This window comes from Mucilaginibacter oryzae, from assembly GCF_003148845.1.
GTDB lineage: Bacteria > Bacteroidota > Bacteroidia > Sphingobacteriales > Sphingobacteriaceae > Mucilaginibacter > Mucilaginibacter oryzae.
In genome coordinates this window covers 1-57,346 of record NZ_QGHA01000019.1, presented here as the reverse complement: position 1 = coordinate 57,346, position 57,346 = coordinate 1, and the positions used below count along the sequence as shown (strand labels likewise).

The window sequence follows — 57,346 nt, the reverse complement described above, 5'->3', positions numbered from 1 at the left end:
AAAATATCAACGACACCCAAAAACCTAAGTTGGAATACGCTACTATTGATAATCAGCTATTTGCACCAATCGCACACAACGCCCTGGAACACTCTGTTTTAAAACCGGAACACTGACAAAACTTAATCTTTCAACGTCACGCGCCCAACGTAAATGTTAAATTCTTGTGTTTCCTGAGATCATTTGTTTAACTTAGCATATATACCTAAACTTATGCTTACACCCGCGCAAACTCAACTTTGGGACAGGATTAACGGATTTCAATTAGATGATCCTCATGCTGAATTTAAATTTTCGGAACGTTTGGCTCGTGAAAATGGTTGGAGCATGCGCTATACCCATCGCGTTATAGCGGAATATAAAAAGTTTTTATTTCTGTGCTATGTAGCTGAGCGGGGTGTTACCCCTGCCGACGCGGTAGACCAGGCCTGGCATTTACACCTTACTTTTACCCGCTCGTATTGGATTGATCTTTGCCGGGATACCATCGGCAGGGAAATACATCACAACCCAACGAGGGGCGGCGGAAGCGAGGCTGTAAAATACCACCACTTTTACACGGATACCGCAAGGTTATACGCTGACCATTTTGGCGAAATGCCGCCCGTGGACATTTGGCCTGATCATGATACCCGTTTTGGAAAAATCAATTTTCAACGTGTCAGCCTTGACAATTACTGGCTTATCCGGAAACCAAAGCACGCCAGGGCTCTGGCCCTGTCTTTAGCACTGATATTGCTGGGATGGGTGTTTATACAGGCGTCGGATAATTATATTTTCGTATTGGTTTTCACGGCGGTATTGGTGGTGATTATGATATTCAGTTATCGTGAAGAAGGGCGCGGTGGAGATAAGAGAGACGGAGACGGTGGTGATTCGGGTTGCAGTACAGCCGGCTGTGGCGGCGATGCTGATTCAGGGCATCATGGGCATTCCGGCCATGGATGTCATAGCGGTGGACATTCCGGTTGCAGCAGTCATAGTGGCTGCTCGGGCTGTTCGGGCTGCTCCTCGTCAGGGTGCAGTAGCGGGCATTAACTTGTTTGTTGAATATACCCATATGTGCTACCTTTATAGGCCTTATTTATCGTAATGAACACCACTACTTTCGTAATTGATGAATCACGGTTAAGCGGTTTAGTAAAACGCTTACAGTATAATTTGTTTAGCAGGGTAGCTATAATAGGTATAACGGTGTTGTCCTCGCAGTACTTTTCATATGGCTCAAGGGATCTCAAAGCATTTGCTTTGTCTTTCTGCATTACTACACCGTTAGTGCTATTAATAATAGGCTACTCTTCAGGCAGAAAGTTTAGAAGAACATATAAAACCTTAAAGGTTGTTTTAAACGAAGAAGGTGTTGAGGTTAAAGCAGAGGGGATGCCCTATAAAATGATAAATTGGGCTGATTTAATTGTTAAAGAACACCCCAATGGTACTATCGACTTGTTTGATAACACCGTTTCCAATCTTTCCGGGAGATGGAGCGGAAAGGGCTGGATCCGCATTCAGCCCGAGATAGCTGATAGAGCTAACCTGTTGAGCGAATTGGCAAAGCGAAGCCAAACAGCCTTTTGATTTTACTTAAGCGCTTCAAAAATTTCGGCACTTAACAACCCGCTGCCGCCACCAAAATGCTGCACTATTTTGATATCCGGCTTTATGGTGGTGAAATGAGTATTGAGCAGGCTTTCTGAAGTTCCATCAACTCCTCCGCCCAATAACACCACTTTAAAATCCAGCTCCTTAAAAGCTGCTATGGCTTCCTCATCGCTGAGGCAGCCGGTCGCATTCCAATAGGGGTTGCTGTTTACCAGCCGCACCACGGTAGCCAGTATTTCCGGGTGGCGGCCAACAACCAGTATTTGTATCTTTTCCATCGGTTTAAAATTTCATGGGTACGTCTATCAATAAAAATTCGGCATCGGTACCGGCCTCAATGGTAAATTGATCAGTATCCCAAATGCCCAGGGCATCGCGGCTGTTCAAAGTTTCACCATTAATAATTACATCGCCGCTTAACACAAAAGCGTAAACGCCGTTACCTTCTTTTTTTATTGCGTATTCGGCACTTACCCCTTTATCAAATTTACCTAAATGGAACCAGGCGTCCTGGTGTATCCATACGCCGGCGTCATCCGGGTTTGGTGATACCACCTGCTGGAGTTTGTTGTGCCTGTCGTTAAGGTTTAATGAAACCTGGTCGTAACGCGGTTCAACATTACGTTTGTTTGGGTAGATCCAGATCTGCAGAAATTTAACTTCGCTTGTACGGTCGAAATTGTATTCACTGTGAAAAATACCGGTACCTGCGCTCATGGCCTGGATATCGCCATTTTTAATTACAGCAACATTGTTCATGCTGTCTTTATGCTCTAAGTCGCCTTCCAGCGGAATGGAAATGATTTCCATATTATCATGCGGGTGTTTGCCGAAACCCATACCCGGATCAACGGTGTCATCATTTAAAACCCTCAGCGCGCCAAAGTTCATCCGCTCCGGATTATAATAGCCTGCAAAACTAAATGATTGGTAACTGTGCAGCCAGCCGTGGTCTGCGTGGCCGCGGGTATCAGCTTTATGTAAAATGGTCTTTGCCATGATTGTGTTCCTTTATTTGTTGCTACAAATTTAAGGCAGGTTTATTGCAAGGCACTTGATGTAGGTTAAGAAAAGCCCCCTCCAAATCTCCCACCGTAGGGTGACTTTTAATTTGATTTAAAACCTTAACTGCCGGGGCGGCATGGCTGCTAACTTACTCACCCGGTCTACGCTACGCTGGACCACCCCTCTCTGCGGCAAGCCGCAAAAAAGGTAGGAAAACAAAAACAAACAATCTCCTCTTTACGCGCGGCTTAGGGCGAGGCTGCTAGCGTAGTGAAGTCTGGAGAAGTTAATACGCGGGGCGATTTTGAGCCTGTGGTTGGTGTTGTCACCGCACCACTTTCGGGGTAGGTTGTGGTTTTATAATTAGTGTAACTTCTTTAGATCATGAGGTGCGGTGAAAACACCGACCACAGGCTTGATGATATTTTTGTTTATTTTAAGATTTGTACACAAAGTCGTCCTGCCGGAGAGGGTTTGAGAAGGGGCTACCTCTTCCTTACCATCCCGCCGCGCATCCTGCTGAAAAACTCGGGGGTAACGCCTATGTATGACGCTATTTGTTTTTGGGGGAGATGGTCTATCAGCGTAGGGTAGCGTTTGCAGAAATTGTTGTAGCGCTCTTCCGCAGTTAGGCTCAGGCTATCGATTAAGCGCTGCTGACTGGCAACTAACGAGTTTTCTGTCAGGATCCGGAAAAAATGTTCAAACTTGGGGATCTCTGTATAAAGTTTTTCCTGGTTGCTTTTGGATAGGAGCAGCACCTCGGTATCCTCCAGCGCTTCGATATTCTGGATACCCGGCTTTTGCGAAATGAGGCTGTACATATCGGCAATCCACCAGTCGGCGGGCGCAAAGCTTAGTACGTGTTCAATACCACTTTTGTCAACCGTATAGCCCCGCAAACAACCCGAAGTTACAAATGCCGAGTGTTTACAGATTTCGCCATAGGTAAGCAAAAACTGCTTGCGTTTTATTTTTTTAGGTTGAAGGTAAGCTGTAAACAGGTCCTGCTCTTCGCGTGTAAGATGGATGTGCTTTTCGAGGTTACTCAGTATCAAATTAAGAGGCATATGCAAAAATGTGTTTTATTTGGCGCATTACTATAACAATCGCTTTTAAAAAAACATACCATACGTAGCCTCACCTAAATCCTCTCCAAATGAGAGGACTTTAAAGAATAAGGTGCTCCCTCTCCTTTGGAGAGGGTTGGGGTGAGACTTCCTGGCTGAGATAATGGCAACTCATTTTAAAAGCGATCTCTGGCGTGTTACCTCGGTTTGGTAATTTATCTATCCTGTTTTTTACAGGCATGTTGGTTTATTTAGTAAATTTTGAATTAGCTTTATCAGCCGTCAATTACCAATGCCAAAATATGCGAATGTTATGCTTATAAAAGAGTATACGCAGCCGAAAATTATCAATATGATTGTAAATAGCTTTTAACCAAAGCCTCAAATATTAACAAGTAAGCCTGCAGCGCATTGCCAATTTGCGTTAAATGATTTTAAAGATAAATTTATGGTCAGAAATTATTTTTTATCGATCTGCCTGCTTGTTATCGTGGCTTTACCTGTCGGCGCGCAACAAAAGTTCAATGGCCTCGAGGTTGGTCTCGGAAATCTTTACCGGGTATCTGACGCTAAAACCAGATCAATCAGCCCTGAAAATTTTACCGGCGAAAAAGGCAAGGGCGGCATGGCTACCGAAGGCACCGGCGCTAATGCCGCGCGCGATCTGGGGCGGACCTGGAAGGTAAGCCCGAGCGTTGTTATCAAAAAACACACCACATTTACCATTGCCGAAATAAACGGCTCCGGTGCCATCCAACATATCTGGATGACGCCCACCGGTAACTGGCGATATTCCATCATCCGCTTTTATTGGGATGATGAAACCACACCATCGGTTGAAGTGCCCGTAGGCGATTTTTTTTGCATGGGCTGGGGTAAATACGCGCCGGTACAATCGCTGGCGGTGGCGGTTAATCCGGGCAGTGCCTTTAACTGCTACTGGCCCATGCCGTTCCGCAAAAAATGCCGCATCACCATGGAAAACATTGATGATGCCGATATGGTGCTTTATTACCAGGTTGATTACACCTTAACCGATGTTCCTGCCGATGCCGGGTATTTCCACGCGCAGTTTCGCAGGGTAAACCCATTGCCGTATAAAAAGGATTTTGTTTTGGTAGACAGCATTCAGGGCAAGGGGCACTATGTGGGTACCTACCTTGCCTACGGCGCCAATAAAAACGGCTGGTGGGGCGAGGGGGAAATCAAGTTTTTTATGGATGGGGATACCCAATTCCCTACTATTAACGGCACCGGCACGGAAGATTACTTTTGCGGGTCATACGATTTTGATACCCGCCATAAAGATGCCGACGGCAAGGAAAAAAGCGGTACGGAATATACCGAATTCAGCGGCCCTTACAGCGGCTTACCACAGGTGATCCGTGGCGACGGGCATTATGAAGTAGCGCAGCGCTTTGGTTTATACCGCTGGCATATTGCCGATCCCATACGCTTTGAAAAAAGTTTAAAGGTTACCATACAGGCATTGGGCTGGCGGCATGATGGCCGCTATTTGCCTTTGCAGGATGATATCGCGTCGACCGTGTTCTGGTATCAGACAGGCCAACACGGCCCCTTCCCCAAATTGCCAACTAAAGACGAACTGGAAGTAAACTGATGAAACTATATAAACTGGTTAAAGGCAGCTTGCTGCAGCATGCAGGATCGTCATACATAATTGACGATGATTGGGATAAACTCATCAACCGGGATGATCTAAGCGGTTACCTCGAATCAATAACTGCCGACACAACGCCGTTAAGCGCCGGTGTGGAAGCCGAGTATTTAAACGGAAGGATATTACCGCCGATAGGTAACCAGGAAGTATGGGCTGCCGGGGTAACTTATTTACGCAGCCGGGATGCCCGCATGGAAGAATCAGAAGCGGGGGCAAGCCTGTACGATAAGGTTTATGATGCTCCCCGCCCCGAACTGTTTTTTAAATCGCTGGCGCATCGCGTGTCCGGCCATAATGGCGAAGTTTATATCCGCAAAGATTCCAACTGGAATGTTCCTGAACCGGAGCTTACCTTACTGGTGAACAGCAACGGTAACATACAGGGATATACCATTGGCAATGACATGAGTTCGCGCAGTATTGAAGGCGAAAACGCCCTTTATTTACCGCAAGCCAAAGTTTACGAAAAAAGCGCGGCGCTGGGGCCCTGTCTTTACGTTACCTCATCACCTATCCCCGCCGAAACGGTGATCCGCATGACTATAACGCGTAATGGCGAATTGGTTTTTGAAGATGAAACGGCGGTATCGCGCATCAAGCGTTCGTTTGCCGAACTTACCGCTTATTTATACAGCGAATGCGATTTTCCTTACGGGTGCTTTTTAATGACAGGTACTTGCCTGGTACCGCCGCCTTCATTTACTTTGCAGGTTGGTGATGTGGTAAAGATCAATATCGATCATATTGGCGAGCTGGTTAACCTGGTAGCTATCAATAAAAAGTACGATCAACTAAACAAGAAAGAAAAATAATACAACCAATTAATACTGATGTCAAAAAACAACACGCTCTTCGCAGTAGCCTTAGTTACGTCCCTGTTCTTTATCTGGGGGTTTGCGCTTAACCTTAACCCGATATTGATCCCTCACCTTAAAAAGGCCTGCCAGCTAAACGATCTCCAATCTTCACTGATTGATTCCGCTTCTTATATAGCTTACTTTATATTACCTATCCCGGCCGCCCAGTTTATGAAAAAATACGGCTATAAAGGCGGGATCATTTTAGGTTTGATACTGTTTTCGGTAGGGGCCTTCCTGTTTTTTCCGGCAGCGGCTGTACGCAACTATGCGTTCTTTCTGGCGGCGCTGTTCATCGTATTTTCGGGTGCGGCGTTTTTAGAAACAGCCGCCAACCCCTATATAACCGTATTGGGCGACCCGGCCGGGGCCGAACGCCGCATCAATTTCTCACAATCATTTAACGGTTTGGCAGCTACGCTGGCGCCGTGGATTGGCGGCCACTACATCCTTTCGGGAAAGGTTTTAACAGATGCCGAATCGAGCAAAATGTCGCCGGAGCAGTTGAATGAATATCTTAATCACGAAGCCTCATCTGTACAATTACCTTTCCTGGTAATAGGTGCAACCGTACTTGTAGTGGCGTTTTTGATTTACCGCACACATTTTCCGCCAATTGTTGAAGAAACCAGCGATGAGGCGGTTAATGACAACCGTTCGCTTGGCGTAAGAATAAAGGAATTGTTACAGGTGAAAAGTTTGAGGGCCGGTATTCTTGCCGAGTTTTTATACGTAGGGGCGCAGGCCGGTATCAGCAGCTTTTTTATCCGCTATTCCGAAAAGGTAGCAGGTTTTGCAGAGCAGCCGGCATCGGTTTATTTAACCGTAGCGTCGGCAGGTTTTATGGCCGGAAGGTTTATCGGCACCTTGCTGATGCGCTATTTTAGCCCGGTTAAGTTGCTTATTACTTACGCGGTGGTCAATATTTTCCTGATAACCATGGTGGTGATGTTACACGGTAAGGTTGCTGTTTACGTACTGATGGCTACCTGGTTCTTCATGTCTATCATGTTCCCAACCATATTTTCGTTAAGTATCCGCGGCCTGGGCGCTAAAACCAAACTTGGCTCATCGCTGGTAATTATGGGGATAGTTGGCGGCGCCATATTCCCTGTAATTATGGGCAGGATATCTGATGCCACACATAACATCCAATTGGCTTATATTGTACCCGGAATTTGTTTCCTGGGCATTTTAATATTCGCCATTAATAATCATAAAGTTAAAAAGCTCGCCATATCGGGCTCTCATTAATATATCTATCATACCAAAAAATGAATTTACAACTTACAGATAAGGTAATTATAGTTACCGGCGGTGCCAAAGGAATAGGCGAGGGAATAGCGAAGGTTTTAGCTTCGGAAGGCGCGATACCGGTAATAATTGGCCGTAATGAAACCGACAACCTGAAAGTTGTGCAGGAAATTGAAGCCATTGGCGGCGAAGCGCACCAGGTGGTAGCCGAACTCACCGACCCTAAGGCAAGCGAAAATGCCATTAACGAAGTAGTGGCCAAATATGGCCGTATTGACGGGCTGGTAAACAATGCCGGTGTGAACGACGGGGTTGGCCTGGAAAGCGGCGATTACGAAGGCTTTATGGCTTCGCTGCATAAAAACGTTGTTCATTATTACCTGATGGCACATTACGCCTTGCCCGAACTGAAAAAATCAAAAGGCGCCATCCTGAACATCACCTCCAAAACCGCCGATACCGGCCAGGGAAATACTTCGGGTTACGCGGCAGCAAATGGCGGCCGTAACGCGCTTACCCGCGAGTGGGCTGTTGAGCTGTTAAAATACGGCATCCGCGTTAACGCGCTGGTAGTGGCCGAGTGCTGGACACCGCTTTATGCCAACTGGATTAAAACCCTGCCCGACCCGGAAGCTAAATTAAAGGAGATCGAATCAAAAATCCCTCTGGGAAACAGGATGACCACAGCCGAGGAAATTGCCAGTACCGTGGCGTTTTTATTGTCGCCGGTATCAAGCCATACCACCGGACAGTTAATTTATGTTGACGGCGGTTATGTTCACCTGGACAGGGCTTTGGCTAACGCGTAGTTCTTTGATAAAGCATAAATAAAAAAGGTCATTGCCCCCGGGCAATGACCTTTTTTATTAGCCATTAATTGATATTGTGGGCAGCTACAGCGAAAAGCCCTTCAGGTTAGCCTTCCCCTGGTCGCCCCAATCTTTCATGGCGTTTTGCAATACGGTCATGAAGCTTTTGTTGGTAGCTGGTTTTCCCTTTTTGGGCGCTGTTAATGATTTTTCGTCGATAGGTTGCTCGGTAACTTTGGTAGCGAACCAGGTAATGTTCTCGTGCGGAAGCGCTACGCCCAAGATCATCCCCGGTAAACCATTGAATGACTCCGGTCCGCCCGAAACGGGGATCTCCTCGGTATAAAAAGCTACCACGTAAATCGAATCAAGGATCAGGCCGTTGGCCCGGCGGCATTGGTAGCCAGCAATTTCTCGGGTTTCGCCGGTGAGCTTCCACTTAATACGGCGGGTGGTATCTTTTACCAAAAACGTTTCTTCAAATACATTTTTCTGAGTTACGCTCATACCTGTATTATAATCAGAAAATATGGTATTGTTTTGCGACGACATCAACGGATCGCCCCAGTATCCTGACGTTGATTCGGGTTCAATAGGCGTAAAAAGCGTTTGGTTGTTGCCAAATTTAAGCGTGCTTTTTAATACCCTGAACTGGGGCCGGTTTTTCTTATACTGATCAAACATCGGCTGGTACCAGGTTTCATTATCTTTATTGATCATCTTTTGCATCATAGCCCAGGTATTGGATGTTTTATCAAACTCAATAATGCCGTGAAAGGTGAAATGTTTATTGGCCTGCGCCATCAACAGGTTGGCGCTCAATATCAGTAAGGTTGCTATGGTTAATATCTTTTTCATGATAGGTTATTTTTTAGGTGCGCCGCCTCCAACTTTATTAAAATCCCAGGTGAGCGAAAACATAAAGTATCTCCTGATGGTGGTATAACGCTCCTGCGTAATGATGTTTGCCGCCCCGCTGCGGTTATAACCTGTATTTTGATTTAACAGGTCGTTGCCCGAAATGGCTGCCTTTAACGCGTCTTTAAAAAAAGTGCGCGAGATATTGGCATTTAACAAAAACCTTCTAAAATCCTGTGGGAATGATTTGGTTGGGGCATTATACGTGTAGTTACCATCTGAGCCGATCTGGAATTTGCCGGGCAGGTAAATATTAAACCCGCCATTGGCATTGAACCCCCGGCCGTTGTTGTTCAGCGTTTTATTTAATGATGAAGAGTTAACGGTATAATTAGGGCCTCCTGAAATCCAGGCGTCATATTTTTTCTCTTTGTATTTAGAGAACCTGAGGCTTCCGGAGTAGCTGTATGATTTGGTTTCGTTTAATATATTGTTGGATAAGTTGTAATAGGTATTGCCATTGGCCGATAGCTCAAACCCCGCGTTGATATCCACTCCCGGTATTTTTCGTTCAAAATAGCTGTTAGCCCAGAAATTACTGGTTGAGCGGTTTAAGTTTGACGATTTATAAGTGCTGATACCTGTAGTGGTATCGCGCACAACGTTGCTAACTATAGGGTTACTGGTAGTTGAATACGAACCGCTAATCCAGATGTACTGGTTGCTGATTACCTTGTACGAGTTATAGCTGATGTTGTAACGGTTAGTAAACGATGGTTTTAACCCGGCGTTACCGTTGCGGATGTTCAAAGGGTCGGTATTAACCAGTACCGGCTGGATATCATCAAGGCTGGGCTGGGTTGTATTACCATTATAGCTTACACGGATGCTTGACTGTTTGGATATTTTATACTGAAAACTTGCCTGCGGAAACCAGTTGGTGAAGTTACGGACCAGATCAGACCTGCGGCCAAACTCATCAACCTGTTTAAACTTAACGCCGGCTACCTTAGTACCAAAGTTAAAAGTGAAACTTTTTTTCTGCAGATTGAAAACAGCGCCGCCCTGGTTTGATAACTGGTTCAGTTTATAATCACTGCTGTAAAGGCTATCCAGGGCTGAGTAGGCAGAGGCTGTGCTTACCGGTTTGTTAAACGTGCGCCTGTCATTATTGGCGTTGTTTACTGATATGGCATAGCTTAAGGCCAGGGTAAAATCTTTTACTAGCGGCTCGGTATAGGTAATATTGGTATTGATATTGGTGCTTCGTGTTTTATTGGCCTTAAACTGATCAATAGTGGTATCACGTTTAAATACGCCAACAGAATCAAAAAAGGTGGTTTTCGATTTCAGGAAACCTTTCGAATCGCTTTCGTCAATGCTGGTTCTGAAATTTACCGATAGGGTGCGGCTTTTCTTTTTAAACTTTTTGGTGTAAAAAGCGCTGGCGTTAAACACCTTGCTATCCACATCGGCGGTGTTATCGCGGCCGTTGCTGTTAATGAGGCTGCCATCAAGGCGGGCGGTTTTGGTAGCAAAATTACTCCGGGTGTTGGTGTTGCGCAAAGTACCGTCGGCAGTGATCTTCAGGTTTTGCATCGAATCTATCTTTACCTGGTAGTTGAGATCAAGCTTTTGGCGAAACAGGTAATTATGGTTTGTTTCATCACTGTTAACATTAGATATATTACCCGGAAAGCTATTGAGCGTTTGCGTGTTTTTAGTACCGTCAACAGTAAGCGAGCCTATCTTATAATTGGCGTTTAACGATTCCTTGTCGCCGTTCCATTTGGTATCGAAATGGGCGCCGCCGGTACGGGCTATAGGTTTACCCTCCCCGTTATAGCGACCGCTGAAATTGTCAAGGTCATCGCCGCCGCCGCTAAAGAAATAAAAACCGCCGTCATCGCTCATTTCCATGCCGCCCCCGCCGCCATACTTATTGTTATCTTCCCAGCCTAAGCCTGTTTTGCCGTTGTTACCCAGCGTGCCGTAAAGCGAAAATTTCTGTTTGCCCTTAAAGCGGTTAAACAAGGCCTGGCCCTGGTAATAGCCATCGGTACCTATGCCCCCGTCTAATTTGCCGAAATAGCCGTTCTTTTTATCTTCTTTCAGTTTAATGTTGATGGTTTTATCTTTCACGCCATCATCAATGCCGGTAAAGGCTGCCTGGTCGCTTTTTTTATCGTAAAGCTGCACCCTATCAACCATATCGGCCCGCAGGTTTTTGGTAACGAGGGTGGGGTCATCGCCAAAAAATTCCTCGCCATCAACCAGTACTTTTTTTACGGTTTGGCCCTGCGCGGTAATTTTGCCGTCTTTATCCACTTCAATGCCGGGAAGCTGCTTCAGCAGGTCTTCCACTTTCGAGTTAGGCTGGATATTGTAAGCGGCCGGGTTAAACTCGGTGGTGTCGCCCTTAATTTTAATGGCGGCGGCTTTCCCCTTTACAATAACCTCTTTTAAAAGGCGCTCTTTAAGCAGCATGCTTACCGTGCCGAAGCTGTGGGTGGTATGCGCCGAATCTAAAGTGAAGCGCTCCACAAAATCGGCGTAGCCCGGATAGGTGGCCACCAAAATGAATTTCCCTTTGTTAAGGTTGGTAATGGTAAACGTACCATCATCCTTAACGCGGGTAAATTTTTGGAGGATAGAATCTTTTGCCGAGATTACGCTTACGCTGGCATTAACAAGGTTTGAGTTGGATACGGTGTCGGCAACTTTTCCTTTTACACTATAGTTAGTTTGGGCAAGTGAAGCAGTTAAACCGAAACAGATTAAGATAAGTGCTATAAATGTGATTCTCATAAGGTTTATTATGAGAGCCAAAATATAACTAAATAGTTAGTTGTGCAAGGGTTTTAACATTTAGTACTGTATATTTAACATTTCATCGCTAAAATTTAACATTTGGTCGCGTTTATAAGTGTTAAATTTTAAAATAAAGCCCGGAAAATACCTTTTCAGGTTGAAAGCAATTGCACCATCCACCGCGCCGGGAGGACGGGAGAATTGCAGCGGGTAACCTTTACCGCGGGCGCCGCCCGTTCCATCAGTACTTCAATTTACAGGAACTTTTATTGGTGCGCGGGTAAACATATCATTCCCGTTACACTAAGGTGGTTGTAAATCGTTCAAAATGGTAGTCAGCATAGCCAAAAAAAGCCTACTTTTGCGCATTGTACTAACCTATAACGCAAACGGTTTGCGTGTTTAAACAAAGTATTTCGATGATAAAAAATGGTAAAATTTTAATGCTTTCAAAAAAGGCATATAAGATTGTATTACTTTTTATTACGCTGTTTGCGGCGGCTAAAGGCTACGGGCAAGGTTTGCAGTTTGGTTCAAATGATAGCCTGATGAGCAGGCGCACCTCGTACCAGGTTTTTAAAGATGGCCCGCCAACCTTCCGCAACCGTCTTACCATCGCCTTTGATTTTTCGTTATGGGATAATCAGCACCTTGGTTACATCTTAAACCTTACGGATGAAAAAGGCAATTCCTACAGCTTAAGCTCTATCTATAACCAGGGTTCCTATCTCAACTTCAATGTTGATAGCCGCAGCAATAAGCTCAGCATCCCGCTTGCCGATTCACTGCTCAAAAGGCGTAAATGGATTAAAATTATCGTAGATCTTGATTTGAAAGGTGACAAAATAAGTTTATCCGTAAATGGCAAATGGTACCATGCCGGTAAGCTTGGTTTTAATGATAAAATAAAGGCTAAAATTACTTTCGGCAAAAACGAGCATTACTCTGACGTGCCCAATATGGCTATCAAAAACCTAATTATAGCTGATGGCGACGAAAAATATAGTTTCCCTCTTAATGAATGGGCCGGCAATGATGTTTATACTAACGAAGGTGAAAATGTTGGCTGGGTAGATAACCCGGCCTGGCTCATTAATGAATCCTATTTCTGGAAGCAGAAATACGCTAAAAGCTTTAATGAAGTAGCAGGGATAAACTTTAACCAGCGCACCGAAAAGTTTTTCATTTTTAAAAGCGATTCGATTTTTTATTACGATGTTGAATACAACCGCGCCTGGGCCGATCCTTTTAAAAAACGCCTTGAGGTACCGCTGCACCTGGGCAAAAGCATTGTAAATTTAAAAGAAAACAAGTGTTACCTGTACGAGGTACTACGCGCACCGCAACCGGCGCCAAGCCTCGCTGCCTTAAATCTCGACAGCCTTACCTGGGATTTTTACGGCAAGGCCAACATTACCGAGCAAAGGCACCACCACAATATTTTTTACGATAAGGATTTCAATAACCTGTACCTGTTTGGCGGTTACGGATCGTTCAGGTATTACAACGATTTTTTTAAGTACGACAAGGCAACGGATAGCTGGCAGATCCAAAAACTTAAGGGCGATGTGATCAATCCACGCTTTTTTTCGGCAGCCAGTACTGCCGATAGTAATAACGAGGTGTACATTTTTGGCGGGTACGGCAATCAATCAGGTAACCAGGTGGTTGGCGGGATGCATTATTATGATTTGTACCGGGTTAATCTGAGTAACTATACCATTAAAAAGCTATGGGAGATCAAACCTGGTGAAGAAGCTTTTGTACCCGCCAACAACCTCATTATCTCAAGGGATAAGCAGTTTTTTTACGCCCTGTGCTACCCGCATGAGCGGTCGAAAACGGCTATGCGCCTGTACAAATTTTCAATAAAAGATGGCGGCTATCAAATAGTAAGCGGAACCATCCCGGTTGTATCCGAGCGCATTGAAACCGATCATAACCTGTTTTACAATGCTAAGCAAAACGCGTTTTATTGTACCACGCAGGAGTTTGTTAACCCTTCGCAATCGGTTATCAAAATATTTGCCCTCACCGCGCCGCCCGTAAGTGAACAGGATTACCTGGCAGCGCGCCAACCCCGGCAAAAAACATTTACCCTTTACAGGGTGTTAGGCGGAACATCGGCGTTGTTGCTGTTAACCGGCATTGTAGCCTTTTTCCTGAAAAGAAAAAGAACCGCCGACGCTTTACCGGCACCAGCGACCAGTGAAGTTGCAGTGGTTACCGAACCGGAAGAAAAAGGCACGGATAACAAAGCCAACGCGGTTTACCTGCTGGGCGAGTTCGCCGTTTTTGATAAGAATGCTAAAGACATCACCTACCTGTTCAGCCAAAAAATAAAACAGCTTTTTATCCTCATTTTGCTAAACAGCCGGGATAAAAACGGTGTGATTTCCAAAAAGATCTCAACCACACTTTGGCCCGATAAGGATGTGGCTAAAACCAAAAATATCCGCGGTGTAACCATCAATCATCTGCGCAAAATCCTATCGGATATTGATGGATTGGAACTTACTTTTTTAAATGATACTTACAGCTTTATTATAGCCGATGGTTTTTACTGTGATTATTTTATTGTACGAGATAGCCTGAAACAGAAAGGTAACGCGGTACAACCCGTATTGGCCCATTTCGACCTGGTTGCGCGTGGCGGCTTGCTGCAGCACATCCCCGAAATCTGGCTCGACGATTTTAAACAGGAGTATGAAGAGGCGCTGATGCCGGTAATTTTACCGGAGATTAAGAAGGTTTATGATCTGTTTGACTATAAAAGGGCGCTCGAGATTTCGCGGGTTGTTTTAAATATTGATCCGTTTAACGACACCGCTATAAAATTTAAGATCAAGGCCTTGCGCCGCACCCGGGGCATCGAGCATGCCCGCAAGGTGTATGATGAATTTGCTGCCGAATTTGAAAAATCGTTAGGCGAAGCGTACCACGTTCCGTTCGAAAAAATCTGCTCCAATAAAACCGGCGAGCGATAGATTTGAATTTTAATAGTTGATTTATAGCGTTTTATTGAGAAGAGCGCTCCTGATGTAAAATATTCTATAAAATCTATCTATTTAGTAGAATATTTATATATTTGTGCCAGGTTAGTTTGTGAATGGGGTTCATTTAAACTAAATGGCAGGCGCTGGTTCGGCAGCAATTGGTTGGTTCGACTCCGACCCTGCATCTCTTCTCTCTCTCATGATTTATGTTTTATAATTGGTTAGCAAAAAGAGTATTCCTGCCCATCAGGAGCTCTTTTTATTTTTTAGGGGAGAGGTATTTACAGCGTGGGAGAAATTTGTTCTTTAATGATGCTATGGGCATCGGCCACGACCAGGCTACCCGATGATCGGGGCTGCGATTTTCTGGTCGCTTATATGCCCGGCAGATTACGCCGGTAGAATCCTAAAGCAGCCCGTAAACGCCCGGTGTTGTTAGGTTAGAGGATTTGCAGGTCTGCGCCAAAGGTGCAACAGATTTGTAGCAATAGAATGAATTGATAGAGGTGTGCCAGAGGTACACAACACCGACGTTCCGTACCTCTGGCACGGCTAATCTGGTTATAAATTTGGCTACAAAGCGGTTGCCCCCTCCTGGGGGACTTTAACAACATTGCGTATACGCACCCCGGAATGATCTCCGGAAGCTTCATGGATAAAATAAACCTTACGCCGGTTTACGCTCTACCGATAACCGCTTCAGTTCGTCTTTAGCTTTTGCAAACCAAGCCTTGTTGCTTTTGCGTTCAACCGGGCTAAGCTGCGGTTGTTCGTTCAGCATATCGGTAAATATCTGCCAGGCTTCATCCCCGCGGTCGGCACGGCTCAGGAACATGCCATATTCATACCTTGGCTCGAAGTAGGAGTAGCGCCCCTTCATCAGTTTAAACTCGTTTTCGGCCAGCTCGGGTTGGCCGGTTAACTCTAAAGCTCTGGCATAAATGATATGCGCTTTTGACCGGGCAAATTGTGGCAACTTGTAAAGACGTTTCGCAATCGGAATCACCTCGTTATACATGCCTTTTTCAAAGTAGGCAACAATTAACTGGGCCTGCACATGCTCATTTTCGGCAAAGGCGCCGGTAAGGCTGTTTTGGTATAGTTCGATGGCTTTGTCGGTTAGGCCGGCTTCAAGGTAAGCATCTGCCAGGGCTACGCGGTTAGCGAAGGTATCTGTAAAACGCAGCTCATTTTCAAGCCGCTTTATTTTAGCGCCGGGATTGATCACCGCTTCCACATTGATTTTTGGGGTGCGGATGCGGTTGGTTAATATTTCGCTGTAGATGTAGTACAGGCACCCAAAAACAGGTATGGCAAGAATTATCCACATCCATTTTTGCTGCGTGCCGCGCCGCGATGAGTGGATGATGCAGATCGCATCCAAAATCATAATAATATAATAGTAGTTTCCAATGCCGAAGAACATGCCCATTTATGATGTAAGATTTAGTGATATCTCAAAAATATAAAAAAGGCCGTAAACATGATGCTTACGGCTTAAAAATGCAAGGAAAAACGTTTTTTTAACAAAGTGACGTGTTTGCATAAATTAAAATGAGAAATTTTAACACGAATTGATTTTCAAACTGTCCACAATTATTCGAATTACACGAATTTCAAATCTTGCTCAAATAAAAATTCGTGTAATTCGATAATTCGTAAAAATTCGTGTGGAAATTTCTTTACTACTTTGTTCAAGGTCTTTTTTTTATCTGTAACTTATTTTTTTACCACCACGTTCAATATCGGGTGGTTAAGCGCAGATATGGTTTTATGCCCGCTTTTCAACTCATCAAAAATCACGAGCTCATTTGCTCCCTTTTTAAGCCATCCTGCCGGGATATACAACGTTTGCTGCGGACCAATATTCCAGTACTTACCGATGTTGATACCGTTTAAAAACACAAAGCCTTTGCCAAAGTTGCTCAGGTCGAGCCAGGTATCGCCGGTTTCGGTTAGGTTGAATGAGCCTTTATACAAAGCAGGCTGGGCTCCGGTTATCGCTTTGGTACTGTATTTAAAGTTAGAGGTGTTCTGGAAAGGGAATTTATACATTTTCCAGCCGGTAAGCTCCGTGCCGTTTAGCGTTACTTTTTCGGTGATGCCCTGGCGGTTGTCGGTTAGGTAAGGGCCATAATTAATGCGGCCGTTGTTTTCCAAAAGGATATCTAAAACATCACCCTTTTTTGCGCCCTTAAGTTGTAACGAATCCTGGCGCAGGTGCCTGTCTAAAACGCTGATGCGTTGGCCGTTTAAATAAACGGTAGCGTAATCACGCAGTTCTTTTATTTGCAGCAGGCCGTCGGCAGCGTCTTTTAATTGTGTGCGGTAAAGCACAAAACCATAACCCTGATCCAGATCTTCAAAACAAAGCGGTTTTTCGTTGATAACCGGTTTGCCTAAGTTGGTAAACAAAGGCGCTGTAGCCGTTAACGAAATTGACGGAACCGCAATAGTTTTGTTTGCGGCAGGTACCGGCGGCAGGGTGACACCGGCAGGCAGGTGCTTCTGAATAATTTCGCGGAATTTAAAAAACTTAGGTGTAGGATCGCCGGCTTCGTTCAAAGGCGCGTCATAATCATAGCTGGAAGTTTGCGGCGAATATGGCTCTTTTTTGCTCATGTTTGCGCCATTCATAAAACCGCGCGAAGTACCGCCGTGAAACATGTACATATTGATAGATATGCCTGCCGCTAAAACCTCATCCAGCTTTTTAGCATCATCTTCGGCGTTGGTGGTTGAGTGCGGGCTGCCCCAGCTGTCAAACCAGCCCGGGTACCACTCTGCAATATAATACGGGCCTTTACCATCATGATATTTGTTGATGAGGGTTTTTACTTCCTTAGGGTTATCCAAGCCGTTAACGGCGGGCAGGTATCCCGGCAAATAGCCCGCGGGCATTTGCGATGGCCCGTCGCAGGTAAATAAAATGCCGTCAAAACCAGCCTCGCGGAATATTTTGCGGTTAATATCCAGGTATTCTTTATCGTTGCTGTAGGAGCCGTATTCGTTCTCTATCTGCACCATTAAAATATTGCCGCCATGGGTAATCAAATACGGGCTAAGCTGTTTGCTTAAAGCCATGATGTAACTTTTATAGGCCGCCAAAAATTTAGGATCTTTACTGCGTACTTTCAGGTTTTTATCTTTAAGCAGCCACCAGGGGTAACCGCCAAATTCCCATTCGGCGCAGGCGTATGGGCTGGGGCGCATAATCACCCACAAACCTTCTTCTTTGGCTATTTTTACAAATTCGGCTATGTCGTTATTACCGGTAAAATCATACTGGCCCTGTACCGGCTCGTGCGCGTTCCAGAATACGTAGGTGCCAATGGTGTTAAGCCCCATTGCCTTAGCCATTTTCATACGGGCACGCCAGTATTGTTGCGGAATGCGGTAGCAATGCATTTCGCCGCTAATCATTTGCAACGGTTTTCCGTCCAACAAAAATGTACTGTCGCCAAGGGCGAAAGTGTGCGCCGGGGCCTGGGCTTTTACCAACGCGGCGGCAACAATGAAAAGTAACAGGGTACTAATTTTTTTCATTCGTAATAAATTGTTTTGGGTATAGATAAAAAAGCCACCGGCAATGTAATGCCGATGGCTTGAATATTAAAATAAATCGAGCTGACCGTTGTCTTCAAGATCGATATCGCCGGGATTGGTGATCTCAAAATCAATTTTTTTTGCCGGAGGTTTCAGCGGCTCCCCGGCTGAGCCCGATGACTGACCAGGTGATTCTATTGATGTTGACCCCGGACCGGATGAAGGCGTTTCTTCATTGGGCGCTATTGCTTCGGGAGTGCTGTTTCCCGGCGCTTCGTCTGCTCCTGCATCTGCCGGTACAACTTCATCGCTGATCAATTCAACCGATTTTACCGGACTCTGTGAAAGCCTGTTACCCATCGCTTTCATGCCTTTAACATCAATGATCGTTGCGAGATTCAGCTCCAGGGTTTCGGGCGTTTGGTCTTTACCCTTCAGGTGTGTCATGCTTACTACAGGCGCGGTATGCCCTAATATCACCATTTTCGATCCCGGCTCCTCGCTAATCAGGCTCACCTGTTTGCCTAAAGCAATGTTTTCGAAGGTGAAACGTTTAACGAGGTGATTTTTTGATTTGCCTTCAATATGCACTATCGAGAATACGGCCTGCGGATCGTATTTTTCGATCAGGATCATCTTATCATCAAAGTGGTTGTTGAGGTCGAAGCTCGTTAACTCATAAACACCGTTGCTCATCACGGTAAGGATCCGGTCGTCGCCATCAAACTCGCCCAGGTATTTACCGCGGCCATCGGCGTTTAAGCGTTTCAGTATATCGTCATACCAGATCTTTCTACCGGCCAGCGTTGATACGCCTTTGCTTTTCAGGATGATTTTTTTAACCGGGTACTTGGTAATGATATTACCCATCGAACCACGGCCTTTGATAGCTATTGAGGCGAAATCCTCATCAAACTGCAGTTTTTTGAGTTTGGAATGCGGTTTAAGCTGCACATTCACCACCTCGGCCTCACCGTTGGAGTTGGCGGTAAAGTACAATACTTTTGATCCTTTGGTGCCTTTGGTCAAATCGTACTCTTTATCGCGGGTTACCCCCACTACCGAGAAGCGTTTGATATAACTGATGCCGCTTTCACCATCTTTGTAGATCATGTTATAAACGGTACGCTCATCGTTCTTTTTAAATACGGCTACGTGGATGATATCCTTACCCACAAAAACCTTATCCTGCACCTTCGTGATGATGCAACGGCCATCCCCGCGGAAAACGATGATCTCATCAATATCCGAGCAATCGCCCACAAACTCAACCGAATCATCCTTTTTCAGGCCCGAGCCCACGAAGCCGTCGGCACGGTTAACATATAGTTTAACGTTTGCCAGGGCCACCTGGGCGGCTTCCACCTTATCAAAGGTGCGCAGTTCGGTTTTACGTTCGCGGTCTTTACCGTATTTTTCTTTCAATTTTTCAAACCAGGCAATCGCATAGTCGGTGAGGTGCTTCAGGTGGTGCTTTACCTGCTTGATCTCATTTTCCAGCGCTTTCATCTGCTCATCCGCCTTTTTAACGTCAAAGCGGGTGATGCTGCTCATTGGTTTGTCAATCAGCTTTTTATAATCTTCAGGCAGGATGGTGCGGTAAAATTGCGGAAAGAAAGGCTCGAACAGCTTGTTCAATACTTCAATCACCACCTCAAAATTACCTGAGTTTTCGTACTCAGGGTTTTTATACATGCCTTCCTGGATAAAGATTTTTAGTAATGAACTAAAAAAGATCTTCTCCATCAACTCATTAAGCCTGATCTCCAGCTCCTGTTTCAGCAGGTCTTTAGTGAAGAAAGTGCTTTCGGTAAGCATATCGTTCACGCTCATAAAGCGCGGCTTATCGTCCTGTATTACGCAGGTATTGGGCGATATGGAAACCTCGCAATCGGTAAAGGCATAAAGCGCGTCGATAGTTACATCGGGCGAGATGCCCGGCGCAAGGTGGATAATGATCTCCACATCCTTAGCCGTATTATCTTCGATCTTTTTGATCTTGATCTTGCCTTTATCGTTGGCAGATATTACGCTGTCAATCAAACTGCCGGTAGTGGTGGTAAAAGGAATTTCGGTAATGGCCAGCGTTTTTTTATCGCGCTCAACAATTTTAGCCCTTACGCGTACTTTGCCGCCGCGCTGTCCTTCATTATACAAAGAAGCGTCGGCCATACCGCCGGTAGGGAAGTCGGGCATCAAATTGGGGCGTTCGCCTTTCAGTACCGCTACCGAGGCATCTAATAACTCGATAAAATTGTGCGGTAAAATTTTGGTGGCTAAACCCACCGCTATACCTTCGGCTCCCTGGGCAAGCAGTAAAGGGAACTTTACCGGCAGGGTGATGGGCTCCTTATTACGGCCGTCATAACTGGCCTGCCAAACGGTAGTATCAGGGTTAAAAACAACATCGAGCGCGAATTTGGATAAACGCGCCTCGATATAACGCGGAGCCGCCGCCGAGTCGCCGGTTACCGGGTCGCCCCAGTTGCCCTGGCAATCTATCAGCAGGTTTTTCTGGCCTATCTGCACCATGGCATCACCAATAGAGGCATCGCCATGGGGGTGGTATTTCATGGTATTACCAATAACGTTGGCCGCTTTGTTATAGCGCCCGTCGTCCATTTCCTTAAGCGAATGCAGGATGCGGCGCTGTACAGGTTTTAAACCATCATTAATATGGGGAACCGCCCTGTCAAGAATTACATACGAGGCATAATCCAAAAACCAGTTTTCATATAAGCCGTCGAGCGAGGTAACGGCATTTAACTTTTCTTCATTAGGGATAGGCGTATCGTTTTGATTCAGATCTTCACTCATTATATTCAAAAAAACTTTTGGATGGGTAAAGATACAGATTATGTAGCGATGTGTCGGACTTTAAGCTATAGTTTGGGGAAGTAATCGCTTTTAGCGTTGCTGATTTGAAAAGGCCTATCCTAAATCCTCTCCGGGGGGAGAGGACTTTAAGAAGCAAGGCACTCCCACTCCTTTCGGAAAGGGCTGGGGTGATGCTACACTTTCATGCCTTTAGGTGATTTTTGACAAGGATTTTTATTAACAAAATTGTTACGTGCAGCAACACTTTTGCCGTGGCGGTAACCTGTTGATTGTGTGGAAAAATATGTTGAACTGTCAAATAAACTTCCGAAATTATCGTTAAAGAGATCAACAGACCGCATGAAGGTGTAACTGTTTGTCAATAATTATTATATTTACCTGTAATGCTCAGGTCTGTAAATTTTAGGGCACACCCTTTTAGATGAAAGCTATTTTGAAGCCAACCATAACCTTGTTACTATTGGTTTTATCATCGCTGTGTTTTATAACAAGTACTGCGCAGGTAAAGCCAGGGGGGATTCATATCCAAAATAAACGTACGCCTCCCAGAAAACAATCGCACTATATCGCAGTAAAAGAGGAGCAGGGCTCGGGCCAGTACCGGGAGTTTATACGCATTGTGGCCCAGGCCAACGTTGCCTATATTCAGCCAAAAGGGTTTAAGGAGATCCAGGCCCCTAACGACGAGGATTATTCATTTGATTACGCGCTTGAAATCCCTGATCAGGATTTTGAGGTTTGGTACCAGGTAAAATCCCAAAAGCAAAATTATGTAAGTTATGAACAGGGCCGTTACGATACAGACAGGCAAACGGAAAACCCTGATTCGCTCTATATAAATATGAGCAGGGCCCAGGCCACTACTTTTACCGGCGAAAGGGAAACACCCGCGCGGGTGATCCCCCCGGGTGTTTTAAAACGCTTCAGGGCTGATGCCGGAAAATCATACCTGCTTAACCTCCCCGATTTACCCGCCACCAAGCATTACAAGTACGCGCTGCTTATTATGCTGCAACGCAACCATACCGGTACGATCATGACGGTTTGTTTTACCAATGATAAGGGACCGGAATTTTTTAAAAATGTTGACCGCGCGAGCAACTGCTTGAAATTCAAGGCTGAAGGTAAAGGCAAATAATTTACCGCCTCCCCAAATGTTGATAAGTTGATATCTGTTCCCGGTTTATTCCGGCCGGAAGTTTATTTTTGCAAATGGCGCATTTTGCGCCTGCTTAAAATTGTATTCTATTATAAATGGCAGAACCAGTTAATTATAGTGAAGATAGTATCCGCTCCCTCGATTGGAAGGAGCACATCCGTTTACGCCCGGGTATGTATATCGGTAAGCTGGGCGACGGCTCCGCTTATGACGATGGCGTATACGTTTTGCTGAAGGAGATTGTAGATAACTCGATAGATGAGTTTGTGATGGGATCGGGCCGGAGTATTGATATCAATATGAGCGATCATAAGGTATCTGTGCGCGATTATGGCCGTGGTATCCCCCTCGGTAAGGTGATTGATTGCGTATCTAAAATAAATACCGGCGGTAAGTACGATAGCAAGGCCTTCCAGAAATCGGTAGGTTTGAATGGTGTGGGTACCAAAGCGGTAAACGCTTTATCAACTTCATTTATCGTACAATCGTACCGCGACGGCCGCACCAAAATTGCCGAGTTTGCCAAAGGTGAGCTGATTCGTGATGAGCCGGAAAAGGATACTACCCAGCGTAATGGTACGGCTATCAATTTTATGCCCGACGATAGCATTTTCAGGCACTACCGCTTTATCCCGGAGTTTGTGGAGAACATGATCTGGAACTATGTGTTCCTGAACGCCGGTTTAACCATTAACTTTAACAACCAGAAATATTTTTCGGAGCGCGGCCTGTATGATTTGCTTACCCGCAATACTGATCCCGAAACGTTGCGCTACCCCATCATTCACCTGAAAGGTGAAGATATAGAGATAGCCATGACCCACGGGCAGCAATACGGCGAGGAGTATTACTCGTTTGTGAACGGGCAGAACACTACCCAGGGCGGTACCCACCAGGCAGCCTTTCGTGAAGCAGTGGTGAAAACGGTGCGCGAGTTTTATAAAAAGGAATATGATGCGGCCGATATCAGGGCATCGATAGTAGCTGCTATTGCCGTTAAGGTACAGGAGCCGGTGTTCGAATCGCAAACCAAAACCAAACTGGGCTCGCTCAATATTGGTCCGGATGGCCCTTCGGTGCGTGGTTTTGTGAACGACTTTGTTAAGAAGGAGCTTGATAACTACCTGCATAAAAATCCGGCAACGGCCGATGCGCTGCTGAAACGTATCCTGCAATCGGAAAGGGAGCGTAAGGATATAGCGGGCATTAAAAAACTGGCTAACGAGCGCGCCAAAAAGGCATCATTGCATAACCGTAAACTGCGCGATTGTAAGGTGCATTTTGACGATACCCACGAGCGTAAACAGGATACCACACTGTTCATTACCGAGGGCGACTCGGCCAGCGGCTCGATCACCAAATCGCGCGATGTGATGACCCAGGCGGTGTTTAGCCTAAAAGGTAAGCCGCTAAACTGTTTTGGCCTGACCAAAAAAGTGGTTTACGAAAACGAAGAATTTAACCTGTTGCAACACGCCCTTAATATTGAGGATGGGTTGGATGGCCTGCGTTACAACAACATTGTGATAGCTACCGATGCCGATGTTGACGGTATGCACATCCGCCTGCTACTCATGACCTTCTTTTTGCAGTTTTTCCCCGATCTGGTAAAGGCCGGTCACGTATCTATCCTGCAAACGCCGCTGTTCAGGGTGCGTAATAAAAAGGAAACCATTTACTGCTACAGCGATGAAGAGCGCCGTAACGCTATAGCCAAATTGGGTAACAAGCCCGAGATTACCCGGTTTAAAGGCTTGGGTGAGATCTCGCCCGAAGAGTTTGGCCTGTTTATTGGCAAGGACATGCGCCTTGACCCGGTTATTTTGCGCGACGCCAACGTAAAAAACCTGCTGGAATATTTTATGGGTAAAAACACCCCAACCCGCCAGATGCATATTGTAAACAATTTAAGGGTTGAAAAAGATGATGAAAGTATTAACCCCACAATAAAAGAAGCTGAGGTGGCTGAAGAGTTGCCGGTGGCGGTGTAAGTACAAATATTTCAATTGTATAAAAAGGGGGCTAACGAATCAAATCGTAGCCCCTCTTTTTCGTTTTAGTAATTAAGATGTCGTCCAGCCTGTGGTCGGTGTTTTCACCAGCAACGGCGAAGAGTGTGAGTTTGTATAGATAGTAGCGGAAGGATAATTTTACATCCCGTTTCGCGGCACCCAGGCCTGGCTTTTAATCAGCCATTTGCCGCTTACCACGCGCAGCACAAACGAAAAGGCGCCCTGCTCTTCAAAGTGTTCGCCGTTTACGGTGCCGGTATATTCAACAGGCGCTACCAGGTAAACAATTTCATCGGTTTGCTGAAAGGTTTTGATGCGTTGCAGATCAACCTTAAAATCTTTTATTTTAAAATCTTTAACTGCCTTTTCAACCGAATTGATCCATTGTACACCGGCCAGCTGACCGTTCCAGGAAAAAGGCGGTTGCTCATCGGCCACAACCGCATTGGGGGCATACAAATCTGATACTTCATCGATACTGAATGTACCGGAAGCTTTAATCACCTTTTCGATGATCTGTTTAACTTCCGGCTTTAATTTAACAACGGTATCGGCAGGAAAACCGGAGCTTGCCGAGGCTTTAACAGCAATAAGCATGCAGAGGCATATCAGGGGGAATAAATGCTTTTTCATGATCTTATTCAATTGTACTACATGCTGTTTTTTAAAGGCCTTTGGATATAAAAATCACTCCGATCAAAATATAAACCGGTTATTACTGCAATAATATCCCGCTGGTATTATCGGCTTTTAGTTTCCATATAATCGATAGTCAAATTACACAACGCTTTAACCCCCAAAGTAAACCCGCTTTCGTCGATATAAAAATCGGGGGTATGGTGCGATGGCGCTTTAACCGGGTCTCCGCCCTTTGGCATGCCACCCAAAAATATGAATAGTCCGGGTACTTTTTCCTGGTAAAAGCTAAAATCTTCCGCCCCGGTTACCGGCGGCCTCAGCAGCACGTTGGCAGCGCCTGCGGTAAGTTGCAGGCTGGGAAGCATTTGCTGTGTAAGCTCGGGATTGTTAAAAGTTACCGGATAATGGTTACTATAGGGTATTTTTACCGTTGCGGTAGCGCCCTGCGCTTCGGCGGTTTTGGTAGCTATCGTGGTTACCTTTTCAATCAGCATTTTTTCATCATCAGGTGTAAACGCGCGCAGCGTACCCAGCATTTCAACCGTTTCGGGAATAATGTTTGAGCGGTTGCCGCCTTTTATAGCGCCCACAGTAACCACAGCCGGGTTTTCGGTAATATTGATATTGCGGCTTACAATAGTTTGCAGGCCGTTAATAATCTGGGCCGATACTACAATAGGGTCTACGCTCGACCAGGGATAAGCGCCATGCGCCGACCTGCCCTTAACCACAATCTGCATGTCATTAACACCTGCCATAGTCCCGCCCGGGCGATAGGTGATTTTGCCAACTTCGGTTTGCGAATTGATATGCAGACCAAAAATAGCGTCAACCTTTGGGTTTTGCAGTACGCCCTCCTTCACCATCTGTTCGGCGCCGCCCTTCTGGCCCGGCTCAACACCTTCTTCTGCGGGTTGAAAAATAAATTTCACTGTACCGTGCAAATCGGCTTTCATTGATGAAAGGATCTGCGCTACAGCCATCAAAATAGCCATGTGCGAATCGTGCCCGCAGGCATGCATCACCCCCACTTCCTGGCCGTTATAGGTTGTTTTTACTTTAGATGCAAAAGGCACATCAACGCGTTCAATAACCGGCAGGCCGTCCATATCTGCCCGGAGGGCAACAACTGGCCCGGGTTTACCGCCTTTTAAAATGCCAACCACCCCGGTGGTGGCCACACCCGTTTGCACCTCCATTCCTAACGATTGCAGGTGTTTGGCGATAATGCCCGAGGTACGTACTTCGTGATTGCCCAGTTCAGGGTGTTCATGAAAATCGCGCCGCCACGCAACCACCTGGCTTTGCAGGGCATCGGCTTTGGCATCTACCTGTTTGCGCAGGGTGCTTTTTTGCGCTGCCGCGTATAGGGAGAGTACCAACAGTAATAGTATAAGGTTTGCTTTCATTACAGTTATTTGCTGCAAGTTAAGATAGCAAAAACAGATTGAATATTTATATTTAACCTGAACTTGAACAATAAAACGATTCAGGTAGCACTCCATTTGGGATTTAGGGTAAGAAAAAATAAAAGCCGCCTACGCTTGCATAGACAGGGCTGACGAGCGCAACGTAAACCAAACTGCATACAAACAGCCCCCTTCAGGGGGCCGGGGGCAAACCAATTTGCACATCAACAGTTTATACACCATGGCCAACAAACCGCTACTTGAATTTACCGACAGGGGTATTTACTGTGCTAAAGGCAATTTTTACATCGACCCGTGGAAACCGGTTGATGATGCCGTGATTACCCATGCCCATGCCGACCATGCCTACTGGGGGCACAAACGTTACCTGGCCCATCATCTGTCGCGTGAGGTGTTGCGGTATCGCCTTGGCGAAATCAACCTGCAAACCGTAGAATTTGGTGAAACCGTACTGAAAAACGGTATAAAGATATCGCTGTACCCTGCCGGCCATGTTATTGGCTCCGCCCAGATCAGGGTTGAACACCAGGGCGAGGTGTGGGTAGTATCCGGCGATTATAAAGTGGAGGATGATGGCATCTCCACGCCGTTTGAACCTGTTAAATGCCATCATTTTATTTCCGAGTGTACGTTTGGCATGCCGGTATACCAGTGGAAGCCCCAGGTACAAACCTTTAACGAGATCAATAACTGGTGGCGAAGCAACCTGCATAACGGCCTTGCTACTGTGCTGGTGGGTTACTCGCTGGGTAAAGCGCAGCGCATCCTCCAAAACCTTGATCTGTTTAACGGCAAGGTTTATACTCATGGTGTTATCGAAAATACCAACGAAGCACTGCGCCGAAATGGTGTACAACTTAACCCTACCGAAAGGATCACCGCCGAAAGTTTAAAAGAGGAAGTGCGTAAAGGCATTATCATAGCGCCGCCCTCATCGGTGGGTACGCCCTGGATGCGCAAATTTCAGCCCTATAGTTTTGGCTACTGCTCCGGATGGATGGCCATTCGCGGGGCCAAACGCCGCCGCGCCGCCGACAGGGGCTTCATACTTTCAGACCATGCCGACTGGGACGGCCTCATCAGCGCCATTGATGCCACCGGCTGCGAGTGTGTTTACCTCACCCACGGCTATACGGCCACCTTTACCAGGTACCTCAATGAGATTGGTTTCAACGCCAAAGAGGTACATACTTTGTATGGCGGGGAAGAAGATACCCCCACCCAGCCTCCCCCGGAAGGGGAGGAGTTGAATGATGTAGCACAAAAGAAAGTCTCCCCTCCCGGGGGAGATTTAGAGGGGGTTGGGGGCCCTGCTATATGAAGGCATTCGCCCAACTTTTTCTCTCGCTTGATGAAACCAATAAAACCAACGAAAAGGTTAAGGTGCTGAAAGACTATTTCAATGCGGTACCTGATACCGATAAAATGCATATGCTGGCCCTTTTTACCGGCAGGCGGCCAAGGCGCCCTATCAACTCAACGCTGGTACGCAACTGGGCCATCGAGGCATCCAACATCCCGGCCTGGCTTTTTGAAGAAAGCTACCAGGTAGTGGGCGACCTGGCCGAAACCATGGCCCTGTTGATGCCTCAAAGCAGCCAAAGTAGCAGTAAAACCCTTACCGAATGGATAGGCGAGATCAACTCGCTGTATGACAAGACCGAAGAAGAGAAAAAAGAGTGGCTGGTGCAAAGCTGGGCCATGCTGGATACCCAGGAGCGCTTTGTATTTAACAAACTGCTTACCGGCAGCTTCAGGGTGGGCGTATCGCAAAATCTGGTTGTCAAAGCCCTTGCCGATATTTCGGGTTTAGATGCCGCAGTGCTTACCCACCGGATTATGGGTAGCTGGTTGCCCGAGACTTACCGCTTTGCACAACTGATGGAAGAGCAGGACGAAGCTGCTAACATTTCCCGTCCTTATCCTTTCTTTTTGGCTTATCCCATACAGGAAACATCCGAAAAGCAGAAAACACCTGCCGAAGTGGGTACAGCTTTGGGCGATGCCTCCGACTGGCAGGCCGAGTGGAAATGGGACGGCATCCGCGCGCAAATGATAAAACGCGGCGGCGAAATTTTTATCTGGAGCCGCGGCGAAGATCTTGCTACCGAAAAATTCCCCGAACTGCACCCTTTTTTAAATGCCCTGCCCGATGGTACGGTGTTAGACGGCGAAATCCTGAGTTTTCAAAATGGGCTGCCCATGCCTTTCAATGTATTGCAAACCCGCATAGGCCGCAAAAACCTCAGTAAAAAAATACTGGAAGAAAGCCCGGTAGCGGTTATCGCTTACGATTGCCTGGAATATGCAGGCGAGGATATCCGCTATAAAACACAATCGGAACGGCGGGACTTGCTGGAGCAGTTGCAGGCCGTAACGCCTTTTCCGGAAGTGTTCCGGATTTCGGCATTGATCAAATTTGATAGCTGGGACGAGTTGGGCACCATCCGCGAACAATCGCGCGCCATGATTGCCGAAGGCATTATGCTGAAACGTAAAAGTGCCGCCTACCAGGTTGGCCGCCGCCGGGGCGACTGGTGGAAATGGAAAATAGACCCGCTCTCTGTCGATGCCGTCATGATCTACGCCCAAAAAGGCCATGGCCGCCGTGCCGACCTGTATACCGACTATACTTTTGCCGTTTGGGACGGCGATAAGCTGGTGCCCTTTGCCAAAGCTTACTCAGGCCTTACCGATGCCGAAATTAATAAGGTAGACTATTTTGTAAAACGCAACACCATCGAAAAATTCGGCCCGGTGCGTACCGTTAAACCCGAGCTTGTGTTTGAAATAGGCTTTGAAGGCATCAATAAATCAACGCGGCATAAATCGGGCATTGCGCTGCGTTTCCCACGCATTTTGCGCTGGCGGCATGATAAACCTAAAGAAGAAGCCGATACCCTCGAAACCCTAAAAGCTTTATTAGGTGAATGATACCGATTTAATTGGTACCTTTGCGCCTTCAAAATTCAAGGCTGCGTAAAAAGGTAGCCGGTTATAAAAAAGCGATATGATAGTTATAAAAAGTTTCCAGGAGTTTGAACAACACATAGGTGAGGAACTGGGTACCTCATCATGGCACAAAATCACCCAGGAGCAGATCAACAAATTTGCCGATGCCACCTTAGATCACCAGTGGATCCATACCGATGCCGAAAAGGCCAAAACTGATAGCCCGTTCAAAACTACTATCGCGCATGGTTACCTTACATTATCGCTTACCCCGTACCTGTGGAAGGAGATTGTGAAGATTGAAAACCTGAAAATGGAAATTAACTACGGCATCGAAAACCTGCGCTTTGCCCAGCCAGCCCTGGTTAACAGCGAAGTACGCCTTAAGGTAAAACTGGCAGGTCTGCTTAACCTGCGCGGTGTAATTAAAGCAACCATGGCCATCGAAATGGAGATTAAAGATCAGCGCAAACCGGCCTTCAGCGGCGATGTTGTGTTTTTATATCACTTTTTAGATTAATTGGATTCTCTGCCTGCCGTCGGTTAAGTCAGAGACTTAACCGATTATTCCCACGGGTTACGCTGCGCTAAACCCGCGGTAGCTTTATTTTGGTTTATTGGGGGCAAGCCAGAAACTTAACCCGTTTTCACCTGGGGTTACGCTGCGTTTAAACCCGCGGCAGATAGTAGTAGTTTTGTGTATATTTATCGCAAAATCACTATCAAACAAAATATGGGTTCATCCAAACAGCTTGTTGAAAATATGTTTAAGGCCGGTGGCATTACCATGAATGGCACAAATCCATGGGACCCGCAGGTACACAACCCAAAACTGTACGACCGCTTGCTTGGCGGCGGTTCGTTAGGTTTTGGTGAAGCATATATGGAAGGCTGGTGGGATTGCGAGGCCCTGGATGAGTTTTTTTTCAGGGTACAGTATCACCGGGTTGATAAAATGCTGCCCCGCGATTTTAACACACTTAAATATTACCTGAAAGCCAAATACCTTAACCAGCAAACCAAATCCAGATCAAAAGAGGTTGTTAAAAGACATTACGACATCGGCAACGATCATTACGAACTGGTACTCGATAAATACATGCAGTATTCATGCGGCTACTGGGGCTATGGCGCCAACACTTTACAGGAAGCCCAGGAAGCCAAACTGGATATGGTATGCCGTAAACTGAAACTGGAACCCGGCATGAAAATGCTCGACCTCGGCTGCGGCTGGGGCGGTTTATCGCAGTTCGCGGCCGAAAGATACGGCGTATCGGTGGTGGGCGTAACCATCTCGGAAGAGCAGGCCGCATACGCCCGCGAAAAATGCAAGGGTTTGCCGGTAGAAATAAGGGTACACGACTATCGTGAACTGAACGACGAATTTGACCGCGTAGCCTGCGTAGCCATGACCGAGCATATAGGTTACCGTAACTATCGTACACTAATGGAAGTGGTTAGCCGAAACCTGAAGCAAGACGGCATTTTCCTGCAACACACCATCGGCGGTAATTACTCAACCAAAATTACCGACCCCTGGATAGATAAGTACATTTTCCCGAACGGCATGCTGCCTTCGGCAGCGCAACTTACAACAGCCTCGCAGGGCTTGTTTGTTTTGGAAGACTGGCACAATTTCGGTACCCATTACGACCGTACCTGTATGGAGTGGCTCAAAAATCTCGACGATACCTGGGATCAACGCGACAGCGCCCGGTACGACGAAACCTTCCACCGGATGTGGCGGTACTATCTCAGCGCCAGCGCGGCTTCATTCCGGTCAAGAAAAAACCATTTGTGGCAGATAGTTTTCACCAAGCCGCTTCACCTGGGCGAATATAAATCGATAAGGTAAGCATAAAAAAGGGGGCTGTATGGTGATACGGCCCCGTTTGTTTATGGGCATTATTTGGTTTCTTCCAAAACCACGCGCTTAAGCGCCATGATATATCCAAAATGCAAGCCCTCGTGAAAAGCGAGAAAGCGGATAGCCTCTTCAATATTGCTTAAGGTTACGCCATACCTGGTAGTCATGGGTTGATAATTACTAAAGATACCTGCATGGTAATCTTCTTCCAGTTTATCAATGGTGGAGATGAAAAGTTCTCTCACCCGGGCAATGTCATCAGCATTCACAAAACCCTGCGGTTTAGTATCCGGGCGATAGGGGGTATAATATTTATCATCAACAACAACAGGTACACCGGCGCGGGTATAGCAAATACCTTGCTGCCCGGAAATGAGGTGTGCCAGGTTCCAGATCGGGTTATTGTTAAAGCCGGTTGGAATGTGGTTTAGTTGTTGGATTGTTAAAGGTTCAATGATGCTCAGCAGCATTAAGCGCGGTTTTTTGATAACCTCAAATTCCTGTTTCATGGTTAAGTATTGTAGTAAAGCCCCGGGGCCTTGCTAAATTATGAAGATTGTGGTATTATTTCGTCAAATTATCACATCACTACAGGGCCGGGCTTTAAGCCTTATATCTTTTATCATACCTTTGCCCATTCATTACTTATCCATTTGATGCAGGATACCTCTTTAAATAGCGCGGCAGTAAAACAAAACAGGTTTATCGTTTACTTTTTGTTGCTGTGGGCCTTGTTAAACGCGGTTCAGGCTTTTACCCTCGAAATTCATGCTGATGAGGCCTATTACTGGGTTTATTCGCGCTTTTTAGATTGGGGTTACTATGACCATCCGCCCATGGTGGCTGTTTACATGAAAGCCGGTTATAGTTTGCTGCATAATGAGTTTGGGGCCAGGCTTTGTACGGTTATCTCCACAACCGTGTCATTGTACCTGATGTGGGTAATGCTTAAGCGTTACCGGGTTAACGCCATTAACTTTATTTTGGTGATTTCGGGGATATTTGTATTTCATATCTACGGTTTCACTACCACGCCCGATGCGCCCCTGCTGTTTTTTACCGTTTTGTTCTTTTATTGCTATCAGCAATACATTGAAAAAGATAGCTTTAAACTGGCCTTGATACTTGGTGTGGTGGTGGCCTGTTTGCTTTACAGCAAGTACCATGGTATATTATTGGTTGTTTTTACGCTCGCTGCTAATGTCAAATTATTAAAACGCGGGTCGTTTTATGCCATTGTGTTGCTGGCTTTGGTGTTGTACGCGCCGCATATTATCTGGCAGGCTAACCATGGTTTCCCTTCATTAAGTTACCACTTGTCCGAGCGATCGGCCGAGGCGTATAACTTTGAGTATACCTATATTTATCCGCTGGGCCAACTGTTAATGGCTGGTCCGCTGATTGGTTGGTTGTTGTTTTATAAGGGATTTAAAGCTAAATCGCAGGATTTGTTTACCCGCACCCTAAAGGTAAACGCTATCGGGATATTGGCTTTCTTTTTCCTTACCTCGTTTAAAGGTGAGGTACAACTGCACTGGACACTGATTGCCTATGTGCCCTTATCTATGATAGTGCTCATCAGTTTTGCACAATCGGGTATAAAACCGGCCTGGTTTAACCGCCTGGCCATCATTAACGTGGTCATGATCGTGATCCTTCGCGTATGCATCATTATCGCTTTCCCGCCTTTATTAAAAGTGGATGCGGTAAGGAGCTTTTTTGGTTTTAAAGAATGGGCCAAACTCATCCGCGAAAAAGCGGGCGATAATTACGTGATTTTTAATGAGGGATTCCAGAATCCATCCAAATACAATTTTTATAACAATACCACCAAAGGCTTTGATTACGACGCGCGTTATTATCGCCGTACCCAATATGATATCTGGCCGATTGAAGACAGCCTGCAACACAAACGGGCTTATGTTGTTAGCGCGGACGTGCCTATGAACGGCGTAACTAACGATTCGTTAAAAATTGATGCCGGAAAATGGTATATGGGTTGGGTTGACGATATCCGTACCTATCAGAAAATAGATTTCCAGGTGCCGTCCTATAAAGAGGTAATGGCACCGGGGGCAAATAAAACTTTTAATCTGGCGTTTACAAACCCCTACGCTTTCCCTATCAGTTTCAGCAACCATAATGTAAAGCATAAGGTATTCCTCGAAGCCTGTATTTTTAAAAAGTTAGACCAGGTGAGCCAGCAGCAAGCCGACAGCACTTTTAACCGTATCGCACTAAAAGCCGGTGAAACCGGTCACTTTAAATTTAATGTAACCGTGCCTAAACAACCGGGCAGATACGAATTGATCTTCTCTATCCGTACCGAACCCTTTGTTGGCGGCCGCAATAACAAGATCATCAATATTACAGTAGAATAATACCATAATTATGTTTAAACGGATATACCTTTTAGCCTTTTTTTCGATTATAACCACAACCGCCGCCCTTGCGCAGGGAAGCCTTGATATACATTTCAACGCGCTCGGTTTTATGGACAACCGCGAGTACAAGGATTTTGTGGCCCGCTCGCGTACCTATTCGGGCGTGCGGACTACGCTTGATCTGGGTTTGAACCTGGATAGTATGAACCACTTTATAGTAGGTGCCAACGGTATCCACGAGTTTGGGGCGAAACCATACTTTTTAAAAGTGAACCCGGTAGCTTACTACAGCTTTACCGGTAAAAACTGGTTGTTTAATGCCGGTGCTTTCCCGAGGGAAGGTTTGCTTGACGATTACCCGCGTGCTTTATTAAATGATACCCTGCGTTATTACCGCCCCAATGTGGAAGGGTTGTTAACCCGTTTCCATAACGCGCATTTTACCGAAACCGCCTGGATTGACTGGGTAAGCCGCCAAACGGTTACCGACCGCGAGCAGTTCCTGTTCGGTTTCTCGGGTAAATACAGGCCAAGCCTTACAGGGCCATTTTATGTAAGCCATTACTTTTTGCTGATGCACGATGCCGGCGCCGAAGTACTGCTGCCTAACGACCATATACAGGATAATGGCGGCGGACAGATCAGATTAGGTTTAGACCTCAGTCATAAAACCATTTTAGATTCGTTATCTATTGAGGCGGGCGGCATGATGTCGTTCGAGCGGGTGCGTGGTGTTGATAATTTCCAGACGCCTAAGGGGTTTGTAGCCAACGCTTACTTAAGCTGGAAGCGCTTTGCCTTGTTCGACGAGTTTTACAAAGGGCAGGGTAGCCATATTATTTATGGCGACGCCTTTTTTGAAAAGAAAACCTACAACCGCCTCGATATTATTTATACGCCGTTTTTATACAAACGTGTAAAAGGCCAGTTTATATTAAGCCTGCACCAGACGCCGGGCTACAGCAGTAACCAGGAAGCCTTCAGGGTAACGGTTGATCTGGGCAGGCGTACCCTGGTAAGGTTTAAAGAATAGTGAATGGTTGATTGAGTTGATTTGGTGAGCTGTTGCCTGTCAACTAACCCATAACAATTTAAAAAACTGTCATTCTGAACGATAGTGAAGAATCTTCTGCGACTTGTAAAGCGGCCATGCACAGCGGCTTTGCATGGGGTAGAAGATTCTTCACTATCGTTCAGGATGACAAATTAGGCCGCACGATTTTTATGTTAAGAACGACAGACTTTTATGGTGTGCCGGCTTATTCAATAAATAGCAAATGTTAACCTTTATAAAACATATACATCATCCATGCAATTAAAAAAACAACTATCAATTTTTATTGTACTGTTGCTCGCGGCGCCTGCAAGGCTGCTGGCACAAGACAATCAGTTTTCGGGCTGGGCGGCTATTTTTCACAGCCACAAATTATCTGAGCATTGGGGCTATTCGTTTGATGGGCAGTTGCGCTCGCACGATGAGGTGAGCTATCTCAAACATATTTTGCTGCGCCCATCGGCTAATTACTATTTCGCTAAAAACAAAGTGGGCGCTTTGGGTTATGCCTACATAGCTACCTATGGCCGTACCCCTGCAAACGAAACAACTTTCAGGCCCGAACACCGTATCTGGCAACAGTATACGTACACGCATAAAGTTGGCAAACACACCGCATTGTCTCACCGGCTAAGATTGGAGCAGCGCTTTTTAGGCAATACCGCCAACGGAAAAAATGATAATTATTTTGCCCAGCGTTTCCGGTATTTCGCCCGTGCCGTGATCCCGATGAAACCGGATTCGGATGTGTTTACCGAAGGAACGTTCCTTGCCCTGCAAAACGAGGCTTTTGTAAACGTGCAGAACAAAAACAAAGTAAATAAACACTTTTTTGATCAGAACCGGGCCTATGTAGCGGTGGGTTACCGTTTCAGCAAAGCCTTTGATGCCGAGGCCGGTTACTTAAACCAATATATTAAACAGGCCGATGCTTACGTGGTAAACCACGTGGCGCAGTTGGCTTTTTATACGAGGTTTTAAGAAGCTTTGTGGTTCTTATCAAACCAATAAAAGATCCCTGCCAGTTAGTTCTGACAGGAATCTTTTGTTCCGGCCTGTGGTCGGTGTTTTCACCGTACCACATGATCTAAAGAGATAACACTAATTGAAACGACTGCATAATGTCCCGAAAGTGGTGCGGTGAAAACACCGACCACAAGCTAAAAGCGACATTGCTTTTATACAATGTCGCTTTTTAAAGTCCTCTCCTCCGGAGGGCGCTAACATACAAATTTACACTACCTTTAGGGTATGGAAGCTCACAAGATATATGATTTGGATAACTTTAGAACCGATATTCACGAGGTAAATAATCTTCTTAAAACCATATCTACCAAATACAATCTTTCAAGTGGATTGCAAGGGGGATGGTTTGACAAAGGTCGTTATTCAATAGGATTAGATTTATCCAAAATTATGAACGATCCAAATAATTTTGTAGCGTTATCCATTCACGCTCTCCCGAATCAAGATAAGTAACTAATAACACTTCCAGGTCTTCGCTTTCAAATATTCCATGCATCTTTAAAGCATCTTCATTTGATTTACCTACCAATATATCAGATATGATAAAATCCATATCTATTGGCGTAGATATTAATATTCTATCTATAGTATTTGCCCCTGCTGTAAACCCATTTCCAGTACCGTAAGAATAACCAACTTTAACGTCTGCGTTATCTAACTTGTCTTTTGCTTCTTTGTAATTCATACCCCAAATTTACACTATTAGGTGTAAATTAAACCTTATAAATATGTAGATTTAAGGCCTATAATTAGGCTATATGGATGATAAAGATTTGAACTTTCAGCTTGATACAGTGTTATCTATATTAAGGGCAAGGTCTAAGAATTTAGGGGGCATACAATCTTATTTAAAGGATGCTTTTCAAATTGAATTATCACAATCTGATGTACAGGGTATTTTAGATAAGCTAAAGGAGGACGGTTTAATTACTATAGATGACGACAGTAATCATATATGTCGAATATCAATGAATGGAAAATACTATTCAGGGTATCAACAACAACAAGATAACGAGACTACTCGAAGGATTTTAGACGAAACAACCATAATTTACCAACGCGAACAGACAGATACTTTGAATCGCTTAACGGGTTATCTCGTAATAGCTTCAGTCGTTGCTTCTGTTTATTATTTGATTGAAATTTTAAAATCAGTTTACCCTTTGCTAAAATGCCATTAAACCACTTTTTCACCTTCCCGGTGTAAATTTGTATGTTAGTGCCCTCCGGAGAGGGTTTAGGTGAGGTTTTATATCCGCTCAATATCCCCACTACCCGCTTTTGAAGTAGAGATATTCCTCGCGCCGCCGGTATAATGCACATCGCCCGATCCGCTTACCGATGCATCAATTTTATTGCTGGCGTTGATCACGGCATCGCCCGAACCGGCTATCGAAACCTGGGTATTAACAGTTACCAGGTCTCGCGCGGTAAAATCGCCCGAACCTACAACCCTCACCAATGAGTTATCGGCACGGCCCGAAAGTTTCATATCGCCCGAGCCGGAAATGCTGCTTTCCAGGTTTTTAACCGTTACCTTGCCCAGCATATCGCCCGAACCAACTACCCTTAATTTTAACGAGTTGGTGCTGATCCCCTCCCTGAAATAAACATCACCCGAACCGGCTACGTTAATGCTGGTCATATCTTTTGATACAACATGAACTACCATTTTACGGTTTTTGCCCCAACTCCAGTTATCCCAGTTGGTACCTTTTTTACTGTAAATTTTCAGCACTCCGCCATCAACTTCGGTAATGATCTTGTCGATCACATCCGATGGGGCCTCTACCTTTACCGATTCGTTTGAACCCTGGGTGTAGTACACATCAAACGAACCCGCCAGGTCGATTGCGCTGAAGCCGGATAAATGGCGATCCTGCGTGGTTTGATCGGTATGTTTAATAATTGCATGCGATGGTTTTGCCACACCGTGGCTCACTGTTCCCGCTGCCATAACGGCGGCCAATAATATTTTTGAAATCGATTTCATGATAATTGTTTTAGTGGTGTTTCAAATTAGACGCCGCACCGGGGCGGAAAGTTGCATCATCGCATCATTTTTTTAACTGAGTTATAGAATTGATTTTTACAAGCCGAACATTTTTGCCTTTAACAGGTTGATTAACTTTGTTTATGGTACAGCAACAAACTTTAGCCGATTATGTGAACACCCCGCCTGATAGCGGTTCTTTAAACGGCGGGAATTTTGCCGCCATCCGTCTGCATGAGTTTTCGGACGAGAGCCTGGCGGCTACGGCAGTTTACAGTCGTAAGGATTTTTATAAGATCTCGCTCATTACCGGTGACGCCACCTACTATTACCGCGAAAAAACGTACCAAATAGAACCCGGCGACTGTGTGCTGGTATTTACTAACCGCGAAACGCCTTACCGCTGGCAAATTCACAGCGGGGGCTGCAATGGTTACAGCTGTATGTTTACCGGAGACTTTTTGCCCTTACATACCTATCTCCGTCCGGCAAATCTGGCTGTATTTAACGATGCCGGCTACTCTTTTTTGAAACTTAATGAAGAAGATAAAGCGACCTTTGAAATGCTTTTTCAAAAAATGATAACCGAGCAGGCATCCAACTATGAGCACAAGTATCAGTTATTGTTTTTATATATGCTGGAGTGCATCCACACCGCCTTCAAACTAAAACCGGCTCCGGTAAATCATAACCAAACCGCGGCTGAAAGATTAACTGCGTCTTTTAAATTATTATTAAACGACCAGTTTCCGATAGTGAATCCGTTTCAAAAACTTACAATGCGTTCGCCGCAGGCTTTTGCCGATAAACTTGCGGTACATATCAATTATTTAAACCGCGCGCTGAAAGAGATAACAGGTAAAACCACTACACAGTTTATTACCGAAAGGATAATGCAGGAGGCGCAGGCTTTATTGATGCACTCCAATTGGTCGGTAAGCCAGATCAGCGGGAGTTTGGGTTTTGATGATCCTACCCATTTTGCAAAAGCTTTCAGGAAAGCTACCGGTCAAAAGCCCTCGGCTTTACGGCAAATGGTTTGATTTGTGCCGGTATTGGTTTGAATACCGTCGGTCTTAAACCGGTAACGGCCGGTAACTTTGTTATCATTAATAAACATCATATTATGAAAACATGGTTTATTACCGGAACATCTGCCGGTTTAGGACGAATATTAACAGAAAAATTATTGGAACAAGGGCACCGCGTTGTTGCCACTGCACGTAAAGTAGGAAAGCTTGATGATCTGAAGCAAAAATATCCCTACAGCCTATGGGTAGCAAAACTGGATGTTACCGATAGCGCACAGATAAAAGAGGTAATGAAAAAAGCTTTTGATGATCTTAGCCAAATTGATGTGATTGTAAATAATGCCGGCTATGCCTTGTTTTGTGCAGCTGAAGAAGCAAGCGATGAGCAGATCAGGCAGCAGATAGATACCAATGTTATAGGATCGATACAGGTGATCAGGGCAGCGCTTCCGCATTTACGGGAACAGGGCAGTGGACGCATCCTGCAGCTATCATCAGCAGGAGGGCAAACCACCTATCCAAACTTCAGCTTTTATCACACCACTAAATGGGCTGTTGAAGGTTTTTGCGATACACTGGCCAAAGAGGTAGCCCCGCTAAATATCGGCGTAACCATTGTTGAGCCGGGAGCGCATAAAACATCTTTTGCTGCCGGAATGGTTACCGCCCCGGTAATGGAAGCCTATGATAAAACCCCCGCCGGTGATGTGCGCAGGGCCATAGCAGCAGGTAGTTTCCCGATAAAAGGCAACGTAAATAAAACAGTGCAGGCTATCATTGACAGCGTTGAAGTTTCGCCCGCGCCATTGCGTTTAGCTTTAGGCGGAGATGCCTACCGGGATGTGCGTGCAGCGCTGGTATCACGTTTAGAAGCGTTGGATAATCAAAGAGAGATTGCACTGGCCAGTGAAATGGAGGATTGATTTTTGGACAGCTGAACAACAAAACGTCATTGCAAATGATTAAAACCCGAGGTCTCCTAAAGGGAATAATGACATAAGGTGGGCTGACCTGTCACCCTGAGCTTGTCGGAGGCGCGCGCGTAAAGGCGCTGCCCACCAGGCTTCGACAGGCTCAGCACGATACCCGTTTTTTAACACGTCATGGTTAGGAACGAAGCAATCCTGTACCTTACAGGGCGGATATGCTTCCGTGTGATTGCTTCGTTCCTCAATGACGTATGTTTTAATATCAACCGCTACTCCACCTTTTATATAATAATTAAACGTATCCACCTCTACATTATCCTTATTGATGCCATCAATTTTAACCTCTGTAAACTGGCTGGTAGGTTTAATAAACCGGTATTCGCCGCCTTTTACACGCACTTTTACCGGCATGTTAAAGCCGGTGGCGTTGGCCTGCCATTTGGCATATAGCCTGCCATCCTTAACCGCGAACTGCAACACCGGCAAATCTTTATAATGCAGGTATTGGTCAAAGACAGGGGCGAGGTTCATGCCTGCTTTTTTGCAGATGTAGCCCACAATATCATCGTAAGTAACGGTTTGATGGTAAAAAGTTTTGTTGAGCCCGCGCAATATCCCGCGCCATTTATCATCGTTATTGATAATGGTACGCACCATGTTAAGCAGGTTGCCGCCTTTATAATACATATCGCCCGATCCTTCTTTATTCACCCCATAAGGGCCAACAATAGGCCTGTCGTTACGGATGTTTTTGCGGGTACCGTTCACGTACTCCTGGCCGGCCTGCTTGCCGTAATATGTTTCAATAAACAGTGATTCGGAGTAGTTGGTAAAGCTTTCGTGGATCCACATATCGGCCACATCTTTGGAGGTGATGTTATTCCCAAACCATTCGTGCCCGCTCTCGTGTACCACAATAAAATCCCATTTAAGGCCCCATCCGGTACCTGATAAATCCCTGCCGAGGTAGCCGTTTTTATAATGGTTGCCATAAGCCGTGCCGCTCTGGTGTTCCATACCAAGGTGAGGCGTTTCAACCAGTTTGTAACCGTCCTCATAAAAAGGATAAGGGCCAAACCAGTACTCAAACGCTTTGAGCATCCGCGGCGCGTCAAGGCCCCACTGTTTTTTAGCTTTATCAATGTTGTAGCTTAACGGCCAGTAATCTAAAGTAAGCGGACCTTTTTCGCCCTGGTAAGTCCCCTCGTAATGGGCATAGTCGCCAATATTGGCTTCAATATCATAGTTGTTGATGGGGTTTGCCACAAACCAATCAAAACGGATGTAGCCATTGCCTAAATCGGTCACCTTGCGCAGCCTTCCGTTCGATACATCTTTTAAACCGGTTGGCGCGCTGATGCTGATCAGGGCGCTATCCACCTCATCATACTGGTGATCTTTGGTTGGCCACCAAATGCTGGCACCGATGCCCTGGCAGGCCGTAGCCACCCAGGGTTTACCCAATGAGTCGGTGGTATAAACTATACCGCCATCCCATGGAGCTCGCCTGGCGATGGTTGGGTTGCCCGAGTAGTAAACGGTAAACTCATCCATGCTGCCTTTTTTAATTTCGGTAGGGAAGGTTACAAATACGGCGTTAAACTCGCGGGTAAACGGAACTTCGGCGCCTTTGTAAACAACTTTTTCCACTTTCAGGTTGGCAAACAGATCGAACTGAAGTTTGGTGAAGTTTTGTGTTGCCTTAAATTTGAACAGGTTGCTGCCGCTGATGAATTTGTTGGCGATATCAAATTTCACATCCAGGTGGTAGTAGCTGATATCATAACAGGTGCGCAGCGGCGTAAGGCTTCCGCGCAGGGTATCGGCACGGGTAAAGGTTTCCTTATCGGTGCCTAACTGCGCTTTGGCAGGGTTAAGGCCTGCAGCCGTCAGCCCTAAAAAAAGCGCGCAGATATTTAAGAGTTTATTTTTCATGTTTTGAAGGGTTAGTCCATGAGCACGCCCACGTAGTAATTTAAAGTATCTATCTCAATATTGTCTTTGGTTGCGCCGGCCAGGTTAACCGGGGTAAAGCCGGTGCCCGGTGTAATAAATTTAAACTCGCCGCCTTTTACTTTTACGCGGATGGGCATTTTAAAATCTTTGGCTTCGGCTATCCAGCGGCAAAGTAACCGGTTATCCGGCGTTTTGGTAAATTCCAGCACCGGCAGGGTTTTATAATGCAGGTACTGATCAAACACGCTCGATAAATCGATACCCGCTTGTTTGCTGATGTAACCCGTAATATCATCATAAGTAACTGTTTGATGATAAAAGGTTTTGTTAAGGCCGCGCATTATATCGCGCCATTTTTCATCATCATTAATAATGGTGCGCACCATGTTCAGCACAACGGCTCCTTTGGGGTACATATCGCCCGAGCCTTCTTTGTTTACATTATAAACGCCAACAATGGGGCTATCATTACTGATGCCTTTCCGCAAGCCGAAATTATATTCCTGCCCGGCGGCTTTGCCCCAGTTATCCTCAATAAATAACGATTCGGAGTAGCAGGTGAAGCTTTCGTGTACCCACATATCGGCAAGGTCTTTTCCGGTAATGTTGTTGCCGAACCATTCGTGGCCGCTTTCATGCACAATAATATAATCCCATTTGGTACCCCAGCCCGTGCCCGACATATCGTAACCCAGATAGCCGTTCAGGTATTTGTTGCCGTAGGCTGTGGCGCTTTGGTGTTCCATGCCCAGGTGGGGCGTTTCAACCAGTTTGTAGCTGTCTTCATAAAAAGGGTAGGGGCCAAACCAGTGTTCAAAAGCCTTAAGCATGGGTTTAACATTGGCCGCGAATTGTTTTTTAGCTTTTTCGAGATTGTATGGCAGCACCCAGTAATCCAGGTTAAGCTTGCCTTTTTCGCCCATGTAGGTATCGCCGAAGTGTACATAATCGGCAATGTTGGCAACCACATCATAGTTGTTGATAGGATTGGCCACAAACCAGTCAAAGCGGGTGTAACCATCTCTTAGCTGGGTTACTTTACGCAGCCTTCCGTTCGATACATCTTTTAAACCTTTAGGTACGCTGATGCTGATCATCATACTATCCACCTCGTCGGCCAGGTGATCTTTATTAGGCCACCAGATGCTGGCGCCCACACCCTCGCAGGCGGTAGCCACAAACGGTTTGCCTAACGAATCTTTTTTAAACACCACGCCGCCATCCCACGGGGCGTTTTTGGCGATGGTTGGGTTGCCGGAATAGTAAACCGTAAATTCATCCCTGCTGCCCTTGCTGATGGTTTGCGGGAAAGTAACAAAGGCGGCATTACCATCGCGGGTAAAAGGTACCTCCTTGCCTTTATAAACCACCTTTTCAATTTTCAGGTTATCAAACAAATCGAACTGGAGTTTGGTGAAATCTTCGGTAGCAGTGAATTTGAATTGGTTGCTGCCGCTGATAAATTTTTTATCGATATCAAACTTCACATCAAGGTGATAGTAGTTGATATCGTAACAGGTACGCAGGGGCGTAAGCATGCCGCGAAGTGTATCGGCATGGGTAAACTTGCCCTTTTCTTCCAATAGCTGGGCATTGGCCTGCTGTGTAAGGGCACCGGTGCCTAAAAGGGCAATGGCGGCAATGTATAGTTGTTTTATTTTCATGTGCTTAATTGTGCAGGGTTAAAAGGTATCCTTGATATTTTTATTCCAGGTATCGGCCGCGTATTTTCTTAAAGCCGCAGGGCCAGTCCTAAAAGCTGCATCAAATGTGTAGGTACCGCCATAAATTTCTTTTTCGGATAGCTTCACCTTGCTTTCTCCGCGCATGGCATATTTTTTATCACCTTCGTGCATAATAAGCTTCATGGTGCTTGGGCTTACATCGCCACGGCAGGCAGTGCGGTATACCAACCAAACTTCGGCTATGCCGTTATTATCCACATCTGTAATTGCAAATGAACCAGGGGCATAGTTAGCTTTGATATCCAACGAACAATCCGAAATAAAATCATAAGTCTGCCAGCTTAGCTTAAACTCATTATTGCCTGTAACATTATAATGATAAGCATATAGCGCGGCATCACGGCCGTCGCCGGTTTCGCTGTTTTTGGTTGCTGTTTCCCCGGTTTCGGTGGTAATAACTATATGTTCGCCGGCTTTATCAGTATATCTCACCGCGTTAACGATATGCCCTTTGTAGGTGATGGATTTTGGAATATCTGTTTTGGCCAGTTGTGTAATTTTAATTTGAGCCGTGGAGATTTGCACAACAAAGAGCGATATGACAGAAAGTACTAATTTCATAAAGATGATTATTTGGCGGCTTTATGTTTCCGTAGATATTTGCTGAATATGTTGATGTATTCCGAATCGAATACAACACGGGTAAGCGATTCGTAGTTGATACTGGTTGGCTCGTCATCAAGATGGCCCGCTGCATCAAAGTAGGTAATATGAATTAGCTTTTTGCCTACTTTGGCAATCGGCCCTATGGTAAAACTATCTATTTCTTCAGCTTCACATTCGGCTATTACATTTAAACCAAGCTCTTTTAGTGATTTGAAAGCAGAACGCCAGTTGTCGATATCCACAGTGTGTTTTATTCCAACAGCCCCGGTTCTGTTTTCCCATCGCATTATTTTATCAAAATATTTATCGGCGCTGTTAAAACGTATTTTTTGTATCTGGCTGATAGGAAGAATAGCATAATCATCAACGTTAAAATCATGAGTTTGCTGAATCAGTAATAAATTATCAGAAAAACCAAGAATGTAGCCGTTGCGCGACAGTACTTTATTTTTCGAAACTTTACTATAAATTTTCACCCAGTGGCCTGCCTCTTTATGCAGCCTTAATTTTTCTTTCATTATACCCGAAAGTTAGGAATTTAATATGGCTTAATGTGGGCGATAACCACCTATCTCAGAGCAATCGCTTTTAAAAAAGGAGGCACCTACGGAGCCGGGAATATTAAAACAAATCATTGTTATAAACACGGTACTCCTACGGAGTTATGTGGCGAATATTTCAAACTCCGTAGGAGTACCATGTTTGTAGCAATTAGAGAGCGTCTTTTTGGCTCCGTAGGTGCCTCCTAACCTTTGGTTGTTTAAAAGTTATTTCCTTTTAGCACGTCTCTCCCCAATTGTTTCTTATAAACGAGGTAAAAAAACTAACCTCCAATCTCCAGCCTCTAATCACTCTATTTCAGCACCTCCACATCAATAAAGCTATCGTTATAAACGGTTTCAGTAGCTTTTATGTAATCGCTTTCATCAGCTTTATAAGGGTTCTCCACAAATTTTTGCGGGTTGCGCGCCACTATCGGGAACCAGGTGCTTTGTACCTGGATCATGATGCGGTGCCCCTTTTTAAAGGTATGCAGCACATCCTGCAGGCGGAAGTTTACATCAGTTTTTTGGTTGGCTACCAAAGCTTCCGGCTTTTCAAAGCTGTTGCGAAAACGGGCAGGCATCACCTCCGAGCGTACCATTTGCCAGTAATTGCTCAGGATAATGTTTTTGTTGGGCATGTACGGATTGTTCGGTTCATCGGGCGGATAAACATCTATCAGTTTTACCACAAAATCGGCATCAGTACCTGTGGTAGCAATTTTCAAATGCGCCATAATCTCGCCGCCAAGGGTAACATCATCATTCAAAACCTCGCTCTGGTAAACCAGCACATCCGGGCGGCGACCGGCAAAACGCTGATCTTCGCTCATGTAGTTGTGCGGGGTAAAGCCCATGGTGGTGGTATTATCTTCGGTATACGGAACCGGTTTAAGCGGGTCGCTGATGTAAGATACCGAACCTTCGGTAGCCGGCTGGGTGTTGGCCAGTTTGCCATCGGCGCCTAAAAATAATTTTTCGTGAACAACATTGGCAGCAGGCCACTGATCAAAGGTAGCCCATTCTTTTTTGCCGGTATTGTACATGTAGGCTTTTGGCAGGCCTGAGTTTTTATCGCCATTACCTTTCAGAAAATGGTTGAAAAATTTAGCTTCGATATTTTTTTGGTAGAATGTAGCAATGCTATCGCCAAAGTAAACGTTGCTGTGCATAGTATGCCCCGTTTCGCGCGACCAGCGGCCATGGCCAAACGGCCCCATCACAATGGTGTTGTAAGCCTTTGGGTCGGATTTGTTAATGGTTTTATAAATAGCCAGCGGACCGGTCAAATCTTCAGCATCAAACCAGCCGCCCACCAGCATCACCGCAGGTTTTACTTTGCCATAGTGTTTCAGCAAACCACGTTTTTGCCAAAACTCATCGTAATTTGGGTGGTTAATGGTTTCCTGCCAGAAAAAGTTATCCTTATAATACTTATCGGCGTTTTTAAGCGGACCCAGATCTAACAAAAACTGGTAGCCATCCCTGGTGCCTGGGTTAAACATGGCATTGGCAAACCATGCTTTTGATGTGGTATCTGTTTTCTGAATGCCAAATACCGGGAAGGTAAAAAAGTAACCTTCAATAAAAGCGCCGTTATGATGAAAGTCATCAAAAAAGAAATCGGAAATAGGGGCCTGGGGCGATGATGCTTTTAACGCCGGGTGATTTGACAGGATACCTGCCGCGGTGTAAAAACCAGGGTAGGAGATACCCCACTGGCCTACTTTACCATTGTTGCCGACCACGTTTTTCACCAGCCAGTCTATGGTGTCGTACGTATCAGAGCCCTCATCTACATCCTTTTTGCTTTTTTTATTGTCGATAACGGGCGTCATGTTGGTCCAGGTGCCTTCGCTTTTATAGCGGCCGCGCACATCCTGGTACACAAAAATGTAGCCCTCTTTCATCATAATATCCGAAGGGCCGAGATGTGTTGGGTATTTATCCTCGCCGTAAGGCGCAATGCTGTAGCAGGTGCGCTGCATCATCATCGGGTATTTGTTGTTGGCCGAAGCGTCTTTCGGCGTATAAATGGAGGTGAACAGTTTTACACCATCGCGCATGGTAATGTACACATCTTTTTTGGTAAAATGCTCCTTAACATAGCTGCTTTGCGCGAAAGCGCCGGTACAAAAGCATACCAGCACTAATAGGAAGTTGATTTTCTTCATGAGATCAGTCGGATTAAATTGGGTTAAATTTAATAAAGAGTTAACGATAAACAGCTTTATAATGAATTCTGTTACAAAACCCGACCGTTGACGGGTTTGATTACGTTGATTTTTTTCCGGGATTACACCGATAGTTGTTTGGTTACTCCGATTTTTGTCAGGTTTGCAATATTCTGCTAATTCTCAAATTCTGAAAATTCTGATTCAGACAATAATCCTTAACTTTGCCATCCATAAAAAACACACTACTATGCAATATGATGTTATAGTTATCGGTTCGGGGCCGGGTGGTTATGTAGCCGCTATCCGTTGCGCCCAGCTGGGTTTAAAAACCGCTATTGTTGAAAAATATAATACGCTTGGCGGTACCTGCCTTAATGTGGGTTGTATCCCGTCTAAAGCGCTGCTCGATTCGTCTGAACATTACCATAATGCCGCCCATGCCTTTAAAACACATGGCATCAACCTGGATAACCTGGGCATTGATTTCGGGCAGATGATTAAACGCAAACAACAGGTTGTGGACGCCAATACCAGCGGCATCAGCTACCTGATGAAGAAAAATAAAATTGATACCCATTTTGGTGTGGGATCATTTAAAGATAAAAATACCATCATCGTTAAAAAGAGCGATGGTACTGTTACAGAAATCACCTCTAAAAACGTGATCATCGCTACCGGTTCAAAACCATCGGCATTGCCATTTTTACCTATCGATAAAAAACGTATCATTACCTCGACCGAAGCTTTGAGCCTGAGCGAAGTGCCTAAGCACCTTGTATTGATCGGCGGAGGCGTTATCGGCCTGGAATTAGGTTCGGTGTATGCCCGTTTGGGTGCCAAAGTATCGGTAATTGAATATATGGACAGCATTATCCCTACCATGGATAAAAGTTTGGGCCGCGAGTTACAAAAAGTGCTGACCAAACTGGGCATGGAATTTTACCTGGGGCACAAAGTTACCGGCGCGGTTGTAAACGGCGACGAAGTAACTGTAAGCTGCGACACACCGAAAGGCGAAAAGCTGGAGTTAAAAGGTGATTACTGCCTGGTAGCCGTTGGCCGTATAGCTTATACCGATGGTTTAGGTTTAGAGAACATAGGCATTACCGTTGAAGAACGCGGCCGCAAAATTACCGTTAACGATCACCTGGAAACCAGTGTTAAAGGCGTGTATGCCATTGGCGATGTGATTAAGGGCGCCATGCTTGCCCATAAGGCCGAAGACGAGGGCACTTTGGTTGCCGAGATCATAGCAGGACAAAAACCGCACATCGATTATAACCTGATCCCGGGTGTGGTTTATACCTGGCCTGAGGTTGCCGCTGTTGGCCAGACTGAAGAGCAGTTGAAAGCAGCCGGCGTTAAATATAAAACTGGGTCGTTCCCGTTCAAAGCCAGCGGCCGCGCGCGTGCCAGCGGCGATCTGGATGGTTTTGTGAAAGTATTGGCCGATGCCGCTACCGATGAGATTTTAGGTGTACACATGATTGGTCCGCGTGCTGCCGATATGATAGCCGAGGCGGTTGTAGCGATGGAGTACCGTGCCAGCGCCGAAGATATTTCGCGCATGAGCCATGCCCACCCAACTTACACCGAAGCCATGCGTGAAGCATGTTTGGCTGCTACCGAGAACAGGGCGATACATATTTAGTTTTTTGTTGAAGGTTGGAAAGTTGTAATGTTGGAAAGCTTTAATTTAAGATTTCTTTGAGTAAGTTTCAGCGGTTCGAGGATCTGGATATATGGAAAATTGCGGTTTCTATTGCTGTTGATGTTTATATATTATGTGATTCGGAACCGTTAAAATCCGACTGGGGAATGAAAGACCAGATTAGAAGAGCCGCTTGCTCCATGTCTGATAACATAGCCGAAGGATTTGAATATAACAACAATCCTGATTTTATCAGATTTCTCAACTATGCAAAAGGATCATCAGGCGAGTTTAGGAATAAGCTCATTATTTTATATAGAGCTTTTAAAATAAACGAAGCTGTTTATAATGATCTCTATGCAAAAAGCATTGAATTTTCTGGTAAAACCAAGGCTCTGATCGACTACCTGAAAAAATTCGAAGCAGAGAAAAAGAAAAAATAACATTACAACTTTACAACAAAAAAATGAACGTTCTGATCAACATAGCTATAATTACAGGAACCATAATTGGCATGGAACTCACCTCCTGGGCCATGCATAAGTTTTTATTTCACGGTCCGCTGTGGTTTATTCACAAAACGCACCACCAGCAACGCCACGGCTGGTTTGAGTTAAACGATATCTTCAGCATTGGCTTTGCTGCATTTGCTTTATGGCTGATGTGGATTGGTCACCTAAGTTTAGATTACCGTTTCTGGATTGGGGCCGGCATCAGCGTTTATGGGATCATTTATTTTATTTTCCACGATTGGTTTATTCACAATCGCTTTAAAGCCTTTAAAAGTAACAACCGCTACCTGGCAGGCATCCGCAGGGCGCATAAAATACACCATAAATCAACTGAGAAATATCCTTCGGAAGAATTTGGATTGTTGGTGGCAAACAGGAAATGGTTTAAGAATGGAGCCGCTAAATAGATAATTTCCTACCACCTAATTTAGCAGCGTATTTAACAACATTAAAATGCTGTTCTTATTGTCTGCTATTCCTAGTGTTATAATTGCCGCAGCCATGAACATCCTCATTGTAAATAACACCCCCATCCCCGCCACCAAATACGGTGGCACAGAACGGATCATCTGGTGGCTTGGCCGCGAGTTGAACCGGCTTGGCCATCAAATTACCTACCTGGTGGGCGAGGGTTCAAGCTGTCCGTTCGCGAGGGCGCTGATTTATGACCCGGCTAAAGATTTGAACCAACAGGTTCCGGATGATATTGACGTGGTGCATTTTCAATTCCAGGTTCAGGATTTTACTAAAAAGCCTTATATCATTACGGTACACAATAATCCAGGGGGAGCCGGATTGGATATTAATTCGGTATTCGTATCCGCTAATCATGCGCGGCGGCATGGTTCGACGGTATTTGTTCATAACGCCATTGATACTGCTGATTACCAATTGCCCGATCTGGATAAAAAACGTACCCATGCCCATTTTTTAGCCAAAGCTGCCTGGCGCGTTAAAAATGTAAAGGGCGCTATTGACGTGGCTACCCTAAGCGGTAATAAACTGGTGGTACTTGGCGGTACCAGGCTTAACCTTAAAATGGGCCTGCGTTTTACGCCTAATTTAAACGTATGGTTTAAAGGCATGGTGGGCGACACCGAAAAATCTGTAGTAATGAACGCCTCAAAGGCTTTGCTGTTCCCGGTTTTGTGGCACGAACCATTTGGTATAGCCATTATTGAAAGCCTGTATTTTGGTTGCCCGGTGCTGGGTACACCTTACGGGTCGCTTCCGGAGCTGGTACCCCCCGAAGCCGGATTCCTGTCGGCAAGCAGGTCGGAACTGGCCGAAGTGTTAAGAAATGCCGGATCGTTCAACAAAAAGTATTGCCATCAGTATGCGGCCGACAATTTTAACATCGCCAAAATGGCTGGCGGTTACCTCGCTTTATACCATAAAGTTTTAAACGGCGAAGCCCTTAACCCGGTTAAACCAGGCCTGGTTGATGCTGCGCCGCCAAAATACCTGCCGTGGAATAATTAAATTCAGCTATTTTTGGGCTTACTTTATAGTAGTGGATAGTACGGTTTCAATTTTTTCAGCGCAAAGGCGGCCTTATTTTATTGTATTGATCTTCGCTATCGCGATCAATGTAGCAGGCATCGGCATTAAATTTTTTACCGACGATCCGGCCCTTTACTCGGCCCTGGCCAGGAGCATAGCGCAAAGCAATAACTTCACCGATTTAATATATCATGGTGCCGACTGGCTCGATAAACCGCACTTCCCGTTCTGGGTTATCGCCATCAGCTTTAAAATTTTCGGGGTAAATACCATAGCTTATAAATTACCGGCCCTGTTGTTTTTCTTCATGGCGGTGATATACACTTATAAACTGGCTAAAAAGTTTTATGGCGACGAAACGGCCATCATGGCCATTTTGATTTTGCTTACCGCCCAGCATTCGGTAATGTCGAACACCGACGTGCGCGCCGAGCCTTACATTATGGGTTTGCTGATGGGAGCAGTATATCATTATTATAAGGTGAAGGAGCGCGCACGTTTTGTCGATATGTTTTTGGCATCGTTATTTACCGCCTGCGCGGTAATGACCAAGGGGATCTACCTGCTTATCCCGATAGGCGCCTCCATCATTGGTGATTACCTGTTCAGGAGAAATATCAGGGGATTGTTTCACTGGAAATGGCTGCTCTCTTTTATTTTGGTGATGCTATTCATTACACCCGAGTTGTATTCGGTGTACACGCAATTTGACCTGCACCCCGAAAAGGTAGTCTTTGGCCGAAACGGGATCTCCGGTATTCACTGGTTTTTGTGGGATAGCCAGTTTGGGCGGTTCAATAACAATGGCTACATTACCAATACTCATGGCGATAAATTGTTTTTTGTGCATACGCTGCTTTGGGCTTTCTCGCCCTGGGCTATCATCCTGTTTTATGCACTTTTTGCCACCATCCGCAAAATGGTAAAAGGAATTGCTCAGCCCGAATACCTGTGCATATCCGGAGGGGTTTTAATGTTATTGATTTTTTCTGCCTCCAAATTTCAACTGCCTTTCTATACCAATATCCTGTTCCCATTTTTTGCAATCATCACGGCGGTAGTGATCAAATCGTTGAAAGCTGGCGGCGGGCTTACTTTTTTCAGGGTTACACAATACCTGTTCGCCGGTTTACTCATCATCGCGGTTATAGCTTTAAACTTCATTTTCGCGCCTGAGCGCTGGCCTGTTTTTATTGTTTTGTTAGCGGGATTGGTTTTGATTGCTGTTTATATCTTCAAACAAAGGCAACCAACCTGGCAACCGGTATTCCTATTCACCTGCGCGGCGGCTATTTTTGTTAACTTGTATCTAACTACGGTAGCTTACCCAATAATTGTTAGTTACCGCGGCGATCTCTCCGCTGCCGAATACCTCAACCAAAATTATCCCGGACAGAAAGTAAGCGCGGCGGTATTATCCAACACTTTCGATTTTTATTACAGGGGAGCGGCTACTTATACAGATATCGGTCACATCCTGAAAACCGATTCGCTAAAAAAGCAAATTATTGTTGCTGATGAAAAAGTAATCGCGGGCTTAAAAGAAAAAGGGGTTGCTTTTACTACAATCAAAGCTTTTGAGGATTATCCAAAAGAAAACCTGAGTTTGCCGTTTATCATCAAAAGTAAAAGGCAGGGCACTTTAGATCATTTTTACCTGATCAGGTTAAATCAATGATCAGGATTCAAAATTTGTGAAATATCAAGAAACATAGTTATAACCACAAAAATTAAGAACAAATAAGCTGATGTTCTGACCAATATTTTCATCGGCTTTAAATAGTTCTCCCTCAATTCTTCTTGCTTAGCCGCATCTGTAATTTTTTTTATCTGCCAGGATACATAGTTGTTATTGGTGAGGAAGAAATTGATTATCGCGTGCATCATTAATAATAAAATTATCAAACCACCTAAGTTTAGGTTGGATACTCTTACGGGGCCGTTTGATGAATTTACAGGGTGGTACGGTTTAAAATTAAGATACACCATATATACTAAATTTAGTATCAGGAAAGCTACAGGTACTAAAGCGTTGATCTTAAAATAAAGGTCGTTTTTGGTGGCATTAATAAAGTTTACAAGCATATAAGCCTGGCAACCAACTATAACAAGAAAGCCAATCACCAATAGATAATTAGCTATGATACTCCACGGATAGCGCAAGCCACCGGGGGTTAACACCAGGTTTGTGAGAGCCAAGCCGGCAATGAAAGGAATTAGTAATAATAATGCTTTCCAGTAGTTGAGTTTAATTTGCATAGGATAAAGGTTAAAGTTATAGAGGTGCTATAGAGCGATGAGAAGTTACTTCTGCAGCGTCTGATATTTATTCCCATTTGCCGGGTCGAGCTGTAAAAACAGGTTCATGGCTGTAAGGCGCTCCTGGTTATCGGCTTTGCTGTATATGGAAATCAGTTCATCGCTTTTAGCGGTATAAAATACCAGGGGCAGCATGGAGCCTACGCGTTGCCTGTCTATCTGTTGAAGTAGCGGCAACAACGCGTCGATGGCTTTGCGGCCCTTACTCACATTTTCGGCCATCAGGTCGAGCCCGTTGCGGTGGTAATCGTACAAAAAGCTGCGGAGCGGATTGTATAATTTGTTGTTCAGGTTTTCGGCCAGCCAGTAGCGGCTCACATTGCCATCAAAAGCCTTCCAGCCGCTGTATGATGAGGTTTGCGCGTTGGTTACTATGGTTTGCGCCGCTAAAAAGTAGGGCGTACCGCCAAATTTGGCAAAAGTATCATAATCAAGCCCTACAATGACATTGGCATAAAAAGCCATGATCGAACTTAAGTTACTCTGAAAATTTTGATCGCTGTAATCAATGGTCTGCCCTTCGGTATAAGTAAAGCTGATATCCTTATCGTTGATATTTAATAAGGTGGATGTATAGGATGATCCGTAAACCGGCCTTGATGATTGCACCTGCAATTCGCCGGTAAAATTACCGCTGCCATCCCAGTTGCTTACATTCAATACAAAATTGCAATCTATGCGCTCCTGAGGTAATATGGGGTCGGCCGCCCATTTCCGGCCGTTTAAAAAGTCTTTCATAGCGGTTTCCAGTGTCTGGAAAACACGCTTGTTAGCAATTTGTACCTTTGGCGAAAGCACCTGTACCCGGGCATTCAGGTCCTGCGCAAATCCCCTGAAGCAAAGGCACAGCAGCGCGGTACACAGCAATAGCTTTTTCATCCGTTTAGCAATTGGGTAACTTTGTCACAAATGTCGCGGGCCACAGCTTCTTTGCTCTTCAGGTCGAACATGGTTTTATGGAGCGCGCTGTCAATAATGGTTATTTTATTGGTATCGCCTTTAAAACCGGCACCGGCGTCATTCAGAGAATTTAGCACAATAAAATCAAGATTTTTCTTTTGCAGTTTGCTTATTGCATTCAATTCCTCATCATTGGTTTCGAGCGCGAAACCAACCAGTATTTGTCCCGCGGCTTTCTGCTGGCCAAGCGTTTTTAAAATATCGGTTGTTTTTTTCAGTTGGATGCTTAGCTCTTCATCCTGCTTTTTTATTTTTTGTTCAGCTACTTCGGCCGGGGTATAATCGGCTACGGCAGCACTCATAATGGCAGCATTTACACCTGGGTATACAGCCAAACAGGCCTCCAGCATTTGCGCCGCCGAGGTAACATCAATCCGCTTTATTGTTTTTTGTTTACTGGTTTGCGCGGTAGGGCCGGTAACCAGCGTAACATCGGCACCCATCGAAGCCAGTTCATCGGCAATGGCAAAGCCCATTTTGCCCGACGAGTGATTGCCGATAAACCTTACCGGATCAATAGCCTCGTAGGTAGGCCCGGCAGTTACCAGTATTTTTTTACCCGCTAAAACAAGTTTTTTTTTTGATTCCGCGTCCACAAAGGCTACAATCTCCTCCGGCTCGGCCATGCGCCCTTCGCCATGTAAACCGCTGGCCAGTTCGCCATTGCCCGGGGGGATCATGATATTACCGAAAGCTTGCAGCCGGATAACATTTTGGCGGGTTGCGGGGTGCAGCCACATATCCAGGTCCATAGCCGGGGCAAAGTAAACCGGGCATTTGGCCGATAGATATACGGCTGTAAGCAGGTTATCGCAAAGGCCGTTGGCCATTTTAGCTAAGGTATTGGCGGTAGCAGGTGCTATAATCATGGCATCGGCCCACAAGCCCAATTCAACATGGTTATTCCATTCGCCGGTATCTGCTTTAAAATATTCAATGCCCACCGGGTTTTTCGACAAGGTAGCAAGGGTAAGCGGGGTAATAAAGCTGGTAGCATCGGCACTCATCACCACACGTACATTAGCGCCCGCTTTAACCAGCAGGCGTACCAGCGTTGCCGATTTATAAGCAGCTATACTGCCGCAAACCCCTAAAATGATATTTTTCATACCCCCTAACCCCCTAAAGGGGGCACAAATGTTTAATAAATTTAAATGTAACAAAAAACTCCCGTCCGGGAGTCTTTTGTTTTACTGAATATGTTTTCTACCACCCCCTTCAGGGGGCCGGGGGTTACTCTTTAGTTGGGTTGCGGTAATAAACCTTTCCGTCTAAAAATTCCTGCACGGCAACCAATGATGGTTTTGGCAATTTTTCGTAGTGTTTCGAGATCTCAATCTGCTCGCGGTTTTCAAAAACCTCCTCAAGGTTATCGCTTGATGATGCGAATTCAGAAAGTTTCTGGTGTAACTCTTCTTTAATATTGTTCGAAATCTGGTTCGCCCTTTTCGACATGATTACAAGCGACTCATAGATGTTTTGTGTTTTGGTATCCAGCTCGCGTAAATCGCGGGTTACAGTGCTGCTTGCAGGTGCTGGTTTGTTGCTGTTGTTAGCTGTCATATCTTTAACGCTTTATATATCTCTTAATTAATATGGTATTTTTTGTGGCTGATTTTTTTCAGACGGTGATGCTGTGGTAACGGTATCTTTTTTTAACAGTTTTTTTGCGGCCTTGTCGTTACTCATGGCTTCGGCAATTAAGCGCTGGGCCTGTTTAATACCCTGCTGGCTGTATTTAATATAGCCCTGGGTTTCGTGCAGGTATTTGCTGTTAGGATATTTTTCAGCAAACTGATCGGCATAGGCAATGGCCTGGTTGTAGCGGTCTTCCTGTTTGGTTTCAAAGCTGTGGTTGGCATACTCATATTGTGCTTTAACAATCAGGTATTCCATTTCTTCGCCGTATTTGGTATCCGGGTAATCGCGCAGCGCGTTGTTAAACGCTATTACTGCCGATTGAAAATCGCCAATGGTTAAATAAAGCTTGGCATTGGCGTAAGCTTTGGTTTCCAGTTTATCGCGCAGGTTTTGGATCAGCTTGCTGGCCTCGGCAACACGGTCACTTTTTGGGTACAGGTTAATAAATAACTGGAGCGCCTCAATAGCCTTTAAAGTATTATCCTGATCGAGCGAGTAAATAGGCGAATCGAGGTAATAGCAATAAGCTGAAAAGAAACGGCATTCTTCGGCCCGCGGGCTCGATGGATAAGTATCGGCAAAGGTTTTAAAATGATAACGTGCCGAGGTATAATCTTTTTGTTTGTAGTAAGTAAAGGCGTAGTAATAAAATAAATCCTCAGCGCCCTCACGTCCGCGGTAGCGCTCAACCAGCACCTCAAACAAGCCTAAAGCTTTGTTATAGTCCTTTTTATTATAGTACTTAATAGCTTCCTGGTATTTTTTGGCATAATCGTTACTTGCCCTTAGCTTTTCGTATTTGCTTTTACAACTGCCAAGCGTGATAATTACGATAGCTAAAACACTGGCTAATAACGTTAGTTGCTTTTTAAACATTCTGCAAAGATAGGTTAATAATATAAATCAATCAATTATTTATTTAGCCGCTAATATATAACGACGCATTGGCCCGGAAGCTATTATTTCGGTGTTTTTAACATCTTTTAACTATTGATGGTTTTAACGTTTCGGGGTTTCGACCAACTGTAGATAAAGTGTGGATTTTTATGAGGTAAAGATATAAAGGGGGCCGAATTCAGGAATAGCTCAAACTGGCTATATATATTATAGCATGCAGGGTGCTTTAAGTAAAAGAGGTCAGCCGGTAAGCAAACCGAATTAAGCAAATCCCGTTCAGCTAAATAGTCGCACTGCAAATTCAAAGCTGACAATAGGATCTGGGTGTTGCCTGCGGCCGGGCTATCCGCTCATACTGCACAAGCCTTAGCCACGGGGCCGGTATCCGCTGCTATCCCTAACACAAAAGGGGGATTCCCAGTTATTTAGGAAATTTTTCCATTTGTTTACCAGTGTGTTAAGTTAACATTAAGGGAAATATCGAATAATAATTTGGAGAGAGTTAAAAAGAGTGTACCTTTGCAGCCCCGCAAATGAGGAAACGGAATAGCGCGGATGTTCATTAAAAGGTTAACAGTGTTGAATAGAAAAAGTTCAAAAAAAAGTTGAAAAAACTTTTTGTTAGCTAAGAAAAAATTCACACCTTTGCAGCCCGCAAACGAGGAAGAGAAGAGAGGGGAGGCGGTTCAAAACTTGGAAATAAAAAATAAAAAAAAGTTTTGGAAATAAAGAAAAGGTTGTTACCTTTGCAACCCCGAACGGAAGGGAGCTTGAAAGAGCGAAAGAAGTTGAGGCTAAGCGAGTTTAGCTGATAAGAAAGAAGGAAGTTTAACATGCTTCGAGGCAAAAAGTGAAAGGGAGCGATTCCCGCGCTGAAAAAATTGACAAATCAAACCGGTTAAAGCCGGAGATTATATAGCTGAACTGAGAAGGGAAGCGAATAAGTTCTTTTAAGAAATGGAAATCATGTAGCGTAACGGGAGGTGAGCGGAGGCTAAGGCCGAAGTAAACCGAAGAGTTACAAAACAAGCGGA

47 protein-coding genes are annotated in these 57,346 nt (G+C 45.2%); 24 read left to right on the top strand and 23 right to left on the bottom strand.

Features of this window, described 5'->3' with window-relative positions:
- Positions 1 to 213: 213 nt before the first annotated feature.
- Both LX99_RS25975 and LX99_RS24485 read left to right on the top strand, forming a co-directional pair.
- Positions 214 to 1,038 carry a glycine-rich domain-containing protein gene (locus LX99_RS25975; RefSeq protein WP_211319087.1) on the top strand — a complete coding sequence of 275 codons (825 nt, stop codon included), beginning with the start codon at positions 214 to 216 and terminating at the stop codon, positions 1,036 to 1,038.
- A gap of 54 nt (positions 1,039 to 1,092) precedes the next feature.
- Positions 1,093 to 1,578 (top strand): hypothetical protein, encoded by a 486-nt coding sequence (locus LX99_RS24485; protein WP_109610830.1) that lies wholly within the window; start codon positions 1,093 to 1,095, stop codon positions 1,576 to 1,578.
- 2 nt (positions 1,579 to 1,580) lie between these two features.
- Here the strand turns inward: LX99_RS24485 and LX99_RS24480 are convergent, their stop codons facing one another.
- From LX99_RS24480 to LX99_RS24470, 3 genes are all read right to left on the bottom strand, one after another.
- A complete protein-coding gene (locus LX99_RS24480; RefSeq protein WP_109610829.1) occupies positions 1,581 to 1,880 on the bottom strand; it encodes a hypothetical protein in 300 nt (99 codons plus the stop codon).
- 4 nt (positions 1,881 to 1,884) lie between these two features.
- Positions 1,885 to 2,601: a pirin family protein gene (locus LX99_RS24475; protein ID WP_109610828.1), complete on the bottom strand. Its 717-nt coding sequence runs from the start codon at positions 2,599 to 2,601 to the stop codon at positions 1,885 to 1,887.
- A gap of 491 nt (positions 2,602 to 3,092) precedes the next feature.
- A complete protein-coding gene (locus LX99_RS24470) occupies positions 3,093 to 3,677 on the bottom strand; it encodes a Crp/Fnr family transcriptional regulator (protein WP_109610826.1) in 585 nt (194 codons plus the stop codon).
- Positions 3,678 to 4,125: 448 nt separating this feature from the next.
- On the opposite strand from LX99_RS24470, the gene LX99_RS24465 reads away from it, so the two are divergent.
- Genes LX99_RS24465 through LX99_RS24450 form a run of 4 tightly spaced genes read left to right on the top strand, consistent with a single transcriptional unit; the run spans position 4,126 to position 8,278 of the window.
- A complete protein-coding gene (locus tag LX99_RS24465; protein ID WP_109610824.1) occupies positions 4,126 to 5,298 on the top strand; it encodes a glycoside hydrolase family 172 protein in 1,173 nt (390 codons plus the stop codon).
- Complete coding sequence (locus LX99_RS24460) at positions 5,298 to 6,170, top strand: fumarylacetoacetate hydrolase family protein (protein WP_109610821.1); 873 nt, start codon at positions 5,298 to 5,300, stop codon at positions 6,168 to 6,170. The genes LX99_RS24465 and LX99_RS24460 overlap by 1 nt, the downstream gene beginning before the upstream one ends.
- An 18-nt stretch (positions 6,171 to 6,188) precedes the next feature.
- Entirely contained in the window at positions 6,189 to 7,469 is a 1,281-nt protein-coding gene (gene fucP / locus LX99_RS24455; protein ID WP_022830286.1) for an L-fucose:H+ symporter permease, read from the top strand.
- A gap of 20 nt (positions 7,470 to 7,489) precedes the next feature.
- Complete coding sequence (locus LX99_RS24450; protein ID WP_109610819.1) at positions 7,490 to 8,278, top strand: SDR family oxidoreductase; 789 nt, start codon at positions 7,490 to 7,492, stop codon at positions 8,276 to 8,278.
- Between the two features lie 84 nt (positions 8,279 to 8,362).
- On the opposite strand, the gene LX99_RS24445 is transcribed toward LX99_RS24450, so the two are convergent.
- Both LX99_RS24445 and LX99_RS24440 read right to left on the bottom strand, forming a co-directional pair.
- On the bottom strand, positions 8,363 to 9,136 hold the full coding sequence (locus LX99_RS24445) for a GLPGLI family protein (protein ID WP_109610817.1): 774 nt from the start codon (positions 9,134 to 9,136) through the stop codon (positions 8,363 to 8,365).
- Positions 9,137 to 9,142: 6 nt separating this feature from the next.
- Positions 9,143 to 11,944, bottom strand: a complete 2,802-nt coding sequence (locus tag LX99_RS24440) for an outer membrane beta-barrel family protein (RefSeq protein WP_109610815.1) — start codon at positions 11,942 to 11,944, stop codon at positions 9,143 to 9,145.
- A gap of 446 nt (positions 11,945 to 12,390) precedes the next feature.
- Between LX99_RS24440 and LX99_RS24435 the strand changes: the two genes are divergently transcribed.
- Positions 12,391 to 14,934, top strand: coding sequence for a Kelch repeat-containing protein (locus tag LX99_RS24435; protein ID WP_146203214.1), 2,544 nt, complete (start codon positions 12,391 to 12,393; stop codon positions 14,932 to 14,934).
- Positions 14,935 to 15,610: 676 nt separating this feature from the next.
- On the opposite strand, the gene LX99_RS24430 is transcribed toward LX99_RS24435, so the two are convergent.
- From LX99_RS24430 to LX99_RS24420, 3 genes are all read right to left on the bottom strand, one after another.
- Positions 15,611 to 16,375, bottom strand: a complete 765-nt coding sequence (locus LX99_RS24430) for a hypothetical protein (protein ID WP_245928007.1) — start codon at positions 16,373 to 16,375, stop codon at positions 15,611 to 15,613.
- Positions 16,376 to 16,662: 287 nt separating this feature from the next.
- The gene (locus LX99_RS24425) at positions 16,663 to 18,489 is read right to left on the bottom strand and encodes a glycoside hydrolase family 35 protein (RefSeq protein ID WP_109610811.1); all 1,827 of its coding nucleotides are present in this window, start codon (positions 18,487 to 18,489) and stop codon (positions 16,663 to 16,665) included.
- Between the two features lie 66 nt (positions 18,490 to 18,555).
- The gene (locus tag LX99_RS24420) at positions 18,556 to 21,306 is read right to left on the bottom strand and encodes a DNA gyrase/topoisomerase IV subunit A (RefSeq protein ID WP_109610808.1); all 2,751 of its coding nucleotides are present in this window, start codon (positions 21,304 to 21,306) and stop codon (positions 18,556 to 18,558) included.
- A 442-nt stretch (positions 21,307 to 21,748) separates the two neighbouring features.
- On the opposite strand from LX99_RS24420, the gene LX99_RS24415 reads away from it, so the two are divergent.
- Together LX99_RS24415 and LX99_RS24410 are read left to right on the top strand one after the other, a co-directional pair.
- Positions 21,749 to 22,465: a hypothetical protein gene (locus LX99_RS24415; RefSeq protein ID WP_109610806.1), complete on the top strand. Its 717-nt coding sequence runs from the start codon at positions 21,749 to 21,751 to the stop codon at positions 22,463 to 22,465.
- Between the two features lie 116 nt (positions 22,466 to 22,581).
- Positions 22,582 to 24,477, top strand: a complete 1,896-nt coding sequence (locus tag LX99_RS24410) for a DNA topoisomerase IV subunit B (RefSeq protein ID WP_109610803.1) — start codon at positions 22,582 to 22,584, stop codon at positions 24,475 to 24,477.
- Between the two features lie 159 nt (positions 24,478 to 24,636).
- Here LX99_RS24410 and LX99_RS24405 read toward each other — a convergent pair whose 3' ends face one another.
- A complete protein-coding gene (locus LX99_RS24405) occupies positions 24,637 to 25,131 on the bottom strand; it encodes a nuclear transport factor 2 family protein (protein WP_109610801.1) in 495 nt (164 codons plus the stop codon).
- Positions 25,132 to 25,238: 107 nt separating this feature from the next.
- Positions 25,239 to 26,546 (bottom strand): amidohydrolase, encoded by a 1,308-nt coding sequence (locus LX99_RS24400; RefSeq protein ID WP_109610798.1) that lies wholly within the window; start codon positions 26,544 to 26,546, stop codon positions 25,239 to 25,241.
- 241 nt (positions 26,547 to 26,787) lie between these two features.
- Here LX99_RS24400 and LX99_RS24395 point away from each other — a divergent pair, with 241 nt between their 5' ends.
- The 4 genes from LX99_RS24395 (at position 26,788) to cfa (ending at position 31,374) form a co-directional block, all read left to right on the top strand.
- Entirely contained in the window at positions 26,788 to 27,888 is a 1,101-nt protein-coding gene (locus LX99_RS24395) for a ligase-associated DNA damage response exonuclease (RefSeq protein ID WP_109610795.1), read from the top strand.
- On the top strand, positions 27,885 to 29,501 hold the full coding sequence (locus tag LX99_RS24390; RefSeq protein WP_109610793.1) for an ATP-dependent DNA ligase: 1,617 nt from the start codon (positions 27,885 to 27,887) through the stop codon (positions 29,499 to 29,501). Before LX99_RS24395 ends, LX99_RS24390 begins: the two co-directional genes overlap by 4 nt.
- 76 nt (positions 29,502 to 29,577) lie before the next feature.
- Complete coding sequence (locus LX99_RS24385) at positions 29,578 to 30,039, top strand: MaoC family dehydratase (protein ID WP_022829747.1); 462 nt, start codon at positions 29,578 to 29,580, stop codon at positions 30,037 to 30,039.
- Positions 30,040 to 30,252: 213 nt separating this feature from the next.
- Entirely contained in the window at positions 30,253 to 31,374 is a 1,122-nt protein-coding gene (gene cfa, locus LX99_RS24380; RefSeq protein WP_109610791.1) for a cyclopropane fatty acyl phospholipid synthase, read from the top strand.
- A 50-nt stretch (positions 31,375 to 31,424) separates the two neighbouring features.
- On the opposite strand, the gene LX99_RS24375 is transcribed toward cfa, so the two are convergent.
- Positions 31,425 to 31,895, bottom strand: coding sequence for a DinB family protein (locus tag LX99_RS24375; protein ID WP_109610789.1), 471 nt, complete (start codon positions 31,893 to 31,895; stop codon positions 31,425 to 31,427).
- A 30-nt stretch (positions 31,896 to 31,925) separates the two neighbouring features.
- On the opposite strand from LX99_RS24375, the gene LX99_RS24370 reads away from it, so the two are divergent.
- The 3 genes from LX99_RS24370 to LX99_RS24360 all read left to right on the top strand — a co-directional run bounded on the left by LX99_RS24370 (position 31,926) and on the right by LX99_RS24360 (position 35,805).
- Complete coding sequence (locus tag LX99_RS24370; protein WP_146203213.1) at positions 31,926 to 33,767, top strand: ArnT family glycosyltransferase; 1,842 nt, start codon at positions 31,926 to 31,928, stop codon at positions 33,765 to 33,767.
- A 10-nt stretch (positions 33,768 to 33,777) separates the two neighbouring features.
- Positions 33,778 to 34,803, top strand: coding sequence for a hypothetical protein (locus tag LX99_RS24365; protein WP_109610784.1), 1,026 nt, complete (start codon positions 33,778 to 33,780; stop codon positions 34,801 to 34,803).
- Between the two features lie 276 nt (positions 34,804 to 35,079).
- Positions 35,080 to 35,805: a DUF2490 domain-containing protein gene (locus LX99_RS24360; RefSeq protein ID WP_109610782.1), complete on the top strand. Its 726-nt coding sequence runs from the start codon at positions 35,080 to 35,082 to the stop codon at positions 35,803 to 35,805.
- 433 nt (positions 35,806 to 36,238) lie between these two features.
- Here LX99_RS24360 and LX99_RS24355 read toward each other — a convergent pair whose 3' ends face one another.
- Positions 36,239 to 36,535 carry a hypothetical protein gene (locus tag LX99_RS24355; protein ID WP_109610780.1) on the bottom strand — a complete coding sequence of 99 codons (297 nt, stop codon included), beginning with the start codon at positions 36,533 to 36,535 and terminating at the stop codon, positions 36,239 to 36,241.
- Between the two features lie 73 nt (positions 36,536 to 36,608).
- On the opposite strand from LX99_RS24355, the gene LX99_RS24350 reads away from it, so the two are divergent.
- Positions 36,609 to 37,031 carry a hypothetical protein gene (locus LX99_RS24350; RefSeq protein ID WP_109610778.1) on the top strand — a complete coding sequence of 141 codons (423 nt, stop codon included), beginning with the start codon at positions 36,609 to 36,611 and terminating at the stop codon, positions 37,029 to 37,031.
- A gap of 68 nt (positions 37,032 to 37,099) precedes the next feature.
- Here the strand turns inward: LX99_RS24350 and LX99_RS24345 are convergent, their stop codons facing one another.
- Complete coding sequence (locus tag LX99_RS24345; RefSeq protein ID WP_022829908.1) at positions 37,100 to 37,843, bottom strand: head GIN domain-containing protein; 744 nt, start codon at positions 37,841 to 37,843, stop codon at positions 37,100 to 37,102.
- Between the two features lie 143 nt (positions 37,844 to 37,986).
- Between LX99_RS24345 and LX99_RS24340 the strand changes: the two genes are divergently transcribed.
- Both LX99_RS24340 and LX99_RS24335 read left to right on the top strand, forming a co-directional pair.
- Positions 37,987 to 38,886: a helix-turn-helix domain-containing protein gene (locus tag LX99_RS24340; protein ID WP_109610775.1), complete on the top strand. Its 900-nt coding sequence runs from the start codon at positions 37,987 to 37,989 to the stop codon at positions 38,884 to 38,886.
- An 83-nt stretch (positions 38,887 to 38,969) separates the two neighbouring features.
- Positions 38,970 to 39,797: an SDR family oxidoreductase gene (locus LX99_RS24335; RefSeq protein WP_211319086.1), complete on the top strand. Its 828-nt coding sequence runs from the start codon at positions 38,970 to 38,972 to the stop codon at positions 39,795 to 39,797.
- Between the two features lie 39 nt (positions 39,798 to 39,836).
- On the opposite strand, the gene LX99_RS24330 is transcribed toward LX99_RS24335, so the two are convergent.
- The 5 genes from LX99_RS24330 to LX99_RS24310 all read right to left on the bottom strand — a co-directional run bounded on the left by LX99_RS24330 (position 39,837) and on the right by LX99_RS24310 (position 46,826).
- Entirely contained in the window at positions 39,837 to 41,738 is a 1,902-nt protein-coding gene (locus tag LX99_RS24330; RefSeq protein ID WP_109610773.1) for a M1 family metallopeptidase, read from the bottom strand.
- Between the two features lie 11 nt (positions 41,739 to 41,749).
- Positions 41,750 to 43,423, bottom strand: coding sequence for a M1 family metallopeptidase (locus LX99_RS24325; protein ID WP_109610771.1), 1,674 nt, complete (start codon positions 43,421 to 43,423; stop codon positions 41,750 to 41,752).
- 18 nt (positions 43,424 to 43,441) lie between these two features.
- On the bottom strand, positions 43,442 to 44,065 hold the full coding sequence (locus LX99_RS24320) for a M949_RS01915 family surface polysaccharide biosynthesis protein (RefSeq protein WP_109610768.1): 624 nt from the start codon (positions 44,063 to 44,065) through the stop codon (positions 43,442 to 43,444).
- 8 nt (positions 44,066 to 44,073) lie between these two features.
- A complete protein-coding gene (locus tag LX99_RS24315; RefSeq protein ID WP_109610766.1) occupies positions 44,074 to 44,628 on the bottom strand; it encodes a hypothetical protein in 555 nt (184 codons plus the stop codon).
- Between the two features lie 335 nt (positions 44,629 to 44,963).
- Positions 44,964 to 46,826 (bottom strand): CocE/NonD family hydrolase, encoded by a 1,863-nt coding sequence (locus tag LX99_RS24310; protein ID WP_109610764.1) that lies wholly within the window; start codon positions 46,824 to 46,826, stop codon positions 44,964 to 44,966.
- Between the two features lie 250 nt (positions 46,827 to 47,076).
- Here LX99_RS24310 and lpdA point away from each other — a divergent pair, with 250 nt between their 5' ends.
- The 5 genes from lpdA to LX99_RS24285 all read left to right on the top strand — a co-directional run bounded on the left by lpdA (position 47,077) and on the right by LX99_RS24285 (position 52,173).
- Positions 47,077 to 48,480 carry a dihydrolipoyl dehydrogenase gene (lpdA, locus tag LX99_RS24305; protein ID WP_109610762.1) on the top strand — a complete coding sequence of 468 codons (1,404 nt, stop codon included), beginning with the start codon at positions 47,077 to 47,079 and terminating at the stop codon, positions 48,478 to 48,480.
- 56 nt (positions 48,481 to 48,536) lie between these two features.
- A complete protein-coding gene (locus LX99_RS24300) occupies positions 48,537 to 48,923 on the top strand; it encodes a four helix bundle protein (protein WP_109610760.1) in 387 nt (128 codons plus the stop codon).
- A gap of 23 nt (positions 48,924 to 48,946) precedes the next feature.
- Positions 48,947 to 49,399, top strand: a complete 453-nt coding sequence (locus tag LX99_RS24295) for a sterol desaturase family protein (RefSeq protein ID WP_109610758.1) — start codon at positions 48,947 to 48,949, stop codon at positions 49,397 to 49,399.
- A gap of 94 nt (positions 49,400 to 49,493) precedes the next feature.
- On the top strand, positions 49,494 to 50,474 hold the full coding sequence (locus tag LX99_RS24290; RefSeq protein WP_109610756.1) for a glycosyltransferase: 981 nt from the start codon (positions 49,494 to 49,496) through the stop codon (positions 50,472 to 50,474).
- Positions 50,437 to 52,173: an ArnT family glycosyltransferase gene (locus tag LX99_RS24285; RefSeq protein WP_109610754.1), complete on the top strand. Its 1,737-nt coding sequence runs from the start codon at positions 50,437 to 50,439 to the stop codon at positions 52,171 to 52,173. The genes LX99_RS24290 and LX99_RS24285 overlap by 38 nt, the downstream gene beginning before the upstream one ends.
- On the opposite strand, the gene LX99_RS24280 is transcribed toward LX99_RS24285, so the two are convergent.
- From LX99_RS24280 to LX99_RS24260, 5 genes are all read right to left on the bottom strand, one after another.
- Positions 52,167 to 52,754 (bottom strand): hypothetical protein, encoded by a 588-nt coding sequence (locus LX99_RS24280; protein ID WP_109610752.1) that lies wholly within the window; start codon positions 52,752 to 52,754, stop codon positions 52,167 to 52,169. The two genes, LX99_RS24285 and LX99_RS24280, sit on opposite strands and share 7 nt — an antisense overlap.
- Positions 52,755 to 52,799: 45 nt before the next feature.
- Positions 52,800 to 53,693 (bottom strand): type IX secretion system protein PorD, encoded by an 894-nt coding sequence (gene porD, locus LX99_RS24275; protein ID WP_109610749.1) that lies wholly within the window; start codon positions 53,691 to 53,693, stop codon positions 52,800 to 52,802.
- Entirely contained in the window at positions 53,690 to 54,883 is a 1,194-nt protein-coding gene (gene coaBC / locus LX99_RS24270) for a bifunctional phosphopantothenoylcysteine decarboxylase/phosphopantothenate--cysteine ligase CoaBC (protein ID WP_109610746.1), read from the bottom strand. The genes porD and coaBC overlap by 4 nt, the downstream gene beginning before the upstream one ends.
- 124 nt (positions 54,884 to 55,007) lie before the next feature.
- Positions 55,008 to 55,337 (bottom strand): DNA-directed RNA polymerase subunit omega, encoded by a 330-nt coding sequence (locus tag LX99_RS24265; protein ID WP_022829559.1) that lies wholly within the window; start codon positions 55,335 to 55,337, stop codon positions 55,008 to 55,010.
- Positions 55,338 to 55,364: 27 nt separating this feature from the next.
- On the bottom strand, positions 55,365 to 56,291 hold the full coding sequence (locus LX99_RS24260; protein ID WP_109610745.1) for an outer membrane protein assembly factor BamD: 927 nt from the start codon (positions 56,289 to 56,291) through the stop codon (positions 55,365 to 55,367).
- Between the last annotated feature and the right edge of the window lie 1,055 nt (positions 56,292 to 57,346).

What these genes read in the sequence shown, in the direction of transcription:
- LX99_RS24480 (WP_109610829.1), bottom strand. Translation starts at nt 1,880, where the DNA reads ATGGAAAAGATACAAATACTGGTTGTTGGCCGCCACCCGGAAATACTG.
- LX99_RS24460 (WP_109610821.1), top strand. Translation starts at nt 5,298, where the DNA reads ATGAAACTATATAAACTGGTTAAAGGCAGCTTGCTGCAGCATGCAGGA.
- LX99_RS24445 (WP_109610817.1), bottom strand. Translation starts at nt 9,136, where the DNA reads ATGAAAAAGATATTAACCATAGCAACCTTACTGATATTGAGCGCCAAC.
- LX99_RS24420 (WP_109610808.1), bottom strand. Translation starts at nt 21,306, where the DNA reads ATGAGTGAAGATCTGAATCAAAACGATACGCCTATCCCTAATGAAGAA.
- LX99_RS25975 (WP_211319087.1), top strand. Translation starts at nt 214, where the DNA reads ATGCTTACACCCGCGCAAACTCAACTTTGGGACAGGATTAACGGATTT.
- LX99_RS24425 (WP_109610811.1), bottom strand. Translation starts at nt 18,489, where the DNA reads ATGAAAAAAATTAGTACCCTGTTACTTTTCATTGTTGCCGCCGCGTTG.
- fucP (WP_022830286.1), top strand. Translation starts at nt 6,189, where the DNA reads ATGTCAAAAAACAACACGCTCTTCGCAGTAGCCTTAGTTACGTCCCTG.
- cfa (WP_109610791.1), top strand. Translation starts at nt 30,253, where the DNA reads ATGGGTTCATCCAAACAGCTTGTTGAAAATATGTTTAAGGCCGGTGGC.
- LX99_RS24290 (WP_109610756.1), top strand. Translation starts at nt 49,494, where the DNA reads ATGAACATCCTCATTGTAAATAACACCCCCATCCCCGCCACCAAATAC.
- LX99_RS24285 (WP_109610754.1), top strand. Translation starts at nt 50,437, where the DNA reads ATGCTGCGCCGCCAAAATACCTGCCGTGGAATAATTAAATTCAGCTAT.
- LX99_RS24265 (WP_022829559.1), bottom strand. Translation starts at nt 55,337, where the DNA reads ATGACAGCTAACAACAGCAACAAACCAGCACCTGCAAGCAGCACTGTA.
- LX99_RS24295 (WP_109610758.1), top strand. Translation starts at nt 48,947, where the DNA reads ATGAACGTTCTGATCAACATAGCTATAATTACAGGAACCATAATTGGC.
- LX99_RS24465 (WP_109610824.1), top strand. Translation starts at nt 4,126, where the DNA reads ATGGTCAGAAATTATTTTTTATCGATCTGCCTGCTTGTTATCGTGGCT.
- LX99_RS24355 (WP_109610780.1), bottom strand. Translation starts at nt 36,535, where the DNA reads ATGAATTACAAAGAAGCAAAAGACAAGTTAGATAACGCAGACGTTAAA.
- LX99_RS24450 (WP_109610819.1), top strand. Translation starts at nt 7,490, where the DNA reads ATGAATTTACAACTTACAGATAAGGTAATTATAGTTACCGGCGGTGCC.
- LX99_RS24345 (WP_022829908.1), bottom strand. Translation starts at nt 37,843, where the DNA reads ATGAAATCGATTTCAAAAATATTATTGGCCGCCGTTATGGCAGCGGGA.
- LX99_RS24325 (WP_109610771.1), bottom strand. Translation starts at nt 43,423, where the DNA reads ATGAAAATAAAACAACTATACATTGCCGCCATTGCCCTTTTAGGCACC.
- LX99_RS24415 (WP_109610806.1), top strand. Translation starts at nt 21,749, where the DNA reads ATGAAAGCTATTTTGAAGCCAACCATAACCTTGTTACTATTGGTTTTA.
- LX99_RS24435 (WP_146203214.1), top strand. Translation starts at nt 12,391, where the DNA reads ATGCTTTCAAAAAAGGCATATAAGATTGTATTACTTTTTATTACGCTG.
- LX99_RS24365 (WP_109610784.1), top strand. Translation starts at nt 33,778, where the DNA reads ATGTTTAAACGGATATACCTTTTAGCCTTTTTTTCGATTATAACCACA.
- LX99_RS24390 (WP_109610793.1), top strand. Translation starts at nt 27,885, where the DNA reads ATGAAGGCATTCGCCCAACTTTTTCTCTCGCTTGATGAAACCAATAAA.
- LX99_RS24385 (WP_022829747.1), top strand. Translation starts at nt 29,578, where the DNA reads ATGATAGTTATAAAAAGTTTCCAGGAGTTTGAACAACACATAGGTGAG.
- coaBC (WP_109610746.1), bottom strand. Translation starts at nt 54,883, where the DNA reads ATGAAAAATATCATTTTAGGGGTTTGCGGCAGTATAGCTGCTTATAAA.
- LX99_RS24335 (WP_211319086.1), top strand. Translation starts at nt 38,970, where the DNA reads ATGAAAACATGGTTTATTACCGGAACATCTGCCGGTTTAGGACGAATA.
- LX99_RS24410 (WP_109610803.1), top strand. Translation starts at nt 22,582, where the DNA reads ATGGCAGAACCAGTTAATTATAGTGAAGATAGTATCCGCTCCCTCGAT.
- LX99_RS24280 (WP_109610752.1), bottom strand. Translation starts at nt 52,754, where the DNA reads ATGCAAATTAAACTCAACTACTGGAAAGCATTATTATTACTAATTCCT.
- LX99_RS24400 (WP_109610798.1), bottom strand. Translation starts at nt 26,546, where the DNA reads ATGAAAGCAAACCTTATACTATTACTGTTGGTACTCTCCCTATACGCG.
- LX99_RS24470 (WP_109610826.1), bottom strand. Translation starts at nt 3,677, where the DNA reads ATGCCTCTTAATTTGATACTGAGTAACCTCGAAAAGCACATCCATCTT.
- porD (WP_109610749.1), bottom strand. Translation starts at nt 53,693, where the DNA reads ATGAAAAAGCTATTGCTGTGTACCGCGCTGCTGTGCCTTTGCTTCAGG.
- LX99_RS24405 (WP_109610801.1), bottom strand. Translation starts at nt 25,131, where the DNA reads ATGAAAAAGCATTTATTCCCCCTGATATGCCTCTGCATGCTTATTGCT.
- LX99_RS24440 (WP_109610815.1), bottom strand. Translation starts at nt 11,944, where the DNA reads ATGAGAATCACATTTATAGCACTTATCTTAATCTGTTTCGGTTTAACT.
- LX99_RS24430 (WP_245928007.1), bottom strand. Translation starts at nt 16,375, where the DNA reads ATGGGCATGTTCTTCGGCATTGGAAACTACTATTATATTATTATGATT.
- LX99_RS24360 (WP_109610782.1), top strand. Translation starts at nt 35,080, where the DNA reads ATGCAATTAAAAAAACAACTATCAATTTTTATTGTACTGTTGCTCGCG.
- LX99_RS24260 (WP_109610745.1), bottom strand. Translation starts at nt 56,291, where the DNA reads ATGTTTAAAAAGCAACTAACGTTATTAGCCAGTGTTTTAGCTATCGTA.
- lpdA (WP_109610762.1), top strand. Translation starts at nt 47,077, where the DNA reads ATGCAATATGATGTTATAGTTATCGGTTCGGGGCCGGGTGGTTATGTA.
- LX99_RS24330 (WP_109610773.1), bottom strand. Translation starts at nt 41,738, where the DNA reads ATGAAAAATAAACTCTTAAATATCTGCGCGCTTTTTTTAGGGCTGACG.
- LX99_RS24395 (WP_109610795.1), top strand. Translation starts at nt 26,788, where the DNA reads ATGGCCAACAAACCGCTACTTGAATTTACCGACAGGGGTATTTACTGT.
- LX99_RS24320 (WP_109610768.1), bottom strand. Translation starts at nt 44,065, where the DNA reads ATGAAATTAGTACTTTCTGTCATATCGCTCTTTGTTGTGCAAATCTCC.
- LX99_RS24485 (WP_109610830.1), top strand. Translation starts at nt 1,093, where the DNA reads ATGAACACCACTACTTTCGTAATTGATGAATCACGGTTAAGCGGTTTA.
- LX99_RS24350 (WP_109610778.1), top strand. Translation starts at nt 36,609, where the DNA reads ATGGATGATAAAGATTTGAACTTTCAGCTTGATACAGTGTTATCTATA.
- LX99_RS24310 (WP_109610764.1), bottom strand. Translation starts at nt 46,826, where the DNA reads ATGAAGAAAATCAACTTCCTATTAGTGCTGGTATGCTTTTGTACCGGC.
- LX99_RS24315 (WP_109610766.1), bottom strand. Translation starts at nt 44,628, where the DNA reads ATGAAAGAAAAATTAAGGCTGCATAAAGAGGCAGGCCACTGGGTGAAA.
- LX99_RS24375 (WP_109610789.1), bottom strand. Translation starts at nt 31,895, where the DNA reads ATGAAACAGGAATTTGAGGTTATCAAAAAACCGCGCTTAATGCTGCTG.
- LX99_RS24340 (WP_109610775.1), top strand. Translation starts at nt 37,987, where the DNA reads ATGGTACAGCAACAAACTTTAGCCGATTATGTGAACACCCCGCCTGAT.
- LX99_RS24475 (WP_109610828.1), bottom strand. Translation starts at nt 2,601, where the DNA reads ATGGCAAAGACCATTTTACATAAAGCTGATACCCGCGGCCACGCAGAC.